At 67.7% G+C, this 56,900-nt stretch carries 51 protein-coding genes (1 of these 51 running past the window's edge); 35 read left to right on the forward strand and 16 right to left on the reverse strand.

Annotation, left to right across the window (positions count from 1 at the left end; translation table 11 throughout):
- Positions 1–167 precede the first annotated feature (167 nt).
- The 3 genes from ACEN2M_RS00005 to ACEN2M_RS00015 all read right to left on the reverse strand — a co-directional run bounded on the left by ACEN2M_RS00005 (position 168) and on the right by ACEN2M_RS00015 (position 4,177).
- Positions 168–968, reverse strand: a complete 801-nt coding sequence (locus tag ACEN2M_RS00005) for a glycosyltransferase (protein ID WP_441646097.1) — start codon at positions 966–968, stop codon at positions 168–170.
- A 194-nt stretch (positions 969–1,162) separates the two neighbouring features.
- A complete protein-coding gene (locus tag ACEN2M_RS00010; RefSeq protein ID WP_441646098.1) occupies positions 1,163–1,561 on the reverse strand; it encodes a DUF2304 family protein in 399 nt (132 codons plus the stop codon).
- Between the two features lie 282 nt (positions 1,562–1,843).
- Positions 1,844–4,177 (reverse strand): hypothetical protein, encoded by a 2,334-nt coding sequence (locus ACEN2M_RS00015; RefSeq protein WP_441646099.1) that lies wholly within the window; start codon positions 4,175–4,177, stop codon positions 1,844–1,846.
- 528 nt (positions 4,178–4,705) lie between these two features.
- Between ACEN2M_RS00015 and ACEN2M_RS00020 the strand changes: the two genes are divergently transcribed.
- The 3 genes from ACEN2M_RS00020 to ACEN2M_RS00030 all read left to right on the forward strand — a co-directional run bounded on the left by ACEN2M_RS00020 (position 4,706) and on the right by ACEN2M_RS00030 (position 7,573).
- A complete protein-coding gene (locus ACEN2M_RS00020) occupies positions 4,706–5,443 on the forward strand; it encodes a glycosyltransferase family 2 protein (protein ID WP_441646601.1) in 738 nt (245 codons plus the stop codon).
- Positions 5,440–5,850, forward strand: coding sequence for a DUF2304 domain-containing protein (locus ACEN2M_RS00025; protein ID WP_441646100.1), 411 nt, complete (start codon positions 5,440–5,442; stop codon positions 5,848–5,850). Before ACEN2M_RS00020 ends, ACEN2M_RS00025 begins: the two co-directional genes overlap by 4 nt.
- Positions 5,851–6,100: 250 nt before the next feature.
- Positions 6,101–7,573, forward strand: a complete 1,473-nt coding sequence (locus tag ACEN2M_RS00030; RefSeq protein WP_441646101.1) for a DUF2142 domain-containing protein — start codon at positions 6,101–6,103, stop codon at positions 7,571–7,573.
- Between the two features lie 43 nt (positions 7,574–7,616).
- On the opposite strand, the gene ACEN2M_RS00035 is transcribed toward ACEN2M_RS00030, so the two are convergent.
- A complete protein-coding gene (locus ACEN2M_RS00035) occupies positions 7,617–8,540 on the reverse strand; it encodes a M56 family metallopeptidase (protein WP_441646102.1) in 924 nt (307 codons plus the stop codon).
- Positions 8,541–8,620: 80 nt separating this feature from the next.
- Positions 8,621–9,001 carry a BlaI/MecI/CopY family transcriptional regulator gene (locus ACEN2M_RS00040; RefSeq protein ID WP_441646103.1) on the reverse strand — a complete coding sequence of 127 codons (381 nt, stop codon included), beginning with the start codon at positions 8,999–9,001 and terminating at the stop codon, positions 8,621–8,623.
- 91 nt (positions 9,002–9,092) lie between these two features.
- Between ACEN2M_RS00040 and ACEN2M_RS00045 the strand changes: the two genes are divergently transcribed.
- From ACEN2M_RS00045 to cydC, 4 genes are read left to right on the forward strand one after another with little or no spacing between them, the layout of a single operon-like run.
- On the forward strand, positions 9,093–10,502 hold the full coding sequence (locus tag ACEN2M_RS00045; RefSeq protein WP_441646104.1) for a cytochrome ubiquinol oxidase subunit I: 1,410 nt from the start codon (positions 9,093–9,095) through the stop codon (positions 10,500–10,502).
- A 9-nt stretch (positions 10,503–10,511) separates the two neighbouring features.
- Entirely contained in the window at positions 10,512–11,516 is a 1,005-nt protein-coding gene (cydB, locus tag ACEN2M_RS00050; protein ID WP_441646105.1) for a cytochrome d ubiquinol oxidase subunit II, read from the forward strand.
- Positions 11,517–11,521: 5 nt separating this feature from the next.
- Positions 11,522–13,168, forward strand: coding sequence for a thiol reductant ABC exporter subunit CydD (gene cydD / locus ACEN2M_RS00055; RefSeq protein ID WP_441646106.1), 1,647 nt, complete (start codon positions 11,522–11,524; stop codon positions 13,166–13,168).
- On the forward strand, positions 13,161–14,942 hold the full coding sequence (cydC, locus tag ACEN2M_RS00060) for a thiol reductant ABC exporter subunit CydC (RefSeq protein ID WP_441646107.1): 1,782 nt from the start codon (positions 13,161–13,163) through the stop codon (positions 14,940–14,942). The genes cydD and cydC overlap by 8 nt, the downstream gene beginning before the upstream one ends.
- Here the strand turns inward: cydC and ACEN2M_RS00065 are convergent.
- On the reverse strand, positions 14,914–15,567 hold the full coding sequence (locus ACEN2M_RS00065) for a DedA family protein (protein WP_441646108.1): 654 nt from the start codon (positions 15,565–15,567) through the stop codon (positions 14,914–14,916). The genes cydC and ACEN2M_RS00065 overlap by 29 nt on opposite strands.
- 178 nt (positions 15,568–15,745) lie before the next feature.
- Between ACEN2M_RS00065 and ACEN2M_RS00070 the strand changes: the two genes are divergently transcribed.
- The 6 genes from ACEN2M_RS00070 (at position 15,746) to holA (ending at position 24,937) form a co-directional block, all read left to right on the forward strand.
- Entirely contained in the window at positions 15,746–16,054 is a 309-nt protein-coding gene (locus ACEN2M_RS00070; protein ID WP_441646109.1) for a hypothetical protein, read from the forward strand.
- 62 nt (positions 16,055–16,116) lie between these two features.
- Complete coding sequence (gene pabB / locus ACEN2M_RS00075) at positions 16,117–17,670, forward strand: aminodeoxychorismate synthase component I (protein ID WP_441646110.1); 1,554 nt, start codon at positions 16,117–16,119, stop codon at positions 17,668–17,670.
- Between the two features lie 92 nt (positions 17,671–17,762).
- Positions 17,763–20,339 carry a leucine--tRNA ligase gene (gene leuS / locus ACEN2M_RS00080; RefSeq protein ID WP_441646602.1) on the forward strand — a complete coding sequence of 859 codons (2,577 nt, stop codon included), beginning with the start codon at positions 17,763–17,765 and terminating at the stop codon, positions 20,337–20,339.
- 107 nt (positions 20,340–20,446) lie between these two features.
- Positions 20,447–21,193 (forward strand): ComEA family DNA-binding protein, encoded by a 747-nt coding sequence (locus tag ACEN2M_RS00085; RefSeq protein WP_441646111.1) that lies wholly within the window; start codon positions 20,447–20,449, stop codon positions 21,191–21,193.
- Positions 21,190–23,787 (forward strand): ComEC/Rec2 family competence protein, encoded by a 2,598-nt coding sequence (locus ACEN2M_RS00090; RefSeq protein ID WP_441646112.1) that lies wholly within the window; start codon positions 21,190–21,192, stop codon positions 23,785–23,787. The genes ACEN2M_RS00085 and ACEN2M_RS00090 overlap by 4 nt, the downstream gene beginning before the upstream one ends.
- 106 nt (positions 23,788–23,893) lie before the next feature.
- On the forward strand, positions 23,894–24,937 hold the full coding sequence (gene holA / locus ACEN2M_RS00095) for a DNA polymerase III subunit delta (protein WP_441646113.1): 1,044 nt from the start codon (positions 23,894–23,896) through the stop codon (positions 24,935–24,937).
- A 22-nt stretch (positions 24,938–24,959) separates the two neighbouring features.
- On the opposite strand, the gene ACEN2M_RS00100 is transcribed toward holA, so the two are convergent.
- The 5 genes from ACEN2M_RS00100 to ACEN2M_RS00120 form a co-directional block, all read right to left on the reverse strand.
- Positions 24,960–25,646, reverse strand: a complete 687-nt coding sequence (locus ACEN2M_RS00100) for a hypothetical protein (RefSeq protein ID WP_441646114.1) — start codon at positions 25,644–25,646, stop codon at positions 24,960–24,962.
- A 156-nt stretch (positions 25,647–25,802) separates the two neighbouring features.
- Positions 25,803–26,063: a 30S ribosomal protein S20 gene (gene rpsT, locus ACEN2M_RS00105; protein WP_441646115.1), complete on the reverse strand. Its 261-nt coding sequence runs from the start codon at positions 26,061–26,063 to the stop codon at positions 25,803–25,805.
- A 119-nt stretch (positions 26,064–26,182) separates the two neighbouring features.
- Entirely contained in the window at positions 26,183–26,950 is a 768-nt protein-coding gene (locus ACEN2M_RS00110) for an alpha/beta fold hydrolase (RefSeq protein WP_441646116.1), read from the reverse strand.
- The gene (locus tag ACEN2M_RS00115) at positions 26,950–27,576 is read right to left on the reverse strand and encodes a response regulator (RefSeq protein WP_441646117.1); all 627 of its coding nucleotides are present in this window, start codon (positions 27,574–27,576) and stop codon (positions 26,950–26,952) included. Before ACEN2M_RS00115 ends, ACEN2M_RS00110 begins: the two co-directional genes overlap by 1 nt.
- Positions 27,573–28,865, reverse strand: a complete 1,293-nt coding sequence (locus ACEN2M_RS00120) for a sensor histidine kinase (RefSeq protein ID WP_441646118.1) — start codon at positions 28,863–28,865, stop codon at positions 27,573–27,575. Before ACEN2M_RS00120 ends, ACEN2M_RS00115 begins: the two co-directional genes overlap by 4 nt.
- Before the next feature lie 113 nt (positions 28,866–28,978).
- On the opposite strand from ACEN2M_RS00120, the gene lepA reads away from it, so the two are divergent.
- The 3 genes from lepA to hemW are packed head-to-tail and all read left to right on the forward strand — an operon-like array spanning position 28,979 to position 32,711.
- Entirely contained in the window at positions 28,979–30,832 is a 1,854-nt protein-coding gene (lepA, locus tag ACEN2M_RS00125; protein WP_441646119.1) for a translation elongation factor 4, read from the forward strand.
- A 5-nt stretch (positions 30,833–30,837) separates the two neighbouring features.
- On the forward strand, positions 30,838–31,485 hold the full coding sequence (locus ACEN2M_RS00130; protein ID WP_441646120.1) for a DUF1990 family protein: 648 nt from the start codon (positions 30,838–30,840) through the stop codon (positions 31,483–31,485).
- Positions 31,485–32,711 carry a radical SAM family heme chaperone HemW gene (gene hemW / locus ACEN2M_RS00135; RefSeq protein WP_441646121.1) on the forward strand — a complete coding sequence of 409 codons (1,227 nt, stop codon included), beginning with the start codon at positions 31,485–31,487 and terminating at the stop codon, positions 32,709–32,711. Before ACEN2M_RS00130 ends, hemW begins: the two co-directional genes overlap by 1 nt.
- 27 nt (positions 32,712–32,738) lie before the next feature.
- On the opposite strand, the gene ACEN2M_RS00140 is transcribed toward hemW, so the two are convergent.
- Positions 32,739–33,113 (reverse strand): DUF4870 domain-containing protein, encoded by a 375-nt coding sequence (locus tag ACEN2M_RS00140; protein WP_441646122.1) that lies wholly within the window; start codon positions 33,111–33,113, stop codon positions 32,739–32,741.
- Positions 33,114–33,209: 96 nt separating this feature from the next.
- Complete coding sequence (locus ACEN2M_RS00145) at positions 33,210–33,611, reverse strand: DUF4870 domain-containing protein (RefSeq protein ID WP_441646123.1); 402 nt, start codon at positions 33,609–33,611, stop codon at positions 33,210–33,212.
- Positions 33,612–33,777: 166 nt separating this feature from the next.
- Here ACEN2M_RS00145 and hrcA point away from each other — a divergent pair, with 166 nt between their 5' ends.
- From hrcA to ACEN2M_RS00190, 9 genes are all read left to right on the forward strand, one after another.
- Positions 33,778–34,797, forward strand: coding sequence for a heat-inducible transcriptional repressor HrcA (gene hrcA, locus ACEN2M_RS00150; RefSeq protein WP_441646124.1), 1,020 nt, complete (start codon positions 33,778–33,780; stop codon positions 34,795–34,797).
- A gap of 72 nt (positions 34,798–34,869) precedes the next feature.
- Complete coding sequence (gene dnaJ, locus ACEN2M_RS00155) at positions 34,870–35,979, forward strand: molecular chaperone DnaJ (protein WP_441646125.1); 1,110 nt, start codon at positions 34,870–34,872, stop codon at positions 35,977–35,979.
- Positions 35,980–35,993: 14 nt separating this feature from the next.
- The gene (locus tag ACEN2M_RS00160) at positions 35,994–36,755 is read left to right on the forward strand and encodes a 16S rRNA (uracil(1498)-N(3))-methyltransferase (RefSeq protein WP_441646126.1); all 762 of its coding nucleotides are present in this window, start codon (positions 35,994–35,996) and stop codon (positions 36,753–36,755) included.
- Between the two features lie 19 nt (positions 36,756–36,774).
- Complete coding sequence (locus ACEN2M_RS00165; RefSeq protein ID WP_441646127.1) at positions 36,775–37,137, forward strand: HIT domain-containing protein; 363 nt, start codon at positions 36,775–36,777, stop codon at positions 37,135–37,137.
- 64 nt (positions 37,138–37,201) lie between these two features.
- Positions 37,202–38,215, forward strand: a complete 1,014-nt coding sequence (locus tag ACEN2M_RS00170; RefSeq protein ID WP_441646603.1) for a PhoH family protein — start codon at positions 37,202–37,204, stop codon at positions 38,213–38,215.
- Positions 38,212–38,679, forward strand: coding sequence for an rRNA maturation RNase YbeY (gene ybeY / locus ACEN2M_RS00175; RefSeq protein ID WP_441646128.1), 468 nt, complete (start codon positions 38,212–38,214; stop codon positions 38,677–38,679). The genes ACEN2M_RS00170 and ybeY overlap by 4 nt, the downstream gene beginning before the upstream one ends.
- Positions 38,676–40,004, forward strand: coding sequence for a hemolysin family protein (locus ACEN2M_RS00180; protein ID WP_441646129.1), 1,329 nt, complete (start codon positions 38,676–38,678; stop codon positions 40,002–40,004). Before ybeY ends, ACEN2M_RS00180 begins: the two co-directional genes overlap by 4 nt.
- On the forward strand, positions 39,988–40,890 hold the full coding sequence (gene era, locus ACEN2M_RS00185) for a GTPase Era (RefSeq protein WP_441646130.1): 903 nt from the start codon (positions 39,988–39,990) through the stop codon (positions 40,888–40,890). The genes ACEN2M_RS00180 and era overlap by 17 nt, the downstream gene beginning before the upstream one ends.
- 222 nt (positions 40,891–41,112) lie before the next feature.
- Positions 41,113–42,996 carry a DUF222 domain-containing protein gene (locus ACEN2M_RS00190; RefSeq protein ID WP_441646131.1) on the forward strand — a complete coding sequence of 628 codons (1,884 nt, stop codon included), beginning with the start codon at positions 41,113–41,115 and terminating at the stop codon, positions 42,994–42,996.
- A gap of 184 nt (positions 42,997–43,180) precedes the next feature.
- Here ACEN2M_RS00190 and ACEN2M_RS00195 read toward each other — a convergent pair whose 3' ends face one another.
- Positions 43,181–43,597: a PPOX class F420-dependent oxidoreductase gene (locus ACEN2M_RS00195; protein ID WP_441646132.1), complete on the reverse strand. Its 417-nt coding sequence runs from the start codon at positions 43,595–43,597 to the stop codon at positions 43,181–43,183.
- Positions 43,598–43,712: 115 nt separating this feature from the next.
- Between ACEN2M_RS00195 and ACEN2M_RS00200 the strand changes: the two genes are divergently transcribed.
- The 6 genes from ACEN2M_RS00200 to leuA all read left to right on the forward strand — a co-directional run bounded on the left by ACEN2M_RS00200 (position 43,713) and on the right by leuA (position 51,554).
- Complete coding sequence (locus tag ACEN2M_RS00200; protein WP_441646133.1) at positions 43,713–44,600, forward strand: ketopantoate reductase family protein; 888 nt, start codon at positions 43,713–43,715, stop codon at positions 44,598–44,600.
- Positions 44,601–44,701: 101 nt separating this feature from the next.
- Complete coding sequence (locus ACEN2M_RS00205; protein ID WP_441646134.1) at positions 44,702–46,666, forward strand: sensor histidine kinase; 1,965 nt, start codon at positions 44,702–44,704, stop codon at positions 46,664–46,666.
- Positions 46,663–47,352, forward strand: coding sequence for a response regulator (locus tag ACEN2M_RS00210; protein WP_441646135.1), 690 nt, complete (start codon positions 46,663–46,665; stop codon positions 47,350–47,352). The genes ACEN2M_RS00205 and ACEN2M_RS00210 overlap by 4 nt, the downstream gene beginning before the upstream one ends.
- Before the next feature lie 101 nt (positions 47,353–47,453).
- Positions 47,454–48,215, forward strand: coding sequence for an ABC transporter ATP-binding protein (locus ACEN2M_RS00215; RefSeq protein WP_441646136.1), 762 nt, complete (start codon positions 47,454–47,456; stop codon positions 48,213–48,215).
- Positions 48,212–49,615 carry an ABC transporter permease gene (locus tag ACEN2M_RS00220; RefSeq protein WP_441646137.1) on the forward strand — a complete coding sequence of 468 codons (1,404 nt, stop codon included), beginning with the start codon at positions 48,212–48,214 and terminating at the stop codon, positions 49,613–49,615. The genes ACEN2M_RS00215 and ACEN2M_RS00220 overlap by 4 nt, the downstream gene beginning before the upstream one ends.
- A 172-nt stretch (positions 49,616–49,787) precedes the next feature.
- The gene (gene leuA / locus ACEN2M_RS00225; protein WP_441646138.1) at positions 49,788–51,554 is read left to right on the forward strand and encodes a 2-isopropylmalate synthase; all 1,767 of its coding nucleotides are present in this window, start codon (positions 49,788–49,790) and stop codon (positions 51,552–51,554) included.
- Positions 51,555–51,650: 96 nt separating this feature from the next.
- On the opposite strand, the gene ACEN2M_RS00230 is transcribed toward leuA, so the two are convergent.
- Positions 51,651–52,271 (reverse strand): hypothetical protein, encoded by a 621-nt coding sequence (locus tag ACEN2M_RS00230; protein ID WP_441646139.1) that lies wholly within the window; start codon positions 52,269–52,271, stop codon positions 51,651–51,653.
- A 199-nt stretch (positions 52,272–52,470) separates the two neighbouring features.
- On the reverse strand, positions 52,471–53,211 hold the full coding sequence (locus ACEN2M_RS00235; protein ID WP_441646140.1) for a trimeric intracellular cation channel family protein: 741 nt from the start codon (positions 53,209–53,211) through the stop codon (positions 52,471–52,473).
- Positions 53,212–53,296: 85 nt separating this feature from the next.
- Between ACEN2M_RS00235 and recO the strand changes: the two genes are divergently transcribed.
- The 4 genes from recO to dusB form a co-directional block, all read left to right on the forward strand.
- Complete coding sequence (gene recO / locus ACEN2M_RS00240) at positions 53,297–54,019, forward strand: DNA repair protein RecO (protein WP_441646141.1); 723 nt, start codon at positions 53,297–53,299, stop codon at positions 54,017–54,019.
- Complete coding sequence (locus ACEN2M_RS00245) at positions 54,016–54,852, forward strand: isoprenyl transferase (RefSeq protein WP_441646142.1); 837 nt, start codon at positions 54,016–54,018, stop codon at positions 54,850–54,852. Before recO ends, ACEN2M_RS00245 begins: the two co-directional genes overlap by 4 nt.
- 48 nt (positions 54,853–54,900) lie before the next feature.
- Positions 54,901–55,581: a DsbA family oxidoreductase gene (locus ACEN2M_RS00250; RefSeq protein WP_441646143.1), complete on the forward strand. Its 681-nt coding sequence runs from the start codon at positions 54,901–54,903 to the stop codon at positions 55,579–55,581.
- A 207-nt stretch (positions 55,582–55,788) separates the two neighbouring features.
- On the forward strand, positions 55,789–56,900 hold the 5' portion of the coding sequence (gene dusB / locus ACEN2M_RS00255; protein ID WP_441646144.1) for a tRNA dihydrouridine synthase DusB. The gene runs 52 nt beyond the window's last position; 1,112 of the gene's 1,164 nt are visible here — the first part of the coding sequence; its start codon is at positions 55,789–55,791; its stop codon lies off the right edge, out of view.

Below are 56,900 nucleotides of genomic sequence, written 5' to 3' on the forward strand. Positions count from 1 at the left end.
ACAACACTGAACGCATCCACACCGGCATCGGAGGAACACCCATCAGCCGAGTGTCACCCAGGTAGTGGCTCAGTACATCTAGCAAGCAGCCTTTCGAAAAACCCAGAACGGCCCCGTGAATTCTCACGGGGCCGTTCTGTACGAGGCGGGATAACTGACGGGTGCCGCTATGCTGCCGATCCAGCCAGAGCGAGCGCCCGTGCCTTCGCAGTCAGTTGGCGGGCCGCGACGGACGATGCCCAGCGAATGGGAAAGTGCCACAGCGGACTCAGGGGCTTGAGCGCGGCCGGAAGGTGGCGTCGCTTGACCGACTCCGCTTCTCTGCTCGAATTGAGCCGGCCGGCAACGGTCAGAGAATCCGGGTGCCACCGGAACGCCGACACAGGCTGCTTAGTGCTCATAAACGAACCGTATGCCCGCAATTTGAGAAACGCGTCAAGATCCATGGCGTACTTGAGAGTCCCGTCGAAACCCCCGATCTTTTCGAGATCGTCGAGGCGGATCATGGTGCCGGGGTGAGGAATCAGATCCGGTCCCCACGGCAGCAGGAACACGGCGAGCTTTCCGGCGCGACTTGTCGCCAGGACGCGACCATCCGGGTCGACATAGTCGCATCCGCCGTAAGCGAGCACGCACGAGGTGTTCATGTCGAGCATGCCCTTGAGCAGAGCGAGGCCCCCGGGCCGGAACAGGTCATCGTCGCCGATCCAGGCGTAGTAGCTCTCGCCAGTGCGCCGCGCCAAGCCGCTGTTGATGGCGTCAGAGATGCCTGTCTTGGGGTCATCCACCACGATCGCGCCATATTCAAGTGCGATGGCTCGCGCTGCTTGAGCTCCCGCTGGCATTACACAGACCAAGGTGAGTCCAACGGTCTTTCGCTGCTCCACGACGGTTTCCAAGGTCTGCCGAAGCATGTCCAGCCGGTCGCCCAGCGTGGGCAGAATTACAAGTACGTCAGGTTGTTGCATGGACTTGCGTCCCTCCGATTCTGTCGTGCCCTGCTCGTTCGCCGGGCTAGACGGCGCTGCATCGCGGGCACACCACGTCCGGCTGTGCCGCAAGCGCGCACAAGTGAGTCTAACGAGAAAACTGACCCATGAACTGAACCCGATAGTGGGATGGGACGGCGCCGGGTGCGAGTGCGTCGAGGCGAACCGAGCCTTCAGCGGGGCCACTCATCAGGCTCGATGACTGGCATCCCATTTTCCGACGATGAGTATTCCAGGGAGCGGATTCGCAGGTCCTGCAGCGCGGCGTGCTCAACGAGCGTTCGTGTCTTGGACTCGAGGCTGGTGAGCTCGGCACTTTGCTGAAGACAGACCAGAAACAGAATGATCAGCGCAACAAAGAAGACGAGGTTGATGGGGAGCTCAACCCCGAGCAAGGTGGCCGCGGCATCCAATGAAGCCGGGAAAATGGCGGCGACCAGGGCCAGCGCACCTGCGAGTAGCCACCACGTAGCGTGCCGCTCACGCAGACGGTGCCTGCGCAGCATTTCAATCACGACGCCCAAAACAAGTAGTGCGGCCAGAATGCCCAGTGCGTACGTTGAAGCCTTCATGATGTGGGCTCGCGATCAGTTTTGGTTGAGTCAGCTGTTGCCGCGTAGCGGTGGATTCGAGTCAGATGGGCGGAGAATTCACCGAACAGGGCGACCACAGGTCTTTCTTCGGTCACCGCGGACGTCACGATCGACGCGCGCTCATTACGAGGATGCATAGCTCCGAATCCTACCGGAGGGTAGTCGTGCCGCGCTGGGAGGACGCGTACGTCGTGTGTAACACCGACGTTCCGCGGGCAGGCAGCCCCGGCGTCGATGATACTGGAGCGACCTCAGTGCGGATTAAAATGCCGGACCGACAGGGATATCGGCGAGAGAGCCCGCGGCGTCTACAAGGATGACCGGCTGCTTGCCGCCGGTGATCGACATTATCTGATCCCACGTTCCGACCGGACGGCGCGTTCCCGCTTCGACCGTGTATACCGTGCCGTTGTCGGTGGTCTTCACGAAAATATGCTCGATAGAGGTCCCACCACCTTGGGGGAGAACAGCACATGTGCCACCCGTCAATTCGGTGACCGGCATGCCATGAGCGACCCCGCCGGCAAGCGGGTAGATCCTGCCGCCAGATGCGAAATATTGCGTGGCATTGCAGGTCACGACACGAGACAGGCTCGCCGCGTTGGCGGTATAGGTGGCGAGGGATGCATCGGTCACATACGACCACGAGTTGATCCCGAAAGCCGACGTTGTCGCAAAGGAGCCCACTGGAATTGTGCGGGCGGCACCGTCAACAAAGTAAATCGTGGCGTTCCCCGGACTGCGAACAAGTGATGCGCCCGGCAGGTACGGGGGCTGGACAGGGATAGCGGTTCGTGCGCCCTGCGAAATCGCAACGATCTGAGGAGCAGATCCGTCGTTCAAGGCGAGCAGCGTGGTCCAGGATGGCACAGCGCGAGCCGTGCCTGCTTTGATCCCGTAGACGCTTGAGTTTTCCGGCGACATCACGAACAGCGCACCGGCGATAGTTTGACCGCGGGGAAGCAGCGAACAGCTTGCCGCCGACAGATCGGTGACCGGCAGGCCCGACGTCGCTGCCCCCAGTGCCAACTCCCGCAGAGCGCCCTCGGCGGCGAAGTAGTCCTTGCCATCGCAGCGCACGGTTTGGGTCAGTACCGAACCGGTGGAATAGGCATCCAGCACGAACTGTGGCACGGTCTTGAAGCCGGTTGCACCGAACTCGCTCGCCACCCCGAACGACGCGATAGGAAGCTTGCGGTCCGACCCGTCGATGAAGAAGACAGTAGCCGAATTGGGCGACTTGACCAGGCTCATCTGATCAAGGACCACCTTGACGATTGGGAGCGCCGCGGCCGCCTGGGCGTTCATGGTGGCGATAAAGGGGACCGTGCCTCCATTGAGGCTGACGACGGAGGCCCAATCGGGGATCGCGACTCGACCGCCCGGGGTCAGCATATAAACCGTTCCGCCACTGACCAGGAAGAACGGGGAAATCTTCGCACCGGTGGGCAACTTGGCGAGCTGGGCCGGAGCGAGATTGATCGCCGAGCCGCAGGCAAATCCGTAGGTTGAAACGAGATCACAGGAGCTGAAGCCGTGACGCACTCCACCTTCAACGAGCGACACGTCGCCGTTGGCCGGATCACGTACGAGGGTGCTTGCGAGCAATGGTGAAGTAGAAAAACTGTCGAGGTAGCTCTGCGAAACGATCCGGTACGGGCCGAGGCTGCCGAGTCCGTTCAATACCTCCATTGACGGAACCGCGTACTTCGTTGTTCCAGAGAGGAGGTAAATGGTGCTGTTGGATTCCGTGCGAGCGAAGTCGCCGCCACCCTGGGTGGTGCCGAACCAATCCGTGAACATACGGAAGAAATTGCGGTTTCCATACGTGGAGCAGCCGTCGCCGGTGCCGTACATGTTGGCCAATGCCGCACCGTTGGGCCGGTACGGGGTGTAGATGTACAGGCCCGCCGTCGCCTGGTTCTCGATGTAGACCTGTGAGGAGCCGCACGCGGCGTCGGGGCTCCACTGAATGGTGTTCACCCGCCCCGCCTGAAAATTACGACCGCCAGGAGTGGCCTGGTACTTCTTGTACTGGTATGCGGCGTTGTAGACCTGGTTGAAGAATCCGTAGTAGACGGAGTCGCAATCGGCGGTGTCCGGGCACCCGAACCCTGTCGCCTTACGGTAGATGCCGGCCGTGGGTGAGGTGGAACTCACCAGGCCCTGTTCCTTTTCAAGCAGCACGAGCATGACCTGCGGGTTGATGCCGCAGACGGAGGATACCTTCCAGATGATTTCCGCAGCGCTCTGGTTTGCCGCGCCCGGGTAGGCAGCGCAGCCGGCCGAACGCTGGGGCTGGTAGGTCGAGTCCGCGCGATAGTCCTTCAGGCAGGTGTAGCCCGAGCGGCAGGTGGGCACCTTGGAATTGAGGAACGCCTGCACTTGGGTGACGCTCATCGCATTCGGATTGTAGAACTGAGCGTCAGAAATGATGTTGCCAGGGTTGAAATCAGAGGCAGAGGCGGCCGACGCGCTGGAAGGTGCCTGACTGATCGCTAGGAGCGGGGCGACGAGCACAACGGCAACGATCGCTGCCAGCAGTCCCATCCAGCGCCGCGAGCGCCCCGGTACAACATTCGGCAGACGAATCATGAGCGGTTCCCTACGTTGGCAGCGCAATCAAAAGACAGATTTGGGTGGCCGCCCGCAGGCTTTCGCGCGTTCCCCCCAAGCACCTGAACGCGTGTTAACGTTCAGTACATTTACGTACTCTATTACACCCGTCGCCTACACCCCGTCCGGGGTGAGCGAGCGGTAGGCGTGGCGGAATCAAAGCACTGATGTTGGGTGCCATTCGGCACGGTCCTTCATCGTCAGGGTGCGGTAGCGATATCGCGAAGAGCCTGCGCGTGGGTTCTATAGACTGTGGTGCAGGCGTCGCGGCCGTACGACACGGGGCGCCCTGAGAACCGATTGAAGTCATAAGAAAGTCCAAAACAATGCCAAGCACTCACTCCATGGGCCGTATCGGTTGCAGATGCGAAACCGTCGCTCGCACTGCGTCCAGATCTAGCGCGTCGGTCGCCGCTCATGACCTCTGGTGATCATTCCCCCGGCAACTCCGTCGGAAGCGTTCCATTCGCGTCTGCCGGGGCACAGACGGTGAGCCCCACGCCCGAAATGGCCGTGGTCCTGGACCGCACACTGATCGTAATGCCGGCCTTCAACGAGGAAGAGTCGGTTGGCGACGTCGTGCGTGAAGTGATGTCCACCCTCCCCGGGGTGCACTGTTTGGTGGTGAATGACGGGTCGACAGACCGGACCACGGCCCGGGCACGTATGGCTGGAGCTGTCGTCGCCGAACTTCCCGTAAACCTCGGGGTGGGCGGTGCCATGCGAATGGGCTTCAAGTACGCCATCGCCCACGGCTTTGACAATGTCGTACAGATCGATTCCGACGGCCAGCACGACCCGAGGAATGTGTTGGCGTTGCTTGAGCGGCTTGCGCACGCTGATCTTGTCATAGGGGCCCGTTTTGCCGGAGCCGGCGAGTATGAAGCACGTGGCCCTCGCCGGTGGGCGATGCGTCTGCTCTCGTTTATACTCAGCCGCACTGCGAAGACAGCGCTGACCGACACGACGTCCGGATTCAAAGCTTCCGGCCCGCGTGCGGTAACGCTCTTCGCGTCGCATTACCCCGCAGAATACCTGGGTGACACCATCGAGGCATTGGTTATCGCTTCTCGCGCAGGCTGCAAGATTGAACAGGTGCCGGTCGCCATGCGAGTGCGTTCGGGTGGACAGCCATCGCACAACCCGATTCGTGCCGCCGCCTACCTCGGTCGTGCCTTCGTAGCTCTCTGTTTCGCCCTCATTCGTCCGTCGCTGCCTCTGCGACCTCGGACTGACGGTCAATGACCATACCGAGCTATTCGATCGGGATCCTCTCAGCGCTCGCGACGCTAGGCGTTGTGATCGAGATGTTGCGCAGGCGTCGTCTCCGCGAGCGCCACGCGTTGTGGTGGGTCCTTGCGGGAGTCTTCGCGCTTATCGTCAGTGCTTTTCCTGACGCGCTTGAATGGGGGACGGATGCCCTTGGCGTGGGTGTTCCGACCAATCTGATTTTCTTCGTGAGCATCACGGTTCTTTTCCTGGTCTGTATCCAGCACAGCGCCGAACTCACCGATTTGGAGAGCAATACTCGTACTTTGGTGGAAATGGCGGCGCTGCAGGACCTCCGCCTGCGCGAGTTGGAAAGGCGCTTCGATCACGGTTCGTCGGCGACGGGCTCGATCCGCGAGCGGGTCGGGATCGATCGCCTGTGACGCGCGCACTAAGCTGAGCGGAAGCGGCCGGGAGAGCGATCTAGTTCAACCTGAACGGCTGGGTTCACGCCCCGCCGGAACGCTTCTCCTCCCTTCTTCCGGTCGAACCACGCCGGAACGGTTCAACAGATGTGGACACAGCAGCGGCATGAAGACAGCAGGTAGCAACGACATATCAGTGGCACCAGTTGATCGGACTGGGCGCCGATGGAGGGTCTTCCTCACAAGTTTCGTTGTCCTGCTGGCTCCTATGCTGCTCTGGGCGTTGGCCTCGCCGATGATGTCTGTGCCGGATGAGGATATGCATGCAATTCGTGCGTCAGCGGTCGCCCATGGCCAATTCGCCAGTGTGCCCTGGGATCAGGATCCGTCGCTCGCTCGTGCGGAGGTCCCTCGGTACGTGGCCCATGCTCATGACCTGATCTGTTACAAGTTTCGACCGGATATTTCTGCGGGTTGCGTGCGCCCAGTCCAAGGCAATCCGACAGATATTGTGGTCACGGGAACGTCCGCGGGAATGAACAGTCCCGTCTACTATGCCGTGGTCGGCCTGCCGACACTCGTCATGGACGGCACGGCCGCTCTGTACGCGATGCGGGCGATGAGCGCGGTCCTGTCGGCGGCGGCGCTGGCTGTCATGATCATGCAGTTAATGCAATTGGCCAGGTTCCGCTGGACCATGGTCGCGACCGCGGTCGCGACCACGCCGATGGTGTTGTACCTCGGTGGGTCGATCAATCCCAACGGCGTTGAAGTGGCGTCAGCGGGAGCCTTGTTCGCCACCCTCGTTCTCACCATGAGCACACCGGCACCGCCACGCCTGTTGTGGGAGCGGGCGGCACTTGTGGTCCTCTCGGCCGGTGCGCTTCTCAGTACGCGCAGTATCGCATTGCTTTGGGTGCTCATCATCGTGGGCGCTGCTCTTGCCTTTGCGAATTCCAGTGTCTTGGCGGGCCTGTTGCGTAAACCGGCTACGTGGGCGGCCATGGGAGCGTGCGCCGTATTTGGCGGATTGACGGTTGCGTGGTACCTCGGACTTGCCACTTTTGTCCAGCGGCCTATCGGCAGTGTCGACGTTAGTCCGACGATTGAGTTCTTCACGATGCTGTTGCGCACGTTCGATTTCAGCGATGGTCTCATTGGGTTCTTCGGATGGGTCGACACGCCGTCGCCCAGTTTCAGCGTCGTCGTATTCAGCTTCGGCATCGTGGCCGTCCTGGTCGCAGCACTGGCCTGGGGATCGCGGCGTGGGAAGATTGCCGTGAGCTGCCTGGCACTGGTCATGGTGCTGGTGCCCGCGATCACGCACGCCGTTTTGGTCAGTTCGCTCGGCAGTATCTGGCAGGGTCGGTACATGCTCGCCATCATGATGTGCCTACTCGTTGCGAGCGGCCTGGCGATTGACGATGCGGACCTGAAGCCGCAGTCGTCCGCGGGACTCAAGCGTTTTGTGACCATTCTGCTTGTGCTGCTGTCTATCGGGCACGTGTTCTCATTCGTCTCGACCCTTCGGCGGTACATGGTGACCGTCTATGGCGGCATCGAAGCCATGTTCACGTCGCCCCAGTGGCAGCCCCCGCTGGGGTGGCTCGTACTCACGGCCCTGTTCGCCGCCGCCGTCACGGTCGCCGCGGTGCTCGCCTACCGCGCGGCATTCCGCGTCTCCCGTCGAGCGATCGACCAGGTCGACGCCTACCGACCCGAATCGGTTCCTGCTCCCTAGCGTCCCGCGCGGCGAAGGTCGTGTGCGTCGTCGCTGACCCGCGTCAGGTAGTGACCAGCAGGACCAGCGGCACCACAAGCAGAAGCACTGTGGCGGTGACCACAAGGGCGCGCGCAGCCGGGCCCAGGCCGCTCTGGTCACCGAGCAGGCGGCTGACCCGCGGCCCGACCAGATCGGCCGAGGAGGCATCATCGACGCCGCCGGCGGCGAGCGACGACTGGGTGCCATCGACCTCAACCAGGTGGGCCGTTCCCACAAGGGCGATCGCGGTGGCCAACGTGCGGTCGTCGACTTCCAGCCTGGCCTGGTCGTCGGCCATCATCTCAACCAGGAGCGCCACCGCATTCTCGGCGCGGTTGGCGATGGGGAACCATCGCAGTGCGCTGTGCCAGGACTTGAAGGCCAGCAGAACGACGTGGTGCTGCTGGCGCAGGTGCGCGCGTTCGTGCGCGACGACACCCCGCAGTTGATCGGCATCCAGAAGACGCAGCAGGCCTCTGGACAACACAGTGGCTGAGCGCGCGCCACCCGGCAGACAATAGGCGATCGGTGCGGCATGGTCAATCACCCGGGTGCCGGTGCTATCGAACGGCAACGGATCGCTCAGCAGCGCGATGAGGGTGTGGTGCCGCCGGCGTTGCCGCTCGGCGCGGAGAAAGGTCGCACCGAGGTTCAGCAGCAGATGGGAGGCCAGGATCAGAGCCAGGCAGAGCGCCATCACTCCCGCCAGCGTGGCGCCGGTGGGCAGGGTTCCGGCCGTGACATGACCGGCGAGGGCCGTGAGGGCACGGATCGGGCTGGACCCAAACGGGATCAGGCCGAAGACCAACAGCGAACCGATCATCGAGACACCGCCGGCTAGCGCGATCGACTGCCACAGCGCCAACGCCAGGCCGGGGGACCGGGGCGGCCAGGCCGCTCCGGCGAGCACGATGGGCACGGGCCACGCCAGGATGGCGGCAATCACGATCAACGCTAGGGCGGTACCGAGCACCTGCCTTTACCTGTCTCTCGGTGCCGTGGCCCGGCGTCGGGGGAACGCTGGCGTCACTCTGCGGACGGTCCGACGCTCTCGAGCAGAGCGCGTAAGGTCTGCGCCTCCTGCGGGCTGACGTTGCCGATGAAGCGCGCCAGGGTGGCAGTGCGGTCGGTGGTCGTACCCAGCACCTCGTGCATGAGCTCGGCGGTGTGCTGCGCACGGGAACTCACCGCCGTGTACCCGTGCGGTCGGCTCTCGCGGTCGCGGGTGACGAAACCCTTGTTCTCCAGCCGGGACAGCACCGTGAGCACGGTGGTCGTTGCCAACGGCTTCGTGCCCGTTGCGGATGGGTCGAGAAGGGCATCACGCAATTCGTTCGCCGTCAGGGGGCGGTCTGAAGACCAGAGCAGGTCCATCAACAGTCTCTCGAGTACACCCAAACTTCCCATGACAGAAGTTTATCAATCGCGGCGACTGTTTCTACCGTGCGTAGAATAGTAGTCTTCTACGACACGTAGAAAAGACCGTCCCGGAGGACAAATGAACGAGTGGCTCGATCCGTTACTCCTGTCGCGCTGGCAGTTCGGCCTGACCACGGTCTACCACTTTCTTTTTGTGCCACTCACCATCGGCCTGGTCACCACGGTGGCGATCTTCCAGACCGCCTGGTACCGCACCAACAAGGCCAAGTACCTCCAGCTCACCCACTTCTTCGGCAAGATCTTCCTGATCAACTTCGCCATGGGCGTCGTGACCGGGATCGTGCAGGAGTTCCAGTTCGGCATGAACTGGTCGGACTACTCCAGGTTCGTCGGTGACGTCTTCGGCGCGCCCCTGGCCTTCGAGGGCATCGCCGCGTTCTTCCTCGAGGCCACCTTCATCGGACTGTGGATCTTCGGCTGGGACAAGCTGCCCAAGGGGCTGCACCTGGCCACGATCTGGCTGACGACGGTGGGCAGCATCGCGTCGGCGTACTTCATCATCGCCGCCAACGCCTTCATGCAGAACCCCGTCGCCTACCAGATCAACGAGGTCAAGGGCCGAGCGGAGCTGACCAGCATCGGTGAGCTGCTCACCAACCCGATCGCCCTCGCGGCGTTCCCGCACACGATTTTCGCCTGCTTCATGGTGTCTGCCGGCCTGATCATCTCGGTCGCCGCCTGGCACCTGTCCCGCAACCAGCACCTCGAGACGATGCGACCCGCACTCAAATTCGGTCTGTGGATGATGGTGATTGCGGGGGCCCTGACCACCCTGATGGGCGACCAGCTCAGCCTGGCCATGGTGCAGGCGCAGCCGATGAAGATGGCCGCAGCCGAAGCCATGTATCACACGGCCACCGGCGCGAACGCGTCGTTCTCGGTCTTCACCCTCGGCACCCCTGACGGGGTCAGCGAGCTCTTCTCCATCCGTATCCCGTACCTGCTGTCGTTCCTGTCCACGCACACCTTCGACGGCACCGTTGAGGGCATCAACAATCTGCAGGAGCAGTACACCCAGCTGTACGGCCCCGGCGACTACGCCCCGATCATCTGGGTGACCTACTGGTCATTCCGCTGGATGATCGGACTGGGCATCGCCCACATCCTCGTCGCCGTCGGCGGCCTGTGGGTGACCCGCAAGGGCAAGAGCCCCAAGACCTGGATCTGGAAGATCGCGATCTGGTCCTTCCCGCTGTCGCTGCTGGCCATGAGCGTCGGCTGGGTCTTCACCGAGATGGGCCGGCAACCCTGGCTGGTCTTCGGCCTGCTGAAGACAGCGGATGGTGTCTCGCCGAATGTGAGCGGGCTGGAGATCCTGATCTCCCTCATCGCCTTCACCCTGCTGTACGGCGCCCTCGCGGTGGTGGAGTTCCGGCTCATCCTCAAGGCCGTGCAGAAGGGGCCGGACGACGCCCCGGTGCCCGACCCTGTGTCCGGCGAAATCAAGCACACGACCACGGTCTACTAGGAGCTCACGATGGAACTCAATATCCTGTGGTTCTGGATCATCGCCGCGATGTTCATCGGCTACTTCGTCCTCGACGGCTTCGACTTCGGTGTCGGCATGTCCCTGCCCTTCCTCGGCAAGGACGACACCGACCGCCGCGTCCTCATCAACACCATCGGCCCGGTCTGGGACCTCAACGAGACCTGGGTCATCGTGGCCGGCGCCTCGTTGTTCGCGGCGTTCCCGGAGTGGTACGCCACGATGTTCAGCGGGTCCTACCTGGCGCTGCTTCTGATTCTGCTGGCGCTGATCGCCCGCGGAGTGTCGTTCGAATACCGGCACCAGCGACCGGAGTTGAAGTGGAAGAAGTCCTTCGACACCATGATCGTGGTGGGCTCCGCGGTGCCGGCCCTGCTCTGGGGCGTGGCGTTCGGCAACGTCGTTCGCGGCGTGCCGCTGGATGCGGACTTCAACTACATCGGCTCCTTCTTCGACCTCCTGAACCCCTACGCCCTGTTGGCCGGGCTCACCACGCTGTTGCTCTTCTTCACGCACGGTGTGATCTTCGTCTCCGCCAAGACCGAGGGCGACATCCGGGTGCGGGCCCGCTCGCTGGCGATCAAGTCGGGACTGATCACCATCGTCGTCGCCGCCTCGTTCCTGGTCTGGACCACCCTGGCCTACGGCACCCTCGCCTCCGGCGTCCTTGCCGCCGTCGCGGCCGTCGCCCTGATCACCGCCTACCTGGCCAACCTGCGGGGCAAGGAACGCACGGCATTCGGCCTCATGGCCCTCACCATCGGCTTCGCCGTGCTGACCCTGTTCGCCTCGCTGTTCCCCGACGTGATGCCGGCCAGCAACGACCTGGCCAACAGTCTGACCATCGAGAATGCCTCGTCGACCCCGTACACGCTGCAGGTGATGAGTTGGACCGCGCTGATCGCGGCACCGGTGATCCTGGGTTACCAGGGCTGGACCTACTGGGTGTTCCGCAAGCGAATCAGCCGGAGCCACATCGAAGCCGCCGTACACTGAACGGGATGCGTCCCCTCGATCCACGGCTCCTCACCCACGCCTCCGCCGCGCGCTGGTTCCTCCTTGTCGGCGCCGTTCTCGGGCTGGCTCAGACCCTCGCCGTTGTGGCGTTCGCCTGGCTGCTCAGCCAGGGCATCACCCGGGCGGTGAACGGTGATTCGTTCGACAGCCTCCGCGGCACGGTGGCGGCCCTCGCCGGCGTTGTCGTCGTTCGCGCGCTGATCGTGTGGCTGCTCGAGGTCGCCGCGAACCGGGGTGCGGCGGCGGTCAAGAGCCAGCTGCGCGCGAAGGTCCTCGACCGTCTCGCTCAGCGCGGCCCGGACTGGCTGGCCGGCCAGCAAGGCGCCAGGGTGGCGACAGTTGTCACGAGCGGGCTGGACGCCCTGGACAACTATTTCGCCAGGTACCTGCCCCAGCTGTTGCTGACGGCCATCGCGACGCCCATCCTGGTGCTGCTGATGCTCTGGCAGGATCCGGCCAGCGGCATCACCGTGATCATCGTGCTGCCGATCATCCCGATCTTCATGATCCTGATCGGTCAGGCCACCCAGGTCGTGCAACGTCAGCAGTGGGATGCCCTGCAGCGGCTCTCCGCGGGTTTCCTCGACGTTGTCGGCGGCCTGGCCACCCTCAAGATCTTCGGCAGGGATCGCCGCCAGGCGACGCGCCTCGGCACTCTCACCGACGAGTACCGCGGCCGCACCATGAAGGTGCTGCGGGTGTCCTTCCTCAGCGGCTTCGTGCTCGAACTCGCCGGCAGCCTGTCCGTGGCGCTGATCGCAGTGTCGATCGGCATCCGCCTCGTTGACGGCTCGCTGCTGCTGGGCGTCGGTCTGTTCGTCCTGCTCCTGGCTCCGGAGGCGTTCCTGCCGCTGCGTCAGGTTGGGGCGCAGTTCCATGCCGCGGCCGACGGCCTCGCCGCCGCCGAGGAGGTTTTCGCGATCCTCGAAGACGACGGGACCGAGTCACCCGACCGGCAGACGGCGGGGACGGCGCCGGCTGGCCCGCCGATGCGCCCCACGATGCTCAGCTTCGACGACATGACGGTGCGGCGCGGGGACGCAGTCACCGTCGAGGGCTTCAGCCAGGACTTCACAGCCGGTCAACTGAGCGTGCTCAGCGGTCCGAGCGGCGCGGGCAAATCCACCCTGATCGGTGCGCTGCAGGGCTTCGTGCCCTTCGAGGGTGCGCTCCGGATCGACGGCTCGGCGATCGCACCGGGCGATGACCGCGGCTGGCTGGCCTGGGCCGGCCAACGACCCGGTCTGTTCTCTGGTGATGTCACCGCCAACGTGGCCCTGGGGGCTGCCTCTGCCGACGAAGAGCTGGTCGGCACGGCCCTGCGGCTGGCGGGCGCCGGCGACCTGGACCGCACTAGCCACCTCGGTGTCAACGGTGCCGGCCTGTCCGGGGGACAGGCGCAGCGCGTCGCCGCCGCCAGGGCGATCTACCGCTGCCTGGCCCTGGACACCCCGGTGTTGGTGCTGGACGAACCCAGCTCGGCCCTCGACACCGAAGCGGAGGCCGCCCTGATCGATGGCTTGAGAACTCTGGCCGGCCAGGGACGCATCGTGATCGTGGTCAGCCACCGGCCGGCCTTCATCGCCGCCGCCGACAGCGTCGTGCAGCTCAGTGAGGTCGCCCATGTCTGAGCCAGCAACCAGCCGGAACACCTGGCTGCCCTCCGGCGCCACCCGTGCCGTGCTCCGGCTCGCCCAGCCGCCCGCGCGTCGCAGCCTGCCCGGTCTTCTGGCCGGCGTCGCCAGCGTGGCCAGCGCCGTCGCCCTGCTGGCCTGCTCGGCCTGGCTGATCACCCGCGCCGCCGAGATGCCCCCGATCATGTTCCTGGGCATGGCTGTCGTCGGCGTGCGCGCCTTCGCCCTGTCCCGTTCCGCACTCAGGTACCTGGAGCGGCTCCTGAGCCACGACGCCGCGTTCCGCCAGCTCGGCGCGCTGCGGTTGGGCATTTTCGCCAGGCTGCTGCCGCTGGCTCCCGCCGGGCTGTCCGAAACCCGCCGGGGCGACCTGCTTACCAGGTTGGTGCGGGATGTCGACGACCTGCAGGACCTGCCGTTGCGCGTCGTGCAGCCCCTCGTGACGTCCGGCCTGGTTGCCGCGCTCAGCGTGCTCGGCGTCTGGCTGGTCTTCCCGGCGGCGGGGGCAACGCTGTTGATCTGCCTCGTCGTCGCCGGTGTCGTTGGCACGCTCGCCGCCACAGCGCTGTCCGCGCGGTCCGAACGCATCCTGGCCCCATTGCGCGGCGCCCTGGCCGACGAGGTGCTCGAGGTCGTGGAGAACCTCGACGTGCTCACCGCGTTCGGCGCCCTCGAGGCGCGGCTGCAGGGCCTCACACTCGTCGAGGCCAGGCTGCGCCGGGCGGCCCTCCGGCGGTCCACCGGCGCCGGAGTGCAGGCCGCCGTGATCTCGCTGTGCGCCGGGGCCGCCACGGTGCTCGCCCTGATCGCTGCGATCCCGGCCCTGGGCACCGGCGGGTTCTCCGGCCCCGCCCTCGCCGTGGTCGTGCTGGTGCCGATGGCCGTCTTCGAGGTCTTCGCCATGATCCCCCCGGCCCTCAGCTCGTGGCGCCAGGTTCGTTCCAGCGCCGAACGAGTGGCGACGGCGGTGCCGGAGCGCATCCCGGCCGAGATCCCGGCTGAGATCCCGGCCGAGGTCCCGGACGAGGTCGCTCTCGGCGACGCGGCGGAGTCTTCCCCCATTCAGGCTCGCACCGGCGGTCCGCTCATCGAGCTCACCGGATTGGGCGCCAGCTGGCCCGGGGCAGAGCAGCCGGCCCTCTCGGGCGTGACCCTGCGGCTGTCGGCCGGCGATCGGGTGCACCTGGCCGGGGCCAGCGGCGCCGGCAAGACCACGCTGGCGCACACCCTCGTGCGTTTCCTCGACTACACGGGGTCATACCTGGTGAACGGCGTCGAGGCGAGGAACCTCGCCCCGGCCGAGGTGCGAGAGCTTGTCGGACTGTGCGAGCAGCGGCCCTGGCTGTTCGACGACACCGTGCGGCAGAACCTGCTGTTTGCCAGGGACACGGCCACCGATGACGATCTGCTCGACGTGCTCGAGCGGGTCGGCCTGTCCGACTGGGTCGTGAAGCGGGGCGGCCTGGACGCCAGGGTCGGCGAACGCGGCGCACTCGTGTCCGGTGGCCAGGCCCAGCGGATCGCCCTAGCCAGGGCGCTGCTGGCGGACTTCCCGGTGCTCATCGTCGACGAACCCACGGCCAACGTCGACACCGGACTCGGGGACGCACTCGTGCGCGACATCCTGTCGGCATCGGCCGGCGTCGGCCGGGCCGTTCTGCTCATCTCGCACACGCCGGTTCCGGCCGAACTGATCACCCGCACCCTCACCCTCACGGCGGGCCCCGGGCTGAACCAGGACGCTACTCCGGGGGAAGCTCCCGCTCCATGAACCTGGCCTCCCGGCGCTTCAGCCACCGCTTGACGAGGACGACGACCAGGCCGAACGCGGCGATTGCCCCGACGAAGAGGTAGCCAGCGAAGTGCAGCTGGTCTGCGATACTGCGGTAGCCCTCGGCCGCTGCGGCACCGACGCTGACGTAGGCCAGGGTCCAGAGGACACACGCGGGCACCGTCCAGGTGAGAAAGGTGCGGTACCGCATGGTGCTCATGCCGACCGTGAGCGGGATCACCGAGTGCAGCACCGGTAGGAACCTCGACAGGAACACCGCGATTCCGCCGCGCCTGGCGAGGTAGCGCTCCGCCGCGGCCCAGTTCTTCTCACCAATCCTTCGGCCCAACCAGCTGCGCCGGATCCACGGGCCGAACCTGCGGCCCAGGTAGAAGCCGATGCTCTCACCGGCCAGCGCGCCGAGGATGACGGCGAGCACCAGCCCGACGTATTCGACGGGACCCTCCACCGCGGTGCTGGCCACGATCACGATCGTGTCGCCCGGCACGACCAGGCCGATCAGCACCGACGTTTCCAGGAGCATGCCCAGGCCAGCCAAGAGGGTGCGCACGACGGGGTCGACCGCGCTCACGGCGTCCAGCATCCAGTTGAGTACGTCGTTCACCTCGCCAGCCTAAAGCGTGTCTGCGACCTCGTGTTGTGCGCCCGTGCGGGGGTCGGCGGCAGTCCTCCCCTGAACTGGGCGCTGGACTGCGCGGAGTGCGCGCGCGACCATGGACCATGACGACAAGGAACCAGGCCTCGCACCCCGGCGGAGCCCCCGGTAGGGCGCGCGCCGCCGCATGCTGATTCGGCGCCGGGCCGCCCTGCACCTGCTTTGGGCGATGCCCCTGGTCTTGTTGGTCAGCCTGCCCGCGCTCGCAATCGCCAGACTCAGCTGGTGCCCGTTCGGCGGGTGCCCTGGCTGGCAGGGCCCGTACCCCGGAGACACCGGCACGGCCGTCAACGCCTGCATCGCCGCGGCGATGGCCATGGCCCTGGCTCTCGCGCTCGTCCCTTGGCTCAGGCCGCACACCATCAGGATCGCCCTGGCCCTGATGACCGGTGCCTGTTGGGGTCTCCTCATCGCGCTTATCGCCCGCGAGCTGTAGCCACGGGACCGAGAACCGACCTGCCTCTCCGGGAGGCCGCTCGACGGCTCTAGGCTGGTGGGATGCCGTCGTCACCCAGCGTCCCACAACGGGACGTCACCGCGCCTTCGGCGCGGGTGCTGCCGGATGCGGTGTTCTCTCGCCGGCTGCCACACTGGATCGACCCGTCCGTGGCCTTCGACCTGCTGTACCGCGAGACCAGCCATGCCGTGTGGCTGGACGCCGGACCCGGCGCGACGGCCGGTGTGAGCTATCTGGCGGCCGCCCACGCGGGCTCTCGTTTCGTCACCGCCTCGGCTCGGACCGGAACGGTGACCTGCTCCCGGCCGCTCGACGCCCCCGATGTGGCCCGTACGACGGCCGGCAGTATTTTCGACTTCCTGCGTGCCGACCTGGATGCCGGCGCAGCTGCGTCGGCGGGCCGGACCACTCCGGACGATATCGGCTTCCGGCTCGGCTGGGTGGGCTGGTTCGGCTACGGGCTGGCACGGCCGGGAGAGGCCGAGAGTCCGCAGGACGGCACGGCAGCGCCGGCGGCCCCCGACGCAGCGCTGCTGTGGGTGGACCGGGCCATCGCCTTCGACCACGCCGCACGCACTGTCACGCTGATGGCCGGCGCCACGACGGGGGAACCGGCGGACGAGGTCGAGGCCTGGCTGCTCGATACCGCGTCACGGCTCGACGCCCGGCGACTCGCCGAGCAGCCCGCGGCTCCCCGGCCGGCCCAACCGCACATCCCGGCCGAGCCGCTCGAGGTGCGCTGGCGGCACGACGCGACGCAGTACGCCGGTCTGATCGACGCCTGCCAGGAGCGCATCGCGGCCGGCGACGCCTACCAGCTCTGCCTCACCAACGAGGTCACCGTGGCCGGCAGTTTCGACCCCCTCGCGGTGTACCGGCAGCTGCGGGCGGGCAGCCCGAGCCACCACGGTGGCCTGCTCAGGTTCGGCGAGCATGCGCTGCTGAGCGCCTCGCCGGAGGAGTTCCTCTCGGTGAGCTCGCAGGGGCGGCTGCGCACCCGTCCGATCAAGGGCACCAGGCCCAGGTCGTCCGACCCGGACACCGACCGGCTGCTCGCGGCCGAGCTGCTGGCCAGCGACAAGGAGCGGGCCGAGAACCTGATGATCGTCGACCTCATGCGCAACGACCTGGGCAGGGTCGCCGCTCTCGGCTCGGTCGCCGTGACGTCTCTGCTGCAGGTCGAGAGCTACCCCCACGTGCACCAGCTGGTCAGCACGATCGAGGCACGCCTCGCGCCGGGCCTGACCTTCGTGGACGCCCTCGAGGCGTGTTTCCCGGCCGGATCGATGACCGGGGCGCCCAAGGCCAGCGCCATGCGCATCCTGCGGGAGCTGGAGGGCGGTGAGCGCGGCGTGTACGCGGGCGCCTTCGGCTACCTCGGCAGTGACGGCGCCGTCGACCTGGCCATGGTCATCCGCAGCATCGTGCTGGCGCCCGACGGCGCGTCGATCGGCACCGGCGGAGGAATCACGGCGCTCTCGGTGGCCGCCGAGGAAATCGAGGAGACCAGAATCAAGGCCAGGGCCCTGATCGGTGCTCTCCAGGCCGCCGTTCCGCTGCCGGAACCGGCGGACGGCCAGGGTTTAGTAACCTAGGAGCTTGGGCGTCGCCTGCGGAGCACATCCGCGGTGTCGAACGCCACCTCACCACAATGAATGAGAGTCACGTGGCACACGAGCACGACACCATGTCCAACGGCCCCGAGGACGAAGACGGCTACAACTTCGCCGCCATCCAGGCCAAGTGGGCGCCGATCTGGGACGAGCTCGAGCCGTTCCGCACCAGTGACCCCGACGACACCCGCCCGCGCAAGTACGTGCTCGACATGTTCCCGTACCCGTCCGGCGACCTGCACATGGGCCACGCCGAGGTGTACGCGCTCGGTGACATCGTCGCCAGGTACTGGCGTCAGCAGGGCTTCAACGTGCTGCACCCCATCGGCTGGGACTCCTTCGGCCTGCCGGCCGAGAACGCAGCCATCAAGCGCGGCATCGACCCGCGCGGCTGGACCTACGACAACATTGCCCAGCAGAAGAAGAGCATGAAGCTGTACGCGGCCTCCTTCGACTGGTCCCGCGAGCTGCACACCAGCGACCCCGAGTACTACAAGTGGAACCAGTGGCTGTTCCTGCAGCTGTACAAGAAGGGCCTGGCCTACCGCAAGGACAGCTGGGTCAACTGGGACCCGATCGACCAGACCGTGCTCGCGAACGAGCAGGTCCTCGCCGACGGCACCTCCGAGCGCAGCGGCGCCGTTGTCGTGAAGAAGAAGCTCACCCAGTGGTACTTCAAAATCACCGACTACGCCGACCGCTTGCTCGACGACCTCAACCAGCTCGAGGGCACCTGGCCGGCCAAGGTGCTCAACATGCAGCGCAACTGGATCGGCCGCTCCATCGGCGCCGACGTCGACTTCACCATCGAGGGGCGCGAGAAGGCGGTCAGCGTCTTCACGACCCGCCCCGACACCCTCTTCGGGGCCACCTTCATGGTCGTCGCCCCGGATGCCGACCTGGCCGCAGAGCTCGTCGCTGACGCGTCTGTCGAGGTGCGAGAGCGTTTCGCGGAATACCTGGTGAAGGTGCAGAACAGCACCGAGATCGAGCGTCAGGCCACCGACAGGGAGAAGACCGGCGTCTTCCTCGAGCGGTACGCGATCAACCCGGCCAACGGCGAGCGCCTGCCGATCTGGGCCGCGGACTACGTGCTGGCCGACTACGGCCACGGCGCCGTGATGGCCGTGCCCGCCCACGATCAGCGCGACCTCGACTTCGCCCTGCGCTTCGACCTGCCGGTGCGCGTGGTCGTCGACACCACTGCATTGGTCACCGGGGTCATCCCGGTGATCACCCCGGGGATGCTGGACGGCTCCGAGGAACTGCCGTCGCTGGATTCCGACGCGCTCGACCCCGTGCAGACCCGCGTCGCCCTCACCGGCGAAGGTCGTCTGGTCAATTCCGGTGTCCTGAACGGTCTCACCAAGGCTCACGCCATCAAGCGGATGATCGATCAGCTCGCCGCCGACGGCACCGGCCGCGCCGCCAAGAACTACCGGCTGCGCGACTGGCTGATCTCCCGCCAGCGGTACTGGGGCACCCCGATCCCGATCATCCACGGCCAGGACGGCACCGAGATCCCGGTGCCTGAAGACCAGCTGCCGGTGCTGCTGCCGCCCACTGACGGCCTCGACCTCAAGCCCAAGGGAACGTCGCCGCTGGGCGGCGCGACCGACTGGGTGAACGTGGTCAACCCGATCGACGGCACCCCGGCCAAGCGTGATGCCGACACCATGGACACCTTCGTGGACAGCTCCTGGTACTTCCTGCGCTTCCTCAACCCCACCGACGACACCAAGGCCTTCGACCCGAAGGAAGCCGACAAGTGGGCGCCCGTCGACCAGTACGTCGGCGGTGTCGAACACGCCATCCTGCACCTGCTCTACGCCCGCTTCATCACCAAGGTGCTCTTCGACCTCGGCTACGTCACCTTCACCGAACCGTTCACGGCACTGCTCAACCAGGGCATGGTCATTCTGGACGGCGCCAAGATGAGCAAGAGCAAGGGCAACCTGGTGTACTTCACCGAGGAGGTCGACAAGTTCGGCGTCGACGCCGTGCGCCTGACCATGGCGTTCGCCGGCCCGCCGGAAGATGACATCGACTGGGCGGATGTGTCCCCGGTCGGTTCGGCGAAGTTCCTGGCCCGCGCCTGGCGGGTCGCCAGGGACGTCACCAGCACCCCCGATGTGGAATGGAAGACCGGGGACGCGGCGCTGCGCCGGGTCACCCACCGGTTCCTCGCCGACGCGCCGTCGTTGATCGAGGCGTTCAAGTTCAACGTCGTTGTGGCGCGCATGATGGAGCTCGTCAACGCCACCCGCAAGGTGATCGACACCGGCGCCGGCGCGGGCGACGCGGCCGTACGCGAGGCCGCGGAGGTCACGGCCATGGCCCTGAACCTCTTCGCTCCGTACACGGCGGAGGACATGTGGGAACGCCTGGGTTACGAGCCCTGCGTCGCGCTGGCGCAGTGGCGCAAGGCCGACCGCAGCCTGCTGGTCGCCGAGTCCGTGACGGCTGTCGTGCAGGTGGACGGCAAGGTCCGCGACCGGCTCGAGGTCTCGCCGAAGATCTCCGCCGGTGACCTGGAAGCCCTGGCCCGTGCCTCGGCCGCCGCGGTCCGTTCCATCGGCGACCGTGAGATTGTCAAGGTGATCGTGCGGGCGCCCCGCATGGTGAGCATCGTCACCAAGCCCTCCGCATAGCACCGCGCTAACGCCGGCCCCGCCTCCACAGCCGGGGCCGGCTGCCGCCCCGGCACAGGTTCCCGCGCGGGACCGGTGTGCGGGGCTGTTGTGTCTAGCCTGCCCGCATGGCCTTCGATCCCTTCAACAGTCTGGCTCCGTCGACCCGACCGACGAACGAGTACGACAGGGCGAGACCGGCCGGGCCCGGCCGGGCCCGGCTGCGTATCGGCGTGGGAGCGGCTGTCGTGCTGCTGCTGGCAGCACTCGGCGTCACCGTCACCGTCACGGCGATCGGTCAGGTGGGCCACAGCGTTCGGGTGCCGGAACTGCAAGCCGAGTCTGCCCCGGCGGCGTCATCTGACCCGTCCGGTGGCTCATCGGGTGGCCCCGGTGCGGATGCGGCCTCGCCGGGGGTCTTCGTGCACGTGCTCGGCGCCGTGCTGAACCCCGGGCTCTTCGAGGTGCACGAGGGTGCCAGGGTGGTCGACGTGGTCGCCGCCGCCGGTGGCCTGTTGCCCACGGCCGACGAGTCGGGGCTCAACCTGGCCAGAGAGGTGTCGGACGGCGAACAGCTCTATGTTCCGACGGCGGGCGAGGTGGTCGACGGCGCTCCGGCCGGAGCGCAGGGCTCCGGCGCCGCACCCGGCAGCCCGTCCGGCCCGGCGGGCTCAGGGGCGGTGCCGAAGGTGAACCTGAATTCGGCGACCGCCGCCGACCTCGACACCCTGCCGCGAATCGGGCCGGCGATGGCTCAGCGGATCCTGGACTACCGGGAGGCTGAGGGTCAATTCGGCAGTGTCGATGACCTGCGTAATGTGACCGGCATCGGCGACAAGACCTTCGCCGCGTTGAAGGACCTGATCACCGTATGAGCAGCGGAACGGCGCACGATCTGCGCCTGGTGCTGCCGGCCGTGGCCTGCTGGGCATCGGCAGGCCTGCTGGTGGCGCTGCCGGCCGCGGCGCCCGGCGTGGCGGCCCTTCTCGGCGGCAGCGCCGTGCTCCTGCTGGTGCCGGCCGTCCTGAGGGCCAGCCGGGTGTCGGGCACGATGCCGGGCCCTGGCCGGATCGGGCGACGTCGCCGAGGCCGGCGTGAGCATCCGGGCCGGGACCTCGGCAGCCGGGCCCTTGGAACCCTGGCCGTCTGCTGCGCGGCCGCGGCGCTGGCGGCGCTGACCGTGACGGTTCAGGCGCCGTCCAGGTATCCGGGCGCCGTGCGCACCCTCGTGGAGGGGCACGGTGAGGCGTCGGCAACGCTCACGGTGTGGTCGGCCCCGGTAGCGAGCACCGGCACGGCCATCGGCGGCGCGGCGCAGGTGCGGTTCAGGGCGACCCTCACCGCACTGTGGGATGCCGAACCTGACGCCGGCGGGACTCCCGGCGGGGCGAGAATGTCGGTGCCTGTCGTCGTGTTCGCTGATTCTCCCTCTGTCAATTCTCCGGCGGCCGATTCTCCCTCGGCCGATTCTCCGGCGGCCGATTCGGCCGACCCGGCAGCCGAGACCTCCGCCGGTGCACCGGCCGACGCGCGCGACGACCGTTCCGCAACCGACACCCCCGGCCCCCTATCGATCGGGGATGAGATCCGGTTGACCGGCACCCTGGCCCCGACCAGTCCAGGCGATGCCGCCGCCGCCCTGTTCTTCGGGCGTGGCGGCCCGGAGATCGTGCGTGCAGCGCCGTGGTGGCTGGACTGGGCCAACTCCTTGCGACACGGGTTTGCGGCTGCGGCCGGTGAGCTGCCCGGGGAGGGCGCCGGGCTGCTTCCCGGCCTGGCGATCGGCGACACCACCGGGGTCGGTGACGACCTCGACGACGCCATGAAGACGAGTTCGCTCAGCCACCTCACCGCAGTCTCCGGTGCCAATTGCGCGATCGTGCTGGCCCTGGTGCTGGTTCTCGCGGGTGCACTCGGCCTGAGCCGGGCGCTCAGGGTCGGAGCGGGCCTGGTGGTCCTGGCCGGTTTCGTGGTGCTGGTGACCCCGGAGCCCAGCGTGGTGCGCGCAGCCGCCATGGCGACGATAGTGCTGCTGTCCGGGTCGGTGGGGCGCCCGGGCCGGGGACTCGCGGCCCTGGCCCTTGCCGTGCTCTGCCTGCTCGTCTCCGACCCGTGGCTGTCGCGCAACTATGGTTTTGCCCTCTCGGTTCTCGCGACCCTGGGGTTGCTGGTGCTGGCTGGGCCCCTGGCCCGGCGGCTCAGCCGCTGGCTGCCCGCACCGCTGGCTACGGTCCTCGCGATCCCGCTGGCCGCCCAGCTGGCCTGTCAGCCCGTTCTGGTGCTGTTGAGCCCGACGCTTCCTGCCTACGGGGTGCCGGCGAACCTGCTCGCCGCTCCGGCCGCGCCCATCGCGACCATCGTCGGCCTGGCGGCGTGCCTGCTCCTGCCCTGGCTGCCCGCGCCCGCGATGGTGCTGATGTGGCTGGCCTGGCTGCCCGCGACATGGATAGCGGCGGTGGCCCAGACGACCACAGCCCTGCCCGGCAGTGCGCTCCCGTGGCTGGGTGGACCAGTCGGCGTTGCCCTGACCGTGGCCTGCACCGCAGCGATCCTGGTCCTGGTGGGGGTGCGAGGCCGCGGCCGGTCCGCCGGCCTGGCACGGCTGGCGAGCGGAGCACTGGTCGGTGTCACGGCGGGAGTCACCCTCGGCATCCTCGTGGGTACCGGACTGGGCCGGGCCCTGGTGTTCCCGGCGTCCTGGCAGATCGCCGCCTGCGATATCGGCCAGGGCGACGCAGTGCTGGTGCGGGATGAGTCGTCGGTGGCTCTCGTCGACGTGGGTCCTGAACCGGCTCTGCTGGCCGACTGCCTGGACACCCTCGGCATCGACAGAGTGGACCTGCTGGTGCTCACCCACTACGACCTGGACCACGTCGGTGGATTGGACGCGGTGATCGGCCGAGTGGACACGGCCCTGGTGGGAGCCCCGGAGAACAGCCAGGACGTGGCACTGCAGGGCCGGCTCACCGACGGCGGCGCGGAAGTGCGCGTGGCCGGCCGGGGTGAGCGCGGCACCCTCGGCACTCTGGCCTGGCACGTGCTGTGGCCGGTGCGGGGGTCGAGCTTCATGCCGACCGGCAACGCCGGCAGCATCGCCATGGTGTTCACCGGCGGAGGGATCAGATCGGTCTTCCTCGGAGACCTCGACGAGGAGGCTCAGGAGGCGGTGCGAGAGCTTGGACCGATCGGACCTGCGGACGTGGTCAAGGTTGCCCATCACGGTTCCCGTGACCAAAGCGCCGCCCTCTACGCCGAGCTCGGCGCGCGAGTCGGGGTGATCTCGGTGGGCGCGGACAACGGCTATGGGCATCCGACCCGGTCGCTGCTGGATTCCCTGACCGCCGCAGGCACTGTTGTGCTCCGCACTGACCTGCACGGCCTGACCGTGATAGCGCCGGATGTCCAGGCCGGGGGAGGGCTGCGGGTGTGGACGGAACGTGGCCGGGCCGATTCGACCGGGGCCGGTTGACAGCGTGTGGGGCGAGACCCTCTGCCGCAAATGGACGGCGGGCAGCTCCTTGGCGGGGGAGTGTCCGGGGCGCCGGTTAGGCTGGGTCTGTAGCGAAGGGAGCCGCGTGGCCGCACGAACAACCGCACAGGCACGAACCGGCAAACCGGCAGCAAAGGCCGGCGCGGCGAAGATCCCCCAGCTGGCCTGGCATCAGGTTCGACCGGCCCCCGTCGTGCTCGTCTCCGGCACCGAGACCTTCCTGGCCGAACGGGCCATCCGGTCGCTGCGGGACTTCCTCAAGCTGGAAGATCCCAGCCTTGAAGTCAGCGATATCCAGGCCGACAGTTATGCCCCGGGTGAGCTGCTCACCCTGGCCAGCCCGTCGCTTTTCGGCGAGCCTCGGCTGATTCGCGTCAGCAACGTGGAGAAGTGCAGCGACACCTTCCTCACCGAGGCCATCGACTACCTGCAGAACCCCGCAGACGACACCTACGTGGTGCTGCGCCACGGCGGCGGGGTGCGCGGCAAGAAGCTCCTGGACACCATCCGCAGCGGCGTGGGCGGTGCCGTCGAAGTGGTGTGCGCCGAGCTCAAGAAGGACTCGGACAAGCACGACTTCGCCACTGCCGAATTCCGCTCCGCGGGCAAGCGAGTCACCCCGAGCGCCCTACGGTCCCTGGTGGCCGCGTTCTCCGACGACCTGGCCGAACTCTCGGCCGCCTGCCAACAGCTCATCGCCGACACCGGCGCCGAGGTCACCGAGACGACCGTGGACCGCTACTACGGCGGTCGCGTCGAGACCAATGCGTTCAAGGTGGCGGACTCCGCCATCGCCGGCCGGTTGGGCGAGGCTCTGGTCACCCTGCGGCACGCGCTGTCCTCCGGAGCGGACCCGGTGCCGATCGTCGCCGCCTTCGCCAGCAAGATCCGCACGATGGCGAAGCTGTTCGGTGTGCGGGGCGGCACGGCTCAGCTCGCTGCCACCTACAGCCTCGCGCCCTGGCAGGTGGAGCGTGCCCAGCGCGACGGGCGCGGCTGGACCGACGAGGGGCTGGCGCGGTGCATCGTGATGCTCGCCGAGACCGACGCGGCCGTGAAGGGTGCCGGTCGGGATCCGGTCTTCGCCCTGGAACGGCTCGTCACGGTCATCGCCAAACGCGGTCAGTGACCGCGACTCTCGGCCGGCGGGCTCAGGGCTGGTCCGACACCGTGACGGAGCGACGGTTCAGGTAGATCCAGACGTCGTCGGTGTATTCGGGGTTGCCACAGGTCTGTGCATCCACCCTGACCGGCAGGATGGTCGAGGAGTCGATCAGATCGGACTGTGACGCCGTGCCGGCGAAGGATCCAGGCAGGGTCGGGCAGTATTCCAGCTGAACCCGGCCGGAGAGATCGGTGAACTGCACCATGATCCGCTGGGTCGGCCCAGGCAACATCACGGCGAGCACCACAGCCAGCGCGGCCAGGGCCAGCCCGACCACTCCCAGCACCGACCCGAGGATCGTCAACCCGCGTTCGGGCGGCGCCGTCTGCGCTGCCGGGGGCGCCGAGCCGGGCGATGCGGGGTATCGGGCGCCTGGCAGCGACGCCCCGAACAACACACAGGCCCCGGCCAGCACGAGCAGGAAGCCCAGCAGCGCGGCGAAGACCCAGGGGCCCAGGCCGGCATACGCCGTCACCTCGGGCGCGAACCTGAGCCCGAGCGCGATCACGGCCGCCGCCACCGCGAATGCCGCACCGAGGAAGCGCGCCTCCCGACGCCAGGCCGAGGGTTTCGCTGCTGGCGGCTGCTTGGGACCGGTGAGCTGGTAACGGCTCACCGATTGACCACCCGGCTGTGCGCCGTTCGGGTCCTGGCCGCTCTGTTCGCTCGTCACGACGCCACCATAGCGTCGGGCGAGATGCTCGGAAAGGCCCGACGCACCCGGCCCCGACGCAGAAAACCCCCGCCCAGGAGGGCGGGGGTATTTCTGTGGTGCGTCCAGCTGACTGAACAGCGCACGACCGGCTGACGCCGGCGTTGCGCGGGCAGGCTAGAGGGCGTTGACCGACTTGGCGATAGCGGACTTCTTGTTCGCTGCCTGGTTCTGGTGGATGACGCCCTTGCTGACGGCCTTGTCGAGCTTCTTGGAAGCCACGGCGAGGGCGGCGACAGCCTTGTCCTTGTCGCCGGCGGCGATCGCGGAGCGCGTGGTACGGATGGCCGTCTTGAACTCGCTCTTGACCGCCTTGTTGCGCTCCTGCGACTTCTTGTTCGTGAGGATCCGCTTGATCTGCGACTTGATATTTGCCACGTTTTATACGCTTTCGTTAGGTTCTTGTTCGGATGGGCCGCCCGGTGATAGAGGGCACCGTGCGGCGAAAATCGTGTGGGGTGGGACCCAACACGCAAGCCAACAGGCAACGATACCAGTTATCGGCCCGGATGGTTGACCGGATCGGGGGTGCTCTGGCCCAGATCGGCCTCGATCTCCTCGATGATCTGTCTGAGCACAGTATCAAACCCGTGCGGTCGGTGCAGGCTGACCAGATGTCCGGCTCCGGGGATCGTCAGGAGGGTGCCCCGCCTGGCCGCCAGGAGGAACCGTTTCTGGTGCAGGCGGAAATGGTCGTACGCTCCGTTGACCAGCCACACCCTGCCGGGAAACGCCCGCAGGTCGGCCAGCGGGGTCAGTGTGCCGGTCGCCCGGAGACCCGCGTCCATGACGTCGAGGGCGACACCGCCGGCGAGAACGTCCCCGACGCCGGCGGGCGGCAGCATCCGCTTGACCAGGAAGGTGTGCAACCAGAGCCCGCGGTCGGGCATCCGGTGAATGAGACCGGCCAGGCGCCGATACCCGCGCAGTCCCGGTCCGGTCGGCTCGAACGACGACCCGGCCGCAACCAGGCCAAGGACCCGGTCCGGGTGCCTGGCCGCATACGCGATGGCGAAGTATCCACCGAGCGACAGGCCGACCAGGAGCACAGGACCACCGAGCGCGTCCACCCCGGCGTCGATGACCGCGAGCGCCGTGTCGACGGTGAACGGTTGGCCCAGGCGGGTACCGTGTCCGGGCAGGTCAACGGCCAACACCGGGTGTCCCGCGGCCGCCAACCACTCCACCTGGTGCCGCCACATGCTGGCCGAGGTGCGGATGCCGTGCACGAGCAGCACCGGCACCGGCGAGCCGGCCGTGGGCATCAGGCGCCCCTGATGGTGCCGGACGCGCGGGCGCTGGCGACGGCGGAGGTGCGTGAGCCGACGCCGAGCTTGCCGAAGATGTGCACGAGGTGCGACTTCACCGTCGCCTCGCTGAGGAACAGGTCCTGGCCGATCTGGCGGTTGGAGCGGCCCGCCGCCACGAGTCCGAGCACCTCGACCTCCCGGGGAGACAACCGGCCCTCCGACACACGGGAGCGGCCGGCCAGCCGGGTCACGATGGCCGGGGCGAGAGCGCTCTGTCCCGCCGCCGCCGCCCGGACCGCCGCAACGAGCTCGGCCGGCGGGGCGTCCTTGAGCAGGTAGCCGCTCGCGCCCGCCTCGATGGCGCCGAGGATGTCGGCGTCGGTGTCGTAGTTGGTCAGGATCAGCACGTGCGGTGCTCCCGGAGCCGACCGCACCCGCCTGGTAGCTTCCGCTCCCTGCATCGAACCGCCGAATTGCAGGTCCATCAGCACGACGTCCACCCGGCCGCCGGCGGCCAGGGCGACGGCGTCCTCCGCGGTGCCGGCCTCCAGCTCGACAACCAGGTCGGGTTCGGCGCCGAGCAGGGCGCGGAGGCCGGCCCGCACCACGGGGTGGTCGTCGGCCAGGAGCACCCGGATCATGCCTGGACCTCGCGAATCGGGAACCTGACCGCGACGGCGGTGCCCTGGCCTGGCGCGGACTCCAAAACGAAGGTGCCCCCGAGTTGTTCCACCCGCTGCCGAATGGCGACGAGGCCGAACGAGTCCGGGCGCTCGGCCGCGGCCTCCGACACCGTGAAGCCGCGGCCGTCGTCGACGATGTCCAGGGCCACCTCGTCGGTCATGTAGCTCAGGGTCACCTCGGCGCGGCCGGCGCCGGCGTGCTGGGCGACGTTCGCGAGCGATCCCTGCGCGATGCGCAACAGAGTCGTCTCCAGCGGCATCGGCAGCACGGTCGGGTCGCCGGTCACGTGCAGGCTGACCCTGGTGGCCACCACGGTGCCGACCGCGGACCTGCCCGCCCCTCCGCCCGCCGCGGTGCGTTCGGCGGACGCGGCGAGCCTGGCGAGGGCGCCGGGCAGGCTCTGGGTCTCCAGCGCCGGCGGGGTGAGTTCGCGGATGAATCGGCGGGTCTCCGCCAGGTTGGCCGCCGCCGTGTCCCTGGCCAGGCGCAGGTGGTCCAGCGCCGCGGGGTCGCTCACCCGGCTCTCGGCGGCGTGCAACAGCATCTGGATGCTCGACAGGCCCTGCGCCACGGTGTCGTGGATCTCCCTGGCCAGCCGCTCGCGTTCGGCGAGGGTGCCCGCATCCCGTGCCGCGGCCGCCAGCTCGGAGCGGGTGGTCAGGAGATCTTCGATCAGGTGCTGCCGTTCGGCGGCCTCGCGCAATAGCGCCCGGTACCCCAACCCGACGGCCACCGCCACGGCCGCGCCGACAAGCGGGCCCAGGGTGGCGCCGAGGGCGAGGCCCACGTGGAGGCTCATCGACCAGATCGTCAACAGCACGCTCAGCATCACCAACGGGATGCCGGCGCGCAACGGGAGCACGTGCAATTGCAGGAAGAACAGCGGGAAGACTATGAACGCGGCATCAGGCGCCAACAGGGTGAGCGCGAGCCACTCCACCAGCAGCAGGGTCATCCACACCGTCACCAGCCAGGCCGACGGCCGGCGCCGGGCCAGCACGCTGCCGCCGGCGTAACTGGCGACAAAAAGGAGGGACAGCAGCACTACGACCCCGGTGTCCGGACCTGCACCCAGCAGGGCGCGCACGATGACGAGTCCGGTCAGCGCGACGATCAAGAGGTGCAGTCCGATGCGCAGCCCCGAGAACACCGGAGTCAGGGCCGAGTCCGGAAGCCCGTCGCCGATCCTGGCGGGCGGCATGGGATCCCGGCGGGCGGGTTGGGTGCGCAGGGCGATGGTGGACATGGTGCGCCCAGCCTAATCAGGCCAGCCGACAGCGTCATCAGTCGAATGGATGACCGCCCGCCAGCCCGGCGGGTCACCCCGACACCGCAGGGCATGGGAGAATTGGCCTCATCATGTCACCGAGAGCTCTCAAGGCGCTGGAACCGGCCGCCACCGCCCCCGCGTTCATCCGTAACTTCTGCATCATCGCGCACATCGACCACGGCAAGTCCACGCTGGCCGACCGGATGCTGCAGATCACCGGCGTCGTCGACGACCGCTCCATGCGAGCCCAGTACCTGGACCGCATGGACATCGAGCGCGAACGCGGCATCACCATCAAGAGCCAGGCGGTGCGGATGCCCTGGGAGATGGACGGCCAGACCTACGCGCTGAACATGATCGACACTCCCGGCCACGTCGACTTCACCTACGAGGTCTCCCGCAGCCTCGCCGCCTGCGAGGGCGCCATCCTGCTCGTCGACGCCGCCCAGGGCATCGAAGCCCAGACACTGGCGAACCTGTACCTGGCGTTGGAGAACGATCTCACGATCATCCCGGTGCTCAACAAGATCGACCTGCCGGCCGCCGACCCCGACAAGTACGCCAAGGAACTGGCCAGCCTGATCGGCGGCAGCCCCGACGACGTGCTGCGGGTCTCCGGCAAGACCGGCGTCGGCGTGTCCGAGCTGCTCGACCGCGCCACCTCGCTGATCCCGGCGCCGGTCGGCGACCCCAATGCTCCGGCCCGCGCCATGATCTTCGACTCGGTCTACGACAGCTACCGCGGCGTCGTCACCTACGTGCGCATGATCGACGGGCAGCTGAGCCCCCGCGAGAAGATCCAGATGATGTCGACCCGCGCCACCCACGACATCCTCGAGATCGGCGTCACCAGCCCCGAACCCACGCCCAGCAAGGGCCTGGGCGTCGGCGAGGTGGGCTACCTGATCACCGGCGTGAAGGACGTGCGCCAGTCCAAGGTCGGCGACACCGTGACCACCGCCATGAAGCCGGCCACCGTCGCCCTGCCCGGATACACCGAGCCCAAGCCCATGGTGTTCTCCGGCCTGTACCCCATCGACGGCAGCGACTACCCGGCCCTCCGCGAAGCCCTCGACAAACTCAAACTCTCGGATGCGTCACTCGTCTACGAACCCGAAACCTCCGTGGCCCTCGGCTTCGGCTTCCGCTGCGGCTTCCTGGGTCTCCTGCACCTGGAAATCATCACCGAGCGGATCGACCGGGAATTCAACCTCGACCTGATCACCACCGCGCCCAGCGTGATCTACGAGGTCACCACCGACGACAAGAAGACCGTCACTGTCACCAACCCGAGCGAGTTCCCCAACGGCAAGATCGCCGTCGTGGAGGAGCCCATCGTCAAGGCCGCGATCCTCGCCCCCAAGGACTACGTCGGCGTGATCATGGAACTCTGCCAGGGCCGGCGCGGCACCCTGCTCGGCATGGAGTACCTGGGCGAGGACCGGGTCGAGATCCGTTACACCATGCCGCTGGGCGAGATCGTGTTCGACTTCTTCGACCAGCTCAAGAGCAAGACCGCCGGCTACGCGTCGCTGGACTACGAGCCGATCGGCTCCCAGGAGGCCGACCTGGTCAAGGTCGACATCCTGCTGCAGGGCGAACAGGTCGACGCCTTCAGTGCCATCGTGCACCGCGACAAGGCCTACGACTACGGCGTGCTGATGACCGGCCGGCTGCGGAAGCTCATTCCGCGCCAGCAGTTCGACGTGCCCATCCAGGCCGCCATCGGCGCCCGGATCATCGCCCGCGAGTCCATCAGCGCCATCCGCAAGGACGTGCTGGCCAAGTGCTACGGCGGTGACATCTCCCGTAAGCGCAAACTGCTCGAGAAGCAGAAGGAAGGTAAGAAGCGCATGAAGATGGTCGGTCGGGTCGAGGTTCCGCAGGAGGCCTTCATCGCCGCTCTCTCCGGCGACGAGCCGGCCAAGAAGGAAAAGAAGTAACACCGATGCGCCGCTCGACCTTCACCGACGCCGCCGTGACCTACGCCGCCATCGGCGGCACCCTCGCGCCCGACCTGATGCGCTACCCGCCCAAGGGGCACCGCCCGCTCGAGCGCACTGTGCGCCTGGGTAGCGGGGAGGAGCGTTTCAGGGTCGCCACGACAGCGCTGATGACCTGGGGCGTGCAACGCGGCTCGGGTATCGACGTCACCGACCTCGATGCCGGTACCGGCGTGCAGTACACCGGCATCGTCTTCACCGACGAGGGAACGCCGGCGCCCAACCAGGAGCACCCGGTGAACGAGGCGACCTTCGCCGAGGACGGCACCCCGTTCATCAGCAACGGCATGACCGCGGTCCTGAAAATCCCGAACGGTCCGTTCACCGTCGCGGCGCCGGTGCGTGTCGTCTACGTCATCGACGAGGTCGACAAGATCGGCTTCGCCTACGGCACCATGCGCGGGCACCCGCAGAACGGCGAGGAGTGTTTCATCGTCGACCGGCGCGCCGACGACTCCGTCTGGCTCACCATCCGCTCGTTCTCGCGCCCCAGCGCCTGGTATTACCGACTGGCCTGGCCCATCCTGCGCTTCCAGCAGGAGCGCTACACCCGCAAGTACCTGCTCGCCCTGCACCCCGTCGGAATGGGCTGATGGCCGGACCGCACCCGGTCGGTGATCCCGCACCGTTGGACGGCCTGATCCCGGCATCGGCCGCCAACGGCGCCGCAGAACGCGACTTCGGCGTGTACCTGCACGTGCCCTTCTGCAAGGTGCGCTGCGGCTATTGCGACTTCAACACCTACACCGCCACCGAACTGCGCGGCGTGAAGCAGAGCGACTACGCCAGCCAGGCGGTGCTCGAGGTCGAGTCCGCCGCCCGCATCCTGGCCGAGTCCGGTGTGCCGGCGCGGCCGGCCGCCACGGTCTTCTTCGGCGGCGGCACGCCCACGCTGCTGCCCGCAGAGCACCTGGTGCGCATGCTGCACTCCGTGCGCGACACCTTCGACATCGTCCCCGGCGCCGAGATCACCACCGAGGCCAACCCGGACTCCGTCGACCTGGCCTACCTGCGCCAGCTCAAGCAGGCCGGTTTCACCCGGGTGTCCTTCGGCATGCAGTCCGCCGTGCCGCGGGTGCTGGCCACCCTGGAGCGCACGCACGACCCCGAACGGGTTCCGCTCGTCGTGGCCTGGGCGCGCGAGGCCGGCCTGGACGTGAGCCTCGACCTGATCTACGGCACGCCGGGGGAGACCATCGGGGACTGGCGGGCCAGCCTCGACGCCGCCATCGGCCAGCAGCCCGACCACATCAGCGCGTACTCGCTGATCGTGGAAGACGGCACCAAGCTGGCCAGGCAGATCCGCCGCGGCGAGCTCGTGCAGCCCGACGAAGACCTGCAGGCCGACTTCTACGAACTCGCGGATGCGCGCCTGGCCGAGGCCGGCTACAGCTGGTACGAGGTCAGCAACTGGTCGCGCGGCCCCGAGCACCGCTCGAAGCACAACCTGTCGTACTGGCGGAGCGAGGACTGGTGGGGCGTCGGCCCCGGAGCGCACAGCCACATCGGCGGTGTGCGCTGGTGGAACGTCAAGCACCCGGCCGCGTATGCGGACCGGATTCTGGCCGGCCACTCACCGGCTGCCGGCCGGGAGACCCTGGATTCCGCCACCCGGGAGACCGAGCGGGTGCTGTTGTTGACCAGGATCCGCGAGGGCATCCCGGTTTCGACTCTCTCACCGCTCGGCCGCCGCGAGGTGGCCGGCCTGATCAACGATCAGTTGATCGACGGCCGGGCCGCCATCGCCGGGAACATCGAACTGACCCTGACGGGCCGGCTGCTCGCCGACGCCGTTGTTCGTCGGCTCCTCACGGACTGACCGGCCGGGCAGACGCCCGGTCGAGGGCTAGCTGAGGAACTTGATCGTGAGCGGGTAGGAGTACCACTCGCCCTTGTTCGCGGCGACGGCGGCGATGATGCTGAAGACGATGTTCAGGATGCCGGCGGCGGCCAGGATCAGGACGCCGATGCCGATGACGGTGAGGATTCCGCCGACGAAGTACGCGATGGCAATGGTGATCTGGAAGTTCAGGGCTGTCGCGGAGTGCGCACGGATGAACGGGCCACGATCCTTCAGCACGATGTAGCCGATCAGGGCGGGCAGGAAGCTGAAGATGATGCCGCCGATGTGGATCAAGGTTGCCCAGAGCTTTTCGTCGGCGGGGCTCAGCTGGCTCGGCGCCTGGTACGGGGTGGCGGGGGGAGGCGTGGCCTCTGACATTGGATCTCCTTTATGGACTCCGGCGGTCAGGCCGGCGGGTGACGGGTGTGACTGTCACCAGAGTAGCGCCGGTGCGCTCATCCGGCCGCGTCCAAACTAGCTGATCAGGCGGAGGGAGAACGGGTAACGGTACGGCTTGCCGTCCTTGGCGCTGAGATAGCCCATCACCGAGAAGATCGCCCCGATCAACCACAGCACCCAGGTCAGCGAGGAGAGCACCGACAGCAGGCCGAAGGTGAGCAACGCCAGGATCGTGGTGGCCAGGTTGATGGCGACGTAACCGATGAGCAGCGTCAGCTGGAAATTCAGTGCCTCCTTGCCCTCACCGTTGGTGAACGACCCGCGGTCCTTGAAGACCAGCCAGATGATCAGGGCGGGCGGAAACGAGAGAATGCCGCCCAGGTGGGCGAGGGACGCCCACAGGCGGTCCTGTTCGGGGGAGAGCGGTGCTCCCGCCGCCGGCGTGCTCGATGGTTCCTGTCTCGGGGGATAGCTCATGGGAATGCCCTTCGTTGAACCGGTGCAGCGGACGCCACTCCCACGCTAGTGCCCTAAATCGTGCGGGAGCAATGGGTATCCCCACCACCCGCGATATGATTAGCAGTCAAACAACGAGAGTGCCAGTGAACTGCCGGCACACCGGGTATGAGGAAGGCGGACGATCATGGTGTCAGATCGCAGCCTCGAGGTGCTCCGCGTCATCGTTCAGGACTACGTCGCCTCCCGCGAACCCGTCGGCTCGAAGTCCATCGTTGACAGGCACGCTTTTGGGGTCTCTGCCGCCACGATCCGCAATGACATGGCCCTTCTCGAAGAAGAAGAGCTGATCGTCGCCCCGCACACGTCGTCGGGCCGCATTCCCACCGACAAGGGCTACAGGTTGTTCGTCGACCACCTCGCCGACCTCCGCCCGCTCACCGTCGCTCAACGGCAGGCCATCGAGGTGTTCCTCGGCCAGTCCGCCGACCTGGACGAAGTCCTCGCCCGCAGCGTGCGACTGCTGTCGCAGCTCACCCACCAGGTGGCCCTGGTGCAGTACCCGTCGCTATCCCGCGCCACGGTGCGCCACATCGAACTCGTGCCACTGAGCGACACCCGGGTGCTTTCGGTTCTGATCACCGATTCCGGGCGCGTCGAACAGCGGGTCGTCGAACTGTCCCGCTCGCTCGACGAAGCCGCGCTGGCCGAACTCCGCTCCCGGCTGAACGCCGTCGTGGGCGGACTGGGCATGAGCGAGGCCGCCACGGCCCTCACCGGCCCGACGGGCCTCGGCCCGCCGGAGTTCCAGGACCTGATCGACCTGATCACCGGCACCCTGCGGGACCAGGTCGGCGCCAACCGGCAGGACCGGCTGGTCATGGCGGGTGCCGCGAACCTGGTGCGCACCGAAGACGACTTCAGCGGCAGCATCTACCCCGTGCTCGAGGCCATCGAGGAACAGGTGGTGCTCTTGCGCCTGTTCGGCGAGATGGCCACTGACCAGCACGGCGTGTCGGTGAGCATCGGTCGCGAGAATGCGCCGTTCGGCCTCGGCGAGACGTCCGTGCTCACCAGCGGCTACACCTCCAGGGGCGACGCGGCCCGCCTGGGTGTGCTCGGCCCCACCCGCATGGATTACTCCAACAACATGGCGGCCGTCCGGGCCGTCGCCCGGTATCTCTCGCGCCTCCTCGGCGAGAATTAGCCGCCCCACACACCTCACCGGCACGAATCCATACCCCCAAGACCGCACGCACAACCCCAAGGAGAGCCAGCTTTGGCTGACCACTACGAAGCACTCGGCGTCGCCCGCGACGCCAGCACCGACGAAATCAAGAAGGCGTACCGCAAGCTCGCCCGCCAGTTGCACCCCGACGTGAACCCGGGCGCGGAGGCGTCCGAACGGTTCAAATCCGTCACGCACGCCTACGACGTGCTCTCTGATCCCAAGCAGCGCCAGAACTACGACCGCGGCGGCTCGGGCAGCCCGGGCCAGGGCGGCGGCTTCGACGCCGGCAACTTCGGCGACATCTTCGAGACCTTCTTCGGCGGCGGCGGCGGCGGCAGCCGCGGGCCCAGGTCCCGGCGCGAGCGCGGCCAGGATGCCCTCATCCGCGTCGAGCTCGACCTCGACGAGGTCATCTTCGGTACCCACCGCGACATCGAGGTGGACACCGCCATCGTCTGCGCCACCTGCTCAGGCACCTGCTGCCAGCCCGGCACCTCACCGGTCACCTGCGACATCTGCCACGGCACCGGCAGCATCCAGCGCGCCGTGCGTTCGCTGCTCGGCAACGTCATGACCTCCAGCCCGTGCGGGTCCTGCCGGGGTTACGGCACCATCATCGCCACCCCCTGCGTCACCTGCCAGGGACAGGGCCGCGTGCGGGCCCGCCGCACCGTTCCGGTCGACATCCCCGCCGGCGTCGACACCGGACTTCGCCTGCAGATGCCCGGCAGTGGCGAGGCCGGCCCGGCCGGAGGACCGAATGGCGACCTGTACCTCGAAATGAAGGTGCGCCACCACGACGTCTTCAGCCGCGACGGCGACGACCTGCTCTGCACCCTCGAGGTGCCCATGACCGACGCGATCCTGGGCGCCACGGCCACGGTGAAGGCTCTCGACGGTGACATCGAGGTGGAGCTGCGCCCCGGCGTGCAGGCCGGCGAGATCCTCACGGTCAAGGACCGCGGCGTGACCAGGCTCCGCGGCAACGGCCGCGGCGACCTGCGGGTGGGCGTGCAGGTTCTCACCCCCACCAAGCTCGACCACAAGGAGCGGGAACTGATCGAGGCGTTCGCCGCCAGGCACAAGGTTCCGGCGCCTGCCCTCAGCCAGTTCCAGCAGGGCCTGTTCGCGAAACTCCGCGACAGGTTCCTGGGCTAGGTCCACCGCTGACGATGGCGCATTTCTTCCTGTCGGAGACCCTCGGCACGTCCGCGGACGGTGTCACCAGCCGGGACCCCGTAGCCGGGGAAACGGTGAGCGTGACCGGCGCCGAAGCCAAGCACGCCGTCACCGTGAGCAGGGTGCGCCCAGGCGAGACCCTGCTGCTGGGTGACGGCGCGGGCCTCGTGCTCGGCGTCACGGTTCTCACGGCCGAGCCGGCCGAGCTCACCGCCAGGGTGGACACCGTCCGGCGGACCCCACCGGCGACGCCGCGCATCCTGCTCGTGCAGGCCCTGGCCAAGGGCGACCGCGACGAGCTCGCGGTGCAAGCCGCCACCGAGCTCGGCATCGACGGCGTCATCCCGTGGGCCGCCGCCCGGTCGGTTGCCCGTTGGGAGGGCGTCAAGATCGCCAAGGGGCAGGCGCGCTGGAGCGCCATCGTGCGTGAAGCCAGCAAGCAGTCCATCCGACCGTGGCTGCCCACGGTGTTGCCGCTGACGAGCACGAAACAGCTGACCGCTCTCGCCGCGACCACCCGGATGCTGCTGCTCGAGCCGACCGCAGAGCTCAGACTGACCGCGGTCGGCATTCCCACCGACGACCGGGACATTGTCCTGGTGGTGGGCCCCGAGGGCGGCATCGCCCCCAGCGAACTCGACGTGCTCGAGCAGGCCGGTGCCAGCCGGGTGCGCCTGGGCGACACCGTGCTGCGTACCTCGACGGCCGGCCCCGCCGCCGTCGCCATTCTGAACGCAACACTCGGCCGCTGGTAGGAACGCTTAAGATAGAACCATGGCTTCCTCCGGTGCAGAACCCACGATCTTCTCTCGCATTGCCGCGCGCGAGATTCCGGCGACCATCGTCGCGGAAACCGACCACATCATCGCCTTCAACGACATCGCCCCGCAGGCGCCCGTGCACGTCGTCGTGACCACGAAGAGCCAGCAGTACCGGAACGTCGGCGAGCTGGCGGCGGGGGACCCCGGACTCCTGGCCGAGCTGATCGCCGTGGCCGGCCGGGTGGCAGACGAGCACTGCGCCGGCGAGTACCGCCTGATCTTCAACACCGGCGCCTCCGCCGGCCAGACCGTCTTCCATGTGCACGCCCATGTCCTCGGCGGCGTTCTTGCGGAGGGCACGCTTGCTGCCCTCTGACGCCGAGGCTCCGGGCGGCGGCACGCCCGGCGTGGTGCGCAAGCTCCTCGTCGACGGCGTGGCCATGGTGCGCCTGCTCGGCCCGCAGGATCGGTTCCTCAGCACCATTGAGAAGGAATACCCCACCGTGGTCGTGCACGTGCGCGGCAATGAAGTCACCCTGTCCGGACCGCCCGCCGCCGTCGACGCTGTGGAGCGCTTGATCGAAGAACTGCAGATGCTGCTGCGCACCGGGGCCGACCTCGGTGACACCGAAGTGAGCACATCGGCCAGGATGCTCGGGGCCGACAGCAGCGCCAGCCCGTCGACTGTGCTCGGCCAGGCCATCCTCACCTCACGCGGCCTCACGGTGCGTCCCAAGACGCTCGGGCAGAGCAATTACGTGAACGCGATCGACGAGAACGCCATCGTCTTCGGCATCGGACCGGCCGGAACCGGCAAGACCTACCTGGCCATGGCCAAGGCCGTCCAGGCCCTGCAGCGCAAGGAGGTCGACCGGATCATTCTCACCCGTCCGGCCGTCGAAGCCGGCGAGCGGCTGGGCTTTTTGCCGGGCAGCCTCACCGACAAGATCGACCCGTACCTGCGGCCGCTCTACGACGCCCTGTTCGAGATGATGGACCCCGAGCTGGTGCCCAAGCTCCTTGCCGCGGGCACCATCGAGGTGGCCCCACTGGCCTACATGCGCGGCCGCACCCTCAATTCGGCCTTCATCGTGCTCGACGAAGCACAGAACACCACTCCCGAGCAGATGAAGATGTTCCTCACCCGCCTCGGGTTCGGGTCCCAGATGGTGGTCACTGGCGACATCACCCAGGTCGACCTGCCCGCTGGCGCCAGCGGACTCCGCCTGGTCACCAAGGTCCTCGACGGCATCGACGACATCGCCTTCGTACGGTTGACCAGCGCCGACGTCGTGCGCCACAGCCTCGTCGGCCGCATCGTCGACGCCTACACCGAATACGACGCGCAGAAGCAGGCCCAACGCTACGAAAGCGACCAGGCCCGCGACTTCGCCTCCCGCGCTCCGCACCAGGGGAATCCGCGCGATCGCACCCCGAAACGGAGATCCAGTTGAGCATCGAAATCAACAACGAGTCGGCCATCCCGGTCGACGAGGCAACCATCCAACGGCTCGCCGCGTTCGCGCTGGACACCATGCACGTGCATGCCGATGCCGAACTTGCCATCGTCCTCGTCGACGAGGGCGCCATGGAGCAGCTGCACGTGCAGTGGATGGACGAGCCGGGTCCCACCGACGTGCTGAGCTTCCCGATGGACGAACTGCGGCCGGGCACCGAGGACGCGCAGACCCCACCCGGTCTGCTCGGCGACATCGTGCTGTGCCCGCAGGTGGCGCAGGGCCAGGCCGAGACCGCCGGCCACAGCACTCTCGACGAACTGCTGCTTCTCACCGCCCACGGCGTGCTGCACCTGCTGGGTTTCGACCATGCTGAACCCGACGAGGAGAAGGAGATGTTCGGCATCCAGCGCGACATCCTGATCGGCTTCGCCATGCAGGAACGACGCCGGCCCCGATGATCGTCGGGTGGTTCCTCACCGCCGCCATCCTGCTGGTCGCTTTCGGCGGGCTGATGGCCGCGGTCGACGCGGCGATCGTGTCGCAGTCCAGGGCCGACATCGCCGAGCTGGCCGATGAGTCGCGCTCCAAACGGTCACTGCGTGCGATAGCCGCAGACACCGGCGCGCATCTGAACGCCATCAACTTCGTGCGCATCATCGCGGAGACCACCGCGGCGGTCTTGGTGACCCTCGTCTTCGCCACCACCATCGACCAGATCTGGCTGGCGCTGTTGCTGTCCGCCCTGCTGATGACCGCGGTGTCCTTCGTCCTGGTCGGGGCGAGCCCCCGCAGCGTCGGCCGGGCGCACCCGCGGACGCTGCTGCGACTCACGGCCGTGCTCGTGCACTTCCTCAGGGTGCTGCTCGGACCTGTCGCGAATGCGCTCGTCGCGCTCGGCAACCGGGTCACTCCCGGCCGCAGCCGGCTCGCCACGTTCACCTCGGAGGATCAGCTGCTCAGCATGGTCGACGAGGCCACAGAGCTCGACGTGATCGAGGAAGACGACCGCGAGCTGATCCACTCGATCTTCGAGTTCAGCGAAACCGTCGTGCGCGAGGTCATGATCCCGCGCACCGACATGGTCACCATCGACGCCGATGCCACGGTCGGCGCGGCCATGGGGCTGTTCCTGAGCAAGGGCTTCTCCAGGGTCCCGGTCGTCGACGGCGAAGTCGACGACGTCATCGGCATCCTCTACCTGCGCGACGTGGCCAGGCTGGTCTACGAGCGTCCCCGCAACCTGGAGACCCTGCTGGTGGGCGAACTCGCCAAGACCGCCCAGTTCGTGCCGGAGTCCAAGAAGGCTGACGCGTTGCTGCGCCAGATGCAACTTGAATCGAACCACCTCGCCATGGTCGTCGACGAGTACGGCGGCATCGCCGGGCTGGTCACGCTCGAGGACCTGATCGAGGAACTCGTCGGCGATATCTCCGACGAGTACGACCGCGATGTCGTGGAGATCGAAGACCTTGGGTCGGGACGGTTCAGGGTCAGCGCCCGCCTGCCCGTCGACGAACTCGGCGAACTTTTCGACCTCGAACTCGACGACGACGAGGTCGACTCCGTCGGCGGCCTGCTGGCCAAGGTGCTCGGCCGGTTGCCGGTCGCCGGTTCCGAGGCCAGGACCAGCGGGTTGATCCTCACCGCCGAGCGCACCGAGGGAAGACGTAAACGAATCAGCACAGTGCTGGTCGAACCAGACACGGCGTTGAGAGACGCCCAGTCCGCATTCCTGGGGATGCCGGACACCGAAGGAGCACACGGCAATGACACAAGAACCTGATTTCAGGGCGGGGTTCGTATCCTTCGTCGGGCGCCCCAACGTGGGCAAGTCCACCCTGACGAACGCTCTGGTGGGGGAGAAGGTCGCGATCACTTCGTCGAAGCCGCAGACCACCCGTCGGGCCATCCGCGGCATCGTGCACCAGAAGAACGGCCAGCTGATCCTGGTCGACACCCCCGGCATCCACCGCCCCCGCACGCTGCTCGGCGAGCGGTTGAACAGCCTCGTGCAGTCCACGCTCAGCGGTGTCGACGTCGTCGGCCTGTGCATCCCGGCGAACGAACCGATCGGCCCCGGCGACAAGTTCATCAACGAGCAGCTGGACAACTTCCCGCGCGCCAAGAAGGTGGCCATCGTCACCAAGATCGATATGTCTTCCAAGACCAGCGTGGCCAACCAGCTGCTGGCGGTCTCGCAGCTTCGCGACTGGGAGGCCATCGTGCCGATCTCGGCCACCAGCAGGATCCAGCTCGATGTGCTCAGCAGCGAGCTGCTGCGCCTGCTGCCGCTCAGCGACGCTCCGCTGTACCCCGCGGATGCCGTGACGGACGAGAGCCTGGAATCCCGGATTTCGGAGTACATCCGGGAGGCGGCGCTCGAGGGGGTCACCGACGAACTGCCGCACTCGATCGCCGTGACGATCGACGACATCATCGAGCGTGACGACCAGGAGCTGGTGGAGATCTACGCCAACCTCTTCGTGGAGCGGGACAGCCAGAAGGGCATCATCATCGGTCATTCCGGCAGCCGGCTCAAGGATGTGGGCATGCGCGCGCGCAAGCAGATCGAGCCCCTGATCGGCAAGCGCGTGTTCCTCTCGCTGCGGGTGAAGGTGGCCAAGGAATGGCAGCGGGACCCGAAGCAGCTCGGTCGCCTGGGCTTCTAGCGCGGCCTGTCACCGGGGCATCGGTCGGTGCCGCGCCCCGAGCCCGGGTGCGGCGCCCACTGGTCGACCCCGCCCAGACCCCGCACGCTGACCTCGACACGCCCACTTTGTCGGTCGGGTATCGAATTTTCCCGCCCTACCGAGGAGAAAAACTTACGAATTAGCCTGTGGAAAACTTGACGTATTCTCACACACTTGTTCGATTCGTGAGAGAATGGGGGTATGGACGACGAGCTGGCTCCAGGCTCCACCGCACCGACGGGAACTCCCGGCGGGTCGAATCTCCATGACTGGAACACCGCCCTGGCCGCACCGGAGTCGGAGCGAAGTGATCTTCTAACTGACTCGCTGACCGGTGCCGTGCCGGGTGGCGCGGCTGATGCCGCCAGTCTTGGTGGCACCACCGACACCGCGGGGTCGCCGCAATCCGGTCCCACCCTGGGTAAGCCGCGGCCGCCGTGGCGGGAGCCGTCGGAGTTGCCGGCGGTGCAGCGGGCGCACACCGGACCGTTCGGCGAGAAGCTCAAGGCCCTCGATGACGCGGCGGCAACGGTGCAGGCGGTAATGGCGTCGATCGATGTGAACGGGCTCAGCGACGCCGAGGTGGTCGCGTTGACGCAGATGGTGGAGCGGGCCGGCCGGCCCGTGGACGCGGCCCGGGTGAGCACCGCAACCGTGGTCGGCTACCGGTCTCGGCGGATGCTGGGCCGGGAGTCCATGGCCTGGCGGATGGGCGCCTCGCACCAGAACGTGCTGCTGACCCGGCTGACCCTGGCATCCCTGCCGGAGATGAAACGACGGATGGCGCTGGGCGAGAAGGTGACACCCCGGGTGTCGGGCGACGCCGTGTTCGAGCCAGTGTTCCCGGTGGTCGCCGCAGCGTTGCGCTCCGGCGAACTCGGGATCGACGCGGCCGAGACCATCGTCGCCGGCCTGACCGACTACACGGCAACCGGCCGCCTCGACGCCGACGCGGAACAGGTTCAGAAAGCCGAACGCGACCTCGTGGAACAGGCCACGGGGTCCGTCTACCGCCGCACGCCCGGCCCCGGCGAGACTGTCCCCACGGACGCCGATGCCGATGCCGACGCTGACGCTGACGCTGACGCTGACGCTGACGCTGACGCTGACGCTGACGCTGACGCCGATGGTGATCGCGCGGCAGGCGGCGGGTTCACCGGGCCGATCGGTCGCCTGGGCGAGTCGGACGGCTTCACCTATCCGGCCGATGAGATCCGCAAGTTGGCGGTGCGTTGGCAAGCCGTGCTGAACCCCGACGGGCTCGCCCCGAACGCGCCCACCGTCGAAGGGAAGTCCACATTCTCGTTCGGCGCCTACAAAGACGGTCTGCACCCCTTGCGTGGCGGAGTGACGCCGGAGCTGAAAGGGGTGATGCAGAACCTGTTCAACACGTTCCAGTCCGCCCGGTCGGCGCCCTCGTTCCCGTCCGCGGAGGAGCAGCAGCGTATCGAGGCCGGCGAGCTGGTGCCGGGCGAGTTGATCGACGAGCGCACCGGCGGTGAGAAACGCGCGGACATTCTTCGCGGCATCCTGGTGCAGGTCGCCCAGGACCCCCGCACCCCGACGATGGGCGGCATGCCGCCGACGGTGATGGTGCACGTGAACGCCGCCGACCTGCTCGACCAGGCTGGGGTGGGCTGGATCGATGGGGTCGACGAACCGATCTCGATGACCACGATCACCCAGCTGATCGACAACGGTGGCATGCAGCCGCTGTTCTTCGGCACCAACGGTGCCGTCCTCGGTTTGGGCTCGAAGGAACGCTGCTTCACCCCGCGGCAACGCAAAGCGATCACCGCAAGGGACGGCGGTTGCATCATCCCGGGCTGTGACTGCCCGCCGCAATGGACCGAAGTGCACCACGTGACGCCCTGGCACTCAGGCGGCGACACCCATGTGAACAACGGGGTGCTGCTGTGTTGGTATCACCACCACACGATCACCAGTGGGGGCGGCTGGAAGATCCGCATGGTCGCCGGCATGCCGCAGGTGAAAGCACCGCACTGGATCGACCCGACCGGCGCTTGGCGGCCACCGAACCAACACCGGGCACACGACCCCCGCACCCGAAGAACCGACGAGTAGCCGCGGAGTCGCGGGTCTCATGGGATCGTCATTGGCAAGCTCGGCCAGGCGTACGTCGACAGAATCAGGACTCCGCCGACACGTTCGATGGTTGGGTGGTCACGCGCCAGGGCTCGTCCTGCGGACTATTTTGCACAAGCCTGGCCCGGCATCGACACTCGGCGACGGGGAAAGTGCCGGGCAGTTAGGACGCTGGCGTGTTTCCGGAGCTGATCCGCAAAAGCACGCGCTGTTTCGCGTCTGCCTTGCCCAGCCGTTCGATGAACATGAACACCCTGTATTCAGTGCAGTACTTGCCCCCGAAGACCTGGGCAAGCAACGCCCGGCTCCCGTCGTCATCGGCGATGGCCGCGTGGGCGTCGACCGCAACGGCGCCGTCCTTCACCGATCCGGTGCGGGAGCAGGCTCGCAGCTGCACCCGGCTGTCGTTACGCAGCCGCTTGACCTTGCCGCTCTCCTTCGGGGTCGTGACGATGAGGTCCTCGCCGTCTCTGGCGATCCAGACTGGAGTGGACACCGCCACGCCGGATCGGCGGTAGGTGGTGAGGGAAACGAAGCGCTCGTCGGCGAGCGCGGCGAGAGCTGCAGCGGAGGTGGGCATTCCCACACCCTAAGCTGCTCGGAGTCTTTGCCACAATGGAACGCCAGCCACGGCCCATCCGGACCGCATCGGCAGAGCCCGAGGATCAGGGAGCCACACATGTCGACGGAATTCAATGTCTGAGCCGATCATCGCCGTTGTCGGCGCCGGAGCTGTCGGAGGCCTACTGGCCGCCCTGCTTGACCGCGCCGGCGTCGAGGTCGTCGTCGTCGCCAGGCCCCAAACCGCTCGAGCGATCACCACAGAGGGCATCACCATCCGTAGCGGCCACTTCGGCGACGGCGTCTCGAAGATCACGGCGCTGACCGAGGTCCCCGAGGGCGCCAACGTCATCCTCGCCACCAAGGCCTACGACCTGACCGACCTGACTACCGTGACCGGCGTGACCGGCGCGCTTGCGCAGGCACGGCCCGCTGAGGTGGTTGCGCTGCTCAACGGCATCGAACATCTGGCCATGCTCCGGGGTCAGATGCCGGGAGCGCTCGTAGCCGGTGCCTCCGTCGCGGTGGAATCGACCAGGCTCAGCCCCACCGTGATCGAGCACCGCAGCCCGTTCCTCCGGCTCACCGTGCCCGCGCACGCCGCCGAATCCGGCATCACCGCCGCTTGGCGGGCCGCCGGACTCAACGTGACCGTTGGCGGCACCGACCAAGAGGTGCTCTGGGCCAAACTTCGTTTTCTCGCCCCGATGGCCCTGCTCACCTCCTACTGGCGGTTGCCGATCGGCGCCGCCATCGAACAAGACAGCGCCCTGACCACCGCGCTTCTGGTCGAGGTGGCCCGGGTCGCCACCCTGGACGGTGTGCCCACGGACCCCGGCCAACTGGCCGGCGCCCTCGCCGCACTGCCATCGTCCATGCGCTCGTCGTTGCAGAACGACCTCGGGGCCGGCCGGCCGAGCGAGTTGGATGCCATCGGGGGAGCCCTGGCCCGTCGCGGCCGCACCCTCGGTGCAGACACCCCCACGCTGGAGCGGCTGGTGGCGGACCTCACCGCGCGATAACCGTCCGCGCGCTACATCGCTGGGATGACTTCCCGGGGACCGCGGGATGATCCGGGGTCGGGGACCCTGACCCGGCGACGGGGGAGCCCTACGCTGTAACCATGCCGGCTCCAGGGTTCATCACGCGTACCGCCCAGCACCGCTGGGCACTGGAACCCGCGCTCGGCGTGATTCTCGCCCTGGCGTGGGGGACCCCGGCACTGTGGGCTGGCCAGACGTCGATGCTCTTGGTGATCTGGATGCTCGCGATCGCCGTTGGTCTGTCCCGTTTCGCTCCGCTGCTGGCCATGACGATCGGAGCGGTGGCGACCGTCACGATGGGCACCGCCGGTTCCGGCTACCTGAGCGCTTGGGCGACCCTGCCGTTGCTGGTCACCTCCGGCTGCCTGGTGGTCTGGGGCGCTGCCCTCTACGGGCGGCGATACGTCAGGTTTGTCGGGCTGGCAGCTGCTCTGCTCCTCGGCCTGCTCATCACCGGGGTGTTCCTCATGCCCCTGTCAATCGAGCAGGCCCAGGATCCGATCGGCACGCTCAGGTTCTTCGGCGACCTCGGCTTCCGGCTCAGCTGCGGGTTCCTGGCCACCCTCGTGCTTGTGGGCGGCTGGGTGCTGGGGTTGGTTCTGCACGGGAGGGCAGACCGCCGTGACGCGGCGGGTCCAGTTCCCCCTGCCGCCCTCACCGCGGAGTCCTGGCTGATGCTTCCGCAGGGCGACCCGGCGGGCACGCTGACCTTCGACGGCCCGCTCGGCCGAGTGTCCGGTGGGTTTCTCGATGGCTCGCTCGCTGGCCGGCTCCGCGCAGGCCTGGTGTTCCGCACGGTCTCCCGGCGCTCCGTCACCGTGGACGTCGGGCTCGCCGTGGCCTTCTTCCTCTTCAGCGTGACCGTCGACGCCAGCACCGACGTCGCACTCTTCCTGGCGCTGATCGGCTTCACCGCCGCCCTGGCCGTTCGGCGGCTGTCACCTGGTCTGGCGCTGGGCATCGCCTGGATCAGTGCCCTGGCGCAAATGCTGGCCGGACTGCCGGTGCTCGTCGGCAACCTCGCCGTGCTCGGGGTTCTGTATGTCACGGCCGCCTACGGCAACCGGCTGGTGCGGTGGGCCGGCCTGGTGTCGGTCGGCATCGGCTCTCTGCTTGCCGCGAGCTACATCAGCGTCGGCCAACGTGGCGCGACGTCGATTGCCGAGGCCGTCGCGCAGGGCGCCGCGGCCAGCCTGCTCTGGGCATTCATCGCCACCCTGATCGGCAGCATCGCCGTGCTGGGGCTCTCCTGGACCCTCGGGCTGCTCATGCGCACCTGGAAAACCGCGCGGGACGGCCGGCTCACGCAGACCAGGGCCGTCGAGGAACAACGTGCGGCGCAACGTGACGTGGTCGTCGAGCAGGAACGCAACCGGATCGCCCGCGACATGCATGACGTCGTCGCCCACTCCCTGGCCGTGGTGATCGCGCAGGCTGACGGCGCCCGCTACGCCCGCGCCGCCAACCCCGAAGCCGTCGACGAGGCGCTGACGACGATTTCGACCACGGCCAGGGAGGCCCTCGGCGACGTGCGCATCCTTCTCACCCGACTACGCCAGGACGCCGCCGACGGCCCGCAGCCCGTGCTCGCCGACCTCGACCGCCTGGTCGCGCAGATGCAGAGCACCGGGCTCAATGTCGAGTGGACCACCACGGGTACTCCCACCACCCTCGGTTCCGGGGCCCAGCTGGCGGTCTACCGCATCGTGCAGGAGGCTCTCACCAATGCCCTCCGGCACGGCGATGCCGGCCGGGCGGTATATTTGACTCTCGCGTGGACGGACGGATGGGTCGCGGTGACGATAGACAACGCCGTACGCAGCATCCCGGCCGCCGATGCCTCCGGCGCACTCGGCCACGGACTCCCCGGCATGCGCGAACGTGCCCTGCTGGCGGGCGGGTCCCTGGCCGCTGAACCCGTGGGCGGGCGCTTCATCGTGGCCGCGCGCCTGCCGGCAATCACCACCAACGCCCTCGTGCGGCCGGACGCGAGCGCGGTCCTGCATCCAATCGTGACCAGCACACCCTACGGAGAACGCCCATGAGTGAAGTCCAGCCGGCGGATGCCCCGCGCATCAGGGTCGCCCTCGTCGACGACCAGGCCCTGTTCCGGGCCGGAATCCGCATGCTGGTCTCCTCCCAGGCCGACCTGGAGTTCGTCGGGGAGGCCGGCAACGGCGCAGCCGGGGTCACCATGGCCGCGGCCGTGCATCCCGACGTCATCCTGATGGATATCCGCATGCCCGTGATGGACGGCATCGACGCCACAGCGGCCATCATCGCCGCCGCCGGCGCCGCCGGCCGCACCCCGCCGCGGATCGTGGTCCTGACCACCTTCGAACTCGACGAGAGCGCCAGTCGGGCCATCCGGGGCGGGGCAAGCGGCTTCCTGCTCAAAGACGCCGATCCGGAGTTCCTGCTCGCCGCGATCCGCACCGTGCACGCAGGCAGCGCCGTCATCGCCGCATCGGCCACGCGCGAGCTCTTCGCCCACTTCGACGCGCCGGCCGCCGAGCAGGAGGTGCCTGTCGCCTTCACCTCGCTGACCAGCCGGGAGCGCGACATCTTCGCCCTCGCCGCTCTGGGCCTCAGCAATGCCGAGATCGCCGCGGGCGAGTTCCTCAGCGAGGCCACCGTCAAGACACACATCAGCCGCATCCTCGCCAAGCTCTCGCTGCGCGACAGGGTGCAGCTCGTGGTCTTCGCGTTCACGCACCGGCTCACCCAGTAACCCAGCGGATGACCCGGCGGCTCCGGGAATCATCCCGCAGAGCGGTTGACTACATCCGGGGCCCGACGCGGCCATCCGCACCCGATTCGTACCGTTGAATCATGGAAAATTCACCCTCAGAACTCGGCCTCGCGGCCAGAGTCACCTCCCTGCGCAAGACCTACGGCTCGGCCACCACCTCGGTGACTGCCCTGGACGACGTGTCCATCGGCATCCGCCGGGGACAGTTCACCGCCATCATGGGCCCGAGCGGCTCGGGCAAGTCCACCCTGATGCACATCATGGCGGGGCTGGACACCGCCACCGCTGGCCGGGTCTGGCTCGGTGACACCGAGATCAGCACCCTGGACGACGCCGCCCTCACCGTTCTCCGCCGGCGCCGGGTCGGCTTCATCTTCCAGGCGTTCAACCTCGTGCCGACTCTTGACGTGCGCGGCAACATCCTGCTGCCGTTCGCGCTGGACGGCCGGAAGCCGAGCACCACCGAGAACAGCTGGATCGATCAGCTCATCGACTCCCTCGGTCTGACCGACCGACTCGCACACCGGCCGCACGAGCTCTCCGGCGGGCAGCAGCAGCGCGTCGCCATCGCCAGGGCCCTGGCCACCCGGCCGGAACTGGTCTTCGCCGACGAACCCACCGGCAACCTGGACTCCCGCAGCGGCCGTGAGGTGCTCGCGCTGCTCAAGGCCGCGAGCACCGGCTACGGCCAGAGCATCGCCATGGTCACCCACGACCCCATCGCGGCCAGTTACGCCGACCGGATCCTGTTCCTCGCCGACGGCCGCCTCGTTGAAGACCGGGAACGATCCACGGCCGAAGAGATTTCCCGCATCATGCTCGGTATGGAGCAGCGCGCATGAGCAGCCCTGGGACAGACACCGGTCGAGCCGGCCGCGGTGCGAGCCTGCTCGTCGCTGCGCTGGCATCCGCTTTCGGCGTGGTGCTGCTCGAGGTCACCAGCGTGCTCGCCACAGTGATCAGCGGTGACGACGTGAGCAGCATCGGTGCCGTGCGGTCGGCGTTGACGCTCGTCGCGGTGCTGTTCATCACCATCGCCGTGTACGTCAGCTCGATCGTGACCACGAACACCGTCGCCACGATCATCGCCGGCCGCACTCGCACCATCGCGCTGATGCGCCTGATCGGCTCCAGCGCCCGTGACCAGCGCCGGGCGGTGGCCAGGGAAGGCCTGGCCGTCGGCGCCGCCGGAGCAGTTCTCGGTGCCGCAGCGGGCACGCTGCTGATGGCTGGCGGGCTCCAGATCGCGGTAGCCACGGGGGCGCTCCCCGAGCTTCGGTACAGCCTGCTCGAACCCCTCCTGGTGCTGCCCGTGGCCGTCGTCGTGCTGTCCACCTGGTGCGCAGCCTGGGTGGGCTCACGCCGGGTGCTCCGGGTCAGCCCGATGCAGGCGGTCGGCGCCGCCCAGGAACTCTCGCTCGAAGAGACGATCCGCCGGCCCGCGCGCAATGTGATCGCCGTGCTTCTGATCGTTGCCGGGGTCCTGTTTCTGGCCGGCGGCGTTGTCGTCGGCCAGGTCAGTGAATACGGGGTGTTGCTGGGCCTCGTCGGTGGTCTGCTGTCATTCAGCGGTCTCGTGCTCGGCTCGCACCTGATCATGCCGCCCATCCTCCGCCTGGTGGGCCGGGGCCTGGGCGCGAACGCACCGGCCCGGCTCGCGGCCGCAAACGCCCAGCAGCACCCGGAACGAAGCTCCAGGGCCACCATCGGCCTGGTCATCGGAGTCACCCTGATCACAATGTTCGCCGTCGCCGGCGCCACCTTCGAAAAGATGATGGAACTCGCCATGGAGGACCCGTCCATCCGCGCGGCGATCAGCGAGATGGTCGGCATCAGCCTGGCGGTGATCTCGGTGCTGGTGGGCTTCAGTGCCCTTATCGCCGCAGTCGGCATGGTGAACAACCTCGCACTGAGCGTGCTCCAGCGGTCCAGGGAAATCGGCTTGCTCAGAGCCCTCGGCTTCACCGGCCGTCAAGTGCGCACCATGATCCTGGCCGAAAGCCTGCAGATGACCGTCGCCGCGGTCGCCCTGGGTCTGGTCCTGGGCGTGGTCTACGGCTGGGCCGCAGCGCAATCGCTGTTCGGCGCCGTCGCGAACGTGGGACTCGTGGCACCGGCGGTGCCCGGGCTGCTCGTGGTGCTCTGCCTGGCCGGAACCGCCGTCCTGGCCGTCGGCGCGACCATCCTGCCGGCGCGTCGGGCCGTGTCGGTGTCGCCGGTGACCGCGCTGGCGGCCGCCTGAGAGGGAGGGCGCCCGCGGGTATTCACGGGCGCCCACCCAAAAACGGTGCTACCCTTTTTTTGTGCTGTTCGGTCTGCTCCTCCTTAGCTGCCGCGACGAGTCCTAATCTGAGGCCTCACTCGTCGCGGAGTTCGTCGTCGGCTGACCACCACTCGCGAGGAGACAACAGACCATGAAGAACAATCAGACGGCATCCACGATGCCCGTTCACAAGTACCGCCCGTACCAGGACCAGTTCAGCGTCGACCTGCCGGACCGCACGTGGCCGGCTAAGCGCATCACCGTCGCACCCCGCTGGTGTGCGGTCGACCTGCGCGACGGCAACCAGGCCCTCATCGACCCGATGAGTCCCGAACGCAAGCGGATCATGTTCGACCTGCTGGTGCGGATGGGCTACAAGGAGATCGAGGTCGGCTTCCCGTCGGCGAGCCAGACCGACTTCGACTTCGTGCGCAGCCTCATCGAGGACGGCGCGATCCCGGACGACGTCACCATCCAGGTGCTCACCCAGGCGCGCGAGCACCTGATCCGCCGCACCTACGAGTCCATCGTCGGCGCCAAGCAGGCCATCGTGCACCTGTACAACTCCACCAGCGTGCTGCAGCGCGATGTGGTGTTCCGCGAGGGCAGGCAGGGCATCATCGACCTGGCTCTGTTCGGCGCCCGCACCTGCCGCGCCCTGGAGGCCACGGTGCCCGGCACCGCGGTGTACTACGAGTACTCGCCGGAGAGCTTCACCGGCACCGAGCTGGAATTCGCGGTCGACATCTGCAACCAGGTCATCGAGATCTTCGAGCCCACCCCCGACCGCAAGGTGATCATCAACCTGCCGGCCACCGTCGAAATGGCCACCCCGAACGTCTACGCCGACGCCATCGAATGGATGAGCCGTAACCTGGCGCACCGCGAGAACGTGCTCCTGTCGCTGCACCCGCACAACGACCGGGGCACAGCGATCGCCGCCGCCGAGCTCGGCTACCTGGCCGGCGCCGACCGCATCGAGGGGTGCCTGTTCGGCAACGGCGAGCGCACCGGCAACGTCGACCTGGTCGCCCTGGGCATCAACCTGTTCACCCAGGGCATCGACCCGCAGATCGACTTCAGCAACATCGACGAGATCAAGCGCACCGCCGAGTACTGCAACCAGCTGCCCGTGCCCGAGCGCAGCCCCTGGGCCGGGGACCTCGTCTTCACCGCGTTCAGCGGTTCCCACCAGGACGCCATCAAGAAGGGCTTCGAGGCCATGGCCACCGAAGCCGCCGACACCGGCAAGAACGTCGACGACCTGCTCTGGGCCGTGCCGTACCTGCCGATCGACCCCAAGGACCTGGGCCGCAGCTACGAGGCCGTGATCCGGGTCAACTCGCAGTCCGGCAAGGGCGGCGTCGCCTACCTGCTCAAGACCGACCACCATCTCGACCTGCCGCGCAAGCTCCAGATCGAGTTCTCCGGGGTCGTTCAGGCCAAGACCGACGCCGACGGCGGCGAGGTCACCAGCGACCAGATCTGGGACATCTTCAACGACGAGTACCTCCCGGCCACCCACACCAACCCGGATGCGAAGTGGGGCCGGTTCGAGCTGTTCTCCACCCGCACGTCCAGTGACCTGGCCGGTGCGGTCGACCTCACCGTCGACCTGCGCGACTCCGACACCGTCGCGCCGGCCACGGCAACCGGAAACGGTCCGATCGCTGCCTTCCTGGGCGTCATGGCCGACCGGGGAATCGCGATCACCCTCTACGACTACGTGGAGCACGCCATGTCTGCCGGCGGGGACGCCACCGCCGCGGCCTACGTCGAACTCGACGTGAACGGCAAGCGGTTCTGGGGTGTGGGCATCGACCCCGACATCTCCACGGCCTCGCTGAAGGCTGTGGTGTCCGCGGTCAACCGCGGCATCCGAGCGGAGACCGGCGACCGCGAGCTCGCTGCCGTGTAGCGATCCGGTTGGGCAGCACGACGGCCCCGGTCAGACATTCCGTCTGCACCGGGGCCGTCGTTTGTCTGCCACCGTTGGCTCAGACCCGCATCTGGCTCAGACCCGCATCGCCCGCCGCGCCTCGGCGGGGGTCAGCGGTTGGGGAACCGTGACCGGCTCGCCGACCGGCTTGCCCAGCACCGCTGTGCAGTCGTCGATGGCCGTGGCCAGCAGGTCGTAGAGGCGCTCATCGGTGTCCGGAATGCACGCTTCCGCGATCCCCTGCACCGTGATGCGGATGATCGACTCCGCTGTGCGATCCGTGAACCGGGTGCGCGACCACGATCCGACCGAACCCATGAACTCCCGTGCCCACCGCTCCGTCTGCGGAGCCTTGTCGAACGCCGCGCGCACCTGGTCGGACACGTCGATGGCACTGCCCTCCGATGCTCGGGCCAGATGGCGCTGACAGTTCAGGATTCCCACGGCCAGGGCCCGCTGGTGGTCGGCGCTGACCACCGGCAGACCGGCCGTCGCGGCCCGCAGGGCCACGACGAGGCGCACGCGCTGGTCGTCACCGCGCAGCCCGATCACCGAGGGGATCAGCATCATCAGACGGCTCCTGGCGTCATCGGAGGTGCAGTCGTTGACCATGCGGGCCAACGAGGCCAGCACCGGGTGGGTGCACGCTGGATGGTCGCTCCAGGCCTCACCGGACAGATGCGAGGCGAACTCCATGAAGCACGCTCCGCTACGTGGGGACTTGTGTTTGCCCCGGGAAAGAACTGGCAACAGCTCGGGCGCAGTGCCCTCGAATCGTTTCATGGAGTACCTCCCTGCGACGTGGTTGTGCCTCAATACTGACCCCAGATGGGGGGAAAGGCGAGGCCAAAACCGGTCAGGATGACAAATCCTCAGAAAATGCCGAGGGAAGCGTTCAGACGTCCTCGCGCAGGACGGGCTCGGGTGCCGTCGTGACCCGCCGCCGCCGCGGCCAAGCGCGGAACGGAGGGATCGAACCTCGACGACGCCAATGCGGCCAACTGCCGATGGCCCGTTGTTGCGGCAGGCTCCACCCGAACCGGGCCGCGAGCACCCTGATGATCGTCGTCGCCGCCACACAGATCAGCGCGGCCACGGTGATCGGCACCTGGAAAACCACGAGGGTGACCAGCAGACCGCAGCCAACGAGGGCGGCGACGGCGTACAGCGAGCCGACATGCATCACGGCGATCGGCACGTTCAGCATCATGTCGCGCAGCACCGACCCGCCCACCGCGGAGACCACTCCGACGAACAGGGCCGGGATTTCCGGCAGTCCGGCCGCCAGCGCCTTGGTGGTGCCGATCACACCGAACAGTCCGATGGTCACGGCGTCCAGGGTGATGATCAGCGGGCCGAGTTTGTCGAACAGGCTTTGCAGCAGCATCCCCAGCAGCGCGAAGGCAGCGGCGACGGGTAGGTACCAGTTGCTCAGCAGCGCGGCCGGCACCCCGCCGAGCAGGATGTCGCGCAGAAGGCCGCCGCCCAGGCCCACCGTGATTCCGATGATCGAGATGCCCAGCAGGTCCATTCGGCGATCGGTGAACCGGCCGGCGAACATCGCCCCCTGAATGGCTCCGATGGCGACGGCAACGAGGTCGATCCAGAGCGGGATGGCGAAAAGGGGCGTGGGCACCCTCAACTTGTACCACGGCGACGAGGCATCCCAGGCATCCCGGCGCGTTCGGCGGCATCCGCCCCGTGGGGTGGGAGAATTGACCGTGCCTGTTTATCGTGATGAAGCCGTTGTGCTGCGTACCCACAAGCTGGGTGAAGCCGATCGCATCATCACGCTGCTCACCCGTCAACACGGCAAGGTGCGTGCCGTCGCCAAGGGCGTGCGCCGCACCGCGTCGAAATTCGGCGCCAGACTCGAACCCTTCATGGTCGTGGACGTGCAGCTCTACATCGGCCGGAGCCTCGACATCGTCAACCAGGCCGAGTCGATCGGCTCCTACGGCGCGGTCATCACTGCGGACTACGGCAGTTACACCGCCGCCAGCGCCATGGTCGAAACCGCGGACAAGCTCACCGAATCGGAGGGGTCCCTGCAGCAGTACCTGCTGCTGGTCGGGGCGCTGCGTTCCCTGTCCAGGCACGAGCACGGCTCCGGCGCCACCCTCAACTCCTACCTGCTGCGGTCGCTGTCGATGGCCGGCTGGGCGCCCAGCTTCGCGGACTGCGCTCGGTGCGGCGCGCCAGGTCCGCACTCGGCGTTCGTGGCCCAGGTCGGCGGCATCGTCTGCGACAACTGCGCCGCCCCCGGCTCACCCCGCCTCGACCCCGACACCATCGCCCTGCTCAGCGCCCTGCTCACCGGTGACTGGGCGTACACGGCCGAGGCTTCAGACACCACTCACGCCCAGGCCACCGGGGTAGTCGCCGCATACACGCAGTGGCACCTCGGTCGCGGCCTTCGATCACTGGAGCACGTGCGCCCATGAGTCCGAACCCCTTCCGTTCCTCCCCGAACAGCCCAGCCACACCGTTCACCCACAAAGACGCCGTGCCGTTCAAACCGTTGGACTGGACCGGGCTCTACCCGCCGGCGCTGCCAGCCAAGGTGGTGCCGGAGCACGTCGCCGTGGTGATGGACGGCAACGGTCGCTGGGCAAACGCCAGGGGGCTCCCCAGGGTCGAAGGCCACAAGGCCGGCGAGGCCGCACTTCTGGACGTGGTCGCCGGAGCGATCCAGATCGGCGTCAAACACCTCAGCGTGTACGCGTTCTCCACCGAGAACTGGAAGCGTTCGCCCGATGAGGTCAGGTTCCTGATGGGCTTCAACCGGGACGTGCTACACCGCCGCCGCGACCAGCTCAACGACTGGGGCGTCAAGGTGCGCTGGGCCGGGCGGAAGCCACGATTGTGGGCCTCTGTGATCAACGAGCTGCAGTTCGCCGAGAAACTCACAGCTGGCAACGACGTGCTCACCCTCACGATGTGCGTCAATTACGGTGGCCGCACCGAGATCGCGGATGCCGTGCGGGCCCTGGCCGAGGACGTCGCCGCCGGCAGGCTCAAGCCGTCCGGCATTACCGAGAAGTCAATCCAGCGGCACCTGTATACCGCGGCGTTGCCCGACGTGGACCTGTTCGTGCGCAGCTCGGGGGAGCAGCGCACCAGCAATTTCCTGCTCTGGCAGAGTGCGTACGCCGAGATGGTGTTCCTGGACACCCTGTGGCCGGACTTCTCCCGCGTCGACCTCTGGCATGCGATCGAGCTCTACGCCGCCCGCAACCGCCGCTACGGCGGTGCCGTGGACACCCCGACCACCTGAGGCAGTCGGTCGGGAATAACTGGAGGGTCTTCTCGGGTTAGCCTCCGTGTGAGCGAATCCATCAAAGTAGACATCTGGTCAGACGTGCAGTGCCCCTGGTGCTACATCGGCAAGCGCAAGTTCGAGGCCGGCGTCGCCGCCTCCGGCGTCGAGGTGGAGGTCGAATACCACTCCTTCGAGCTCGCCCCGGACACCCCCGTCGATTTCGCCGGCAGCCCGGTCGACTACCTCAGCGAGCGCAAGGGCATCCCGGTGCCGCAGGTGCTCGAGATGCTTGAGCGGGTCACCGGCATCGCCGAAAGCGTCGGCCTGCACTACGACTACGACTCCGTGCACCAGACCAACACCATCAAGGCCCACGAGCTGCTGCACTACGCCAAGGCGCACGGCCTGCAGCTGGAAATGAAGGAGAGCCTGCTCAAGGCCTACTTCGTCGACGGCGGCCACGTCGGCCGCATCGAAGACCTCGCCGAGCTCGCCGCAGGGGTGGGCCTGGACCGGGCCGATGTCGTGCGGTCCCTGACCGAGAACGAGTACCTCGCGGCGGTCAAGTCGGACGTCGCCCAGGCCGCAGAGTACGGCATCCAGGGGGTGCCGTTCTTCGTGATCGACGGTAAGTACGGCATCTCCGGCGCCCAGGACCCTGATACTTTTGCGGGAGCATTGAGGCAGGTGCAGGGCGAGAAGGCCGGCACCGAGACCGTCATCACCGAGGAGACCCACGCATGAGCGAGACCACCACCACGACCACCACCGACGCGTCTGCTGCCCCTCGCCCGATCATCCAGCTGCTCGAGCAGCCGGAGGCCGGCGGCTGCTGCGGCGGCGGTTCCTGCGGCATCTAGCCTTCCCCTACCGGCCGGCCCGGCCCGCGGTTTTCCACCGCGGGCCGGGCTTGGCGTTCGTGCCCGGCCGGGTCTGGGAGAATTGGATGAGATGAACACTTCGACTTCCACGCAGAACCTGATGTCCCCGCTTCGAATCGGCGACATCGAACTCGACGTGCCCGTGGTGCTGGCGCCCATGGCCGGCATCACCAACACGGCGTTCCGCCGGCTCTGCCGCGAATACGGCGCCGGCCTCTACGTGAGCGAAATGATCACCTCCCGGGCACTCGTCGAGCGCACGACGGAGTCGATGCGGCTGATCACCCACCACGAGAGCGAGAAGACCCGCTCCATCCAGCTGTACGGTGTCGATCCGAAAACCGTGTCAGAGGCTGTCACCATGCTGGTCGCCGAGGACCGCGCCGACCACATCGACCTCAACTTCGGGTGCCCGGTGCCCAAGGTCACCCGCAAAGGCGGGGGAGCCGCGCTGCCCTGGAAGATCACCCTGTTCCGGGAGATCGTCGAGGCCGCCGTGACGGCCGCAGGAAAGATCCCCCTCACCGTCAAGATGCGCAAGGGCATCGATTCCGACCACCTCACCTACCTCGAGGCCGGTCGTGTCGCAGAGGGTGCTGGCGTCGCAGCGATCGCCCTGCACGCCCGCACCGCGGCGGACTACTACTCGGGGCACGCCGACTGGGCGGCCATCAAGACCCTCAAGGACACCATCACGAGCGTGCCCGTTCTCGGCAACGGCGACATCTGGTCCGCCGCCGACGCCCTGCGCATGGTCGAGGAGACCGGCTGCGACGGCGTCGTGGTCGGCCGCGGCTGTCTCGGCCGCCCGTGGCTGTTCGGGGATCTCGCCGCCGCCTTCCGCGGCGACGTGCTCAAGGCCGAACCCACCCTCGGCCAGGTCGCGGATGCGTTCCGCCGGCACGCCGAGCTGCTCACCGAGTTCTTCGACAGCGAAGAGCGCGCCTGCCGGGACGTGCGCAAGCACGTGGCCTGGTACTTCAAGGGCTACCCCGTCGGCGGCGACCTGCGCGCCAGCCTCGCCTCCGTCGTGTCGCTCGAGCAGCTCGACGAGCTGCTGGCGACCATGGACCCCGACCAGCCGTACCCCGGTATCGGCGCCGAGGGCCAGCGGGGCCGGGCCGGCAGTCCCAAGAAGACCTCGCTGCCCGAGCGCTGGCTCGACTCGCGCGACATCGTCGG

Origin of the sequence: Cryobacterium sp. W22_MBD10_FK3 (assembly GCF_052113745.1) — a bacterium.
Taxonomy (GTDB): Bacteria; Actinomycetota; Actinomycetes; order Actinomycetales; family Microbacteriaceae; genus Cryobacterium.

Bases quoted from the DNA above. Each gene is read 5' to 3' on its own strand.
- ACEN2M_RS00210 (WP_441646135.1), top strand. From the start codon at position 46,663: ATGAGTGAAGTCCAGCCGGCGGATGCCCCGCGCATCAGGGTCGCCCTC.
- ACEN2M_RS00160 (WP_441646126.1), top strand. From the start codon at position 35,994: ATGGCGCATTTCTTCCTGTCGGAGACCCTCGGCACGTCCGCGGACGGT.
- era (WP_441646130.1), top strand. From the start codon at position 39,988: ATGACACAAGAACCTGATTTCAGGGCGGGGTTCGTATCCTTCGTCGGG.
- leuS (WP_441646602.1), top strand. From the start codon at position 17,763: ATGTCCAACGGCCCCGAGGACGAAGACGGCTACAACTTCGCCGCCATC.
- ACEN2M_RS00005 (WP_441646097.1), bottom strand. From the start codon at position 968: ATGCAACAACCTGACGTACTTGTAATTCTGCCCACGCTGGGCGACCGG.
- ACEN2M_RS00070 (WP_441646109.1), top strand. From the start codon at position 15,746: ATGCTGATTCGGCGCCGGGCCGCCCTGCACCTGCTTTGGGCGATGCCC.
- ACEN2M_RS00015 (WP_441646099.1), bottom strand. From the start codon at position 4,177: ATGATTCGTCTGCCGAATGTTGTACCGGGGCGCTCGCGGCGCTGGATG.
- ACEN2M_RS00205 (WP_441646134.1), top strand. From the start codon at position 44,702: ATGCCGGCTCCAGGGTTCATCACGCGTACCGCCCAGCACCGCTGGGCA.
- ACEN2M_RS00130 (WP_441646120.1), top strand. From the start codon at position 30,838: ATGCGCCGCTCGACCTTCACCGACGCCGCCGTGACCTACGCCGCCATC.
- cydC (WP_441646107.1), top strand. From the start codon at position 13,161: ATGTCTGAGCCAGCAACCAGCCGGAACACCTGGCTGCCCTCCGGCGCC.
- ACEN2M_RS00220 (WP_441646137.1), top strand. From the start codon at position 48,212: ATGAGCAGCCCTGGGACAGACACCGGTCGAGCCGGCCGCGGTGCGAGC.
- ACEN2M_RS00165 (WP_441646127.1), top strand. From the start codon at position 36,775: ATGGCTTCCTCCGGTGCAGAACCCACGATCTTCTCTCGCATTGCCGCG.
- ACEN2M_RS00090 (WP_441646112.1), top strand. From the start codon at position 21,190: ATGAGCAGCGGAACGGCGCACGATCTGCGCCTGGTGCTGCCGGCCGTG.
- lepA (WP_441646119.1), top strand. From the start codon at position 28,979: ATGTCACCGAGAGCTCTCAAGGCGCTGGAACCGGCCGCCACCGCCCCC.
- ACEN2M_RS00180 (WP_441646129.1), top strand. From the start codon at position 38,676: ATGATCGTCGGGTGGTTCCTCACCGCCGCCATCCTGCTGGTCGCTTTC.
- leuA (WP_441646138.1), top strand. From the start codon at position 49,788: ATGAAGAACAATCAGACGGCATCCACGATGCCCGTTCACAAGTACCGC.
- ACEN2M_RS00085 (WP_441646111.1), top strand. From the start codon at position 20,447: ATGGCCTTCGATCCCTTCAACAGTCTGGCTCCGTCGACCCGACCGACG.
- ACEN2M_RS00030 (WP_441646101.1), top strand. From the start codon at position 6,101: ATGCTGCTCTGGGCGTTGGCCTCGCCGATGATGTCTGTGCCGGATGAG.
- ACEN2M_RS00200 (WP_441646133.1), top strand. From the start codon at position 43,713: ATGTCTGAGCCGATCATCGCCGTTGTCGGCGCCGGAGCTGTCGGAGGC.
- ACEN2M_RS00145 (WP_441646123.1), bottom strand. From the start codon at position 33,611: ATGAGCTATCCCCCGAGACAGGAACCATCGAGCACGCCGGCGGCGGGA.
- ACEN2M_RS00245 (WP_441646142.1), top strand. From the start codon at position 54,016: ATGAGTCCGAACCCCTTCCGTTCCTCCCCGAACAGCCCAGCCACACCG.
- pabB (WP_441646110.1), top strand. From the start codon at position 16,117: ATGCCGTCGTCACCCAGCGTCCCACAACGGGACGTCACCGCGCCTTCG.
- ACEN2M_RS00215 (WP_441646136.1), top strand. From the start codon at position 47,454: ATGGAAAATTCACCCTCAGAACTCGGCCTCGCGGCCAGAGTCACCTCC.
- ACEN2M_RS00045 (WP_441646104.1), top strand. From the start codon at position 9,093: ATGAACGAGTGGCTCGATCCGTTACTCCTGTCGCGCTGGCAGTTCGGC.
- ACEN2M_RS00020 (WP_441646601.1), top strand. From the start codon at position 4,706: ATGGCCGTGGTCCTGGACCGCACACTGATCGTAATGCCGGCCTTCAAC.
- ACEN2M_RS00190 (WP_441646131.1), top strand. From the start codon at position 41,113: ATGGACGACGAGCTGGCTCCAGGCTCCACCGCACCGACGGGAACTCCC.
- ACEN2M_RS00140 (WP_441646122.1), bottom strand. From the start codon at position 33,113: ATGTCAGAGGCCACGCCTCCCCCCGCCACCCCGTACCAGGCGCCGAGC.
- ACEN2M_RS00110 (WP_441646116.1), bottom strand. From the start codon at position 26,950: ATGCCCACGGCCGGCTCGCCGGTGCCGGTGCTGCTCGTGCACGGCATC.
- ACEN2M_RS00120 (WP_441646118.1), bottom strand. From the start codon at position 28,865: ATGTCCACCATCGCCCTGCGCACCCAACCCGCCCGCCGGGATCCCATG.
- ACEN2M_RS00170 (WP_441646603.1), top strand. From the start codon at position 37,202: ATGGTGCGCCTGCTCGGCCCGCAGGATCGGTTCCTCAGCACCATTGAG.
- ACEN2M_RS00195 (WP_441646132.1), bottom strand. From the start codon at position 43,597: ATGCCCACCTCCGCTGCAGCTCTCGCCGCGCTCGCCGACGAGCGCTTC.
- ACEN2M_RS00040 (WP_441646103.1), bottom strand. From the start codon at position 9,001: ATGGGAAGTTTGGGTGTACTCGAGAGACTGTTGATGGACCTGCTCTGG.
- ACEN2M_RS00230 (WP_441646139.1), bottom strand. From the start codon at position 52,271: ATGGAGTTCGCCTCGCATCTGTCCGGTGAGGCCTGGAGCGACCATCCA.
- ACEN2M_RS00025 (WP_441646100.1), top strand. From the start codon at position 5,440: ATGACCATACCGAGCTATTCGATCGGGATCCTCTCAGCGCTCGCGACG.
- ACEN2M_RS00115 (WP_441646117.1), bottom strand. From the start codon at position 27,576: ATGATCCGGGTGCTCCTGGCCGACGACCACCCCGTGGTGCGGGCCGGC.
- cydD (WP_441646106.1), top strand. From the start codon at position 11,522: ATGCGTCCCCTCGATCCACGGCTCCTCACCCACGCCTCCGCCGCGCGC.
- cydB (WP_441646105.1), top strand. From the start codon at position 10,512: ATGGAACTCAATATCCTGTGGTTCTGGATCATCGCCGCGATGTTCATC.
- hemW (WP_441646121.1), top strand. From the start codon at position 31,485: ATGGCCGGACCGCACCCGGTCGGTGATCCCGCACCGTTGGACGGCCTG.
- hrcA (WP_441646124.1), top strand. From the start codon at position 33,778: ATGGTGTCAGATCGCAGCCTCGAGGTGCTCCGCGTCATCGTTCAGGAC.
- ACEN2M_RS00010 (WP_441646098.1), bottom strand. From the start codon at position 1,561: ATGAAGGCTTCAACGTACGCACTGGGCATTCTGGCCGCACTACTTGTT.